The organism is Actinokineospora alba, assembly GCF_004362515.1.
Taxonomy (GTDB): Bacteria; Actinomycetota; Actinomycetes; order Mycobacteriales; family Pseudonocardiaceae; genus Actinokineospora; species Actinokineospora alba.
On sequence record NZ_SNXU01000001.1, the window covers coordinates 2,453,757 to 2,511,427 of the forward strand.

49 protein-coding genes and 1 tRNA gene (1 of these 50 only partly in view) are annotated in these 57,671 nt (G+C 70.1%); 38 read left to right on the plus strand and 12 right to left on the minus strand.

Annotated elements, in window-relative coordinates; translation table 11 throughout:
- Window positions 1-28: 28 nt before the first annotated feature.
- Window positions 29-1,192 carry a PQQ-dependent sugar dehydrogenase gene (locus tag C8E96_RS11725; protein WP_091378741.1) on the minus strand — a complete coding sequence of 388 codons (1,164 nt, stop codon included), beginning with the start codon at window positions 1,190-1,192 and terminating at the stop codon, window positions 29-31.
- Between the two features lie 89 nt (window positions 1,193-1,281).
- Between C8E96_RS11725 and C8E96_RS11730 the strand changes: the two genes are divergently transcribed.
- Window positions 1,282-2,049 (plus strand): enoyl-CoA hydratase/isomerase family protein, encoded by a 768-nt coding sequence (locus tag C8E96_RS11730; RefSeq protein WP_091378737.1) that lies wholly within the window; start codon window positions 1,282-1,284, stop codon window positions 2,047-2,049.
- Between the two features lie 84 nt (window positions 2,050-2,133).
- Window positions 2,134-3,504, plus strand: a complete 1,371-nt coding sequence (locus C8E96_RS11735; protein ID WP_091378734.1) for an FAD-binding oxidoreductase — start codon at window positions 2,134-2,136, stop codon at window positions 3,502-3,504.
- Here the strand turns inward: C8E96_RS11735 and C8E96_RS11740 are convergent.
- Complete coding sequence (locus tag C8E96_RS11740) at window positions 3,494-4,096, minus strand: HD domain-containing protein (RefSeq protein ID WP_228770039.1); 603 nt, start codon at window positions 4,094-4,096, stop codon at window positions 3,494-3,496. The two genes, C8E96_RS11735 and C8E96_RS11740, sit on opposite strands and share 11 nt — an antisense overlap.
- A 127-nt stretch (window positions 4,097-4,223) precedes the next feature.
- On the opposite strand from C8E96_RS11740, the gene mfd reads away from it, so the two are divergent.
- From mfd to C8E96_RS11760, 4 genes are all read left to right on the plus strand, one after another.
- A complete protein-coding gene (gene mfd, locus C8E96_RS11745; protein ID WP_091378729.1) occupies window positions 4,224-7,775 on the plus strand; it encodes a transcription-repair coupling factor in 3,552 nt (1,183 codons plus the stop codon).
- Between the two features lie 61 nt (window positions 7,776-7,836).
- Window positions 7,837-8,832, plus strand: coding sequence for a SurA N-terminal domain-containing protein (locus tag C8E96_RS11750; RefSeq protein ID WP_091378726.1), 996 nt, complete (start codon window positions 7,837-7,839; stop codon window positions 8,830-8,832).
- On the plus strand, window positions 8,829-9,743 hold the full coding sequence (locus C8E96_RS11755) for a MazG family protein (protein WP_091378721.1): 915 nt from the start codon (window positions 8,829-8,831) through the stop codon (window positions 9,741-9,743). Before C8E96_RS11750 ends, C8E96_RS11755 begins: the two co-directional genes overlap by 4 nt.
- Before the next feature lie 53 nt (window positions 9,744-9,796).
- Complete coding sequence (locus tag C8E96_RS11760) at window positions 9,797-12,997, plus strand: S41 family peptidase (protein WP_091378716.1); 3,201 nt, start codon at window positions 9,797-9,799, stop codon at window positions 12,995-12,997.
- 587 nt (window positions 12,998-13,584) lie between these two features.
- Here the strand turns inward: C8E96_RS11760 and C8E96_RS11765 are convergent.
- Complete coding sequence (locus C8E96_RS11765; protein WP_091378713.1) at window positions 13,585-14,601, minus strand: sigma-70 family RNA polymerase sigma factor; 1,017 nt, start codon at window positions 14,599-14,601, stop codon at window positions 13,585-13,587.
- Window positions 14,602-14,664: 63 nt separating this feature from the next.
- Between C8E96_RS11765 and C8E96_RS11770 the strand changes: the two genes are divergently transcribed.
- The 3 genes from C8E96_RS11770 to C8E96_RS11780 are packed head-to-tail and all read left to right on the plus strand — an operon-like array spanning window position 14,665 to window position 17,223.
- On the plus strand, window positions 14,665-15,486 hold the full coding sequence (locus tag C8E96_RS11770; RefSeq protein ID WP_091379470.1) for an alpha/beta fold hydrolase: 822 nt from the start codon (window positions 14,665-14,667) through the stop codon (window positions 15,484-15,486).
- A gap of 5 nt (window positions 15,487-15,491) precedes the next feature.
- Window positions 15,492-16,352 carry a class I SAM-dependent methyltransferase gene (locus C8E96_RS11775; protein WP_228770038.1) on the plus strand — a complete coding sequence of 287 codons (861 nt, stop codon included), beginning with the start codon at window positions 15,492-15,494 and terminating at the stop codon, window positions 16,350-16,352.
- A 49-nt stretch (window positions 16,353-16,401) separates the two neighbouring features.
- Window positions 16,402-17,223: a lytic transglycosylase domain-containing protein gene (locus C8E96_RS11780; RefSeq protein WP_228770037.1), complete on the plus strand. Its 822-nt coding sequence runs from the start codon at window positions 16,402-16,404 to the stop codon at window positions 17,221-17,223.
- Here C8E96_RS11780 and C8E96_RS11785 read toward each other — a convergent pair.
- The gene (locus C8E96_RS11785; RefSeq protein ID WP_091378710.1) at window positions 17,220-17,606 is read right to left on the minus strand and encodes a tetratricopeptide repeat protein; all 387 of its coding nucleotides are present in this window, start codon (window positions 17,604-17,606) and stop codon (window positions 17,220-17,222) included. The two genes, C8E96_RS11780 and C8E96_RS11785, sit on opposite strands and share 4 nt — an antisense overlap.
- Window positions 17,607-17,753: 147 nt before the next feature.
- Between C8E96_RS11785 and eno the strand changes: the two genes are divergently transcribed.
- The 3 genes from eno to C8E96_RS11800 are packed head-to-tail and all read left to right on the plus strand — an operon-like array spanning window position 17,754 to window position 20,064.
- Window positions 17,754-19,040, plus strand: a complete 1,287-nt coding sequence (gene eno / locus C8E96_RS11790; RefSeq protein WP_091378707.1) for a phosphopyruvate hydratase — start codon at window positions 17,754-17,756, stop codon at window positions 19,038-19,040.
- A gap of 5 nt (window positions 19,041-19,045) precedes the next feature.
- On the plus strand, window positions 19,046-19,576 hold the full coding sequence (locus C8E96_RS11795; protein ID WP_091378704.1) for an FtsB family cell division protein: 531 nt from the start codon (window positions 19,046-19,048) through the stop codon (window positions 19,574-19,576).
- A gap of 32 nt (window positions 19,577-19,608) precedes the next feature.
- Window positions 19,609-20,064, plus strand: a complete 456-nt coding sequence (locus C8E96_RS11800; RefSeq protein WP_091379459.1) for a DUF501 domain-containing protein — start codon at window positions 19,609-19,611, stop codon at window positions 20,062-20,064.
- A 261-nt stretch (window positions 20,065-20,325) separates the two neighbouring features.
- Here C8E96_RS11800 and C8E96_RS11810 read toward each other — a convergent pair whose 3' ends face one another.
- The gene (locus tag C8E96_RS11810) at window positions 20,326-21,957 is read right to left on the minus strand and encodes an acyl-CoA dehydrogenase family protein (protein ID WP_091378700.1); all 1,632 of its coding nucleotides are present in this window, start codon (window positions 21,955-21,957) and stop codon (window positions 20,326-20,328) included.
- A gap of 345 nt (window positions 21,958-22,302) precedes the next feature.
- On the opposite strand from C8E96_RS11810, the gene C8E96_RS11815 reads away from it, so the two are divergent.
- The 10 genes from C8E96_RS11815 (at window position 22,303) to C8E96_RS11860 (ending at window position 34,365) form a co-directional block, all read left to right on the plus strand.
- The gene (locus C8E96_RS11815; RefSeq protein WP_091378697.1) at window positions 22,303-23,475 is read left to right on the plus strand and encodes a lytic transglycosylase domain-containing protein; all 1,173 of its coding nucleotides are present in this window, start codon (window positions 22,303-22,305) and stop codon (window positions 23,473-23,475) included.
- A gap of 469 nt (window positions 23,476-23,944) precedes the next feature.
- A complete protein-coding gene (locus tag C8E96_RS11820; protein ID WP_091378694.1) occupies window positions 23,945-24,916 on the plus strand; it encodes a Ppx/GppA phosphatase family protein in 972 nt (323 codons plus the stop codon).
- A 297-nt stretch (window positions 24,917-25,213) separates the two neighbouring features.
- Entirely contained in the window at window positions 25,214-26,827 is a 1,614-nt protein-coding gene (locus C8E96_RS11825) for a peptide ABC transporter substrate-binding protein (RefSeq protein ID WP_228770036.1), read from the plus strand.
- A gap of 71 nt (window positions 26,828-26,898) precedes the next feature.
- Window positions 26,899-27,828: an ABC transporter permease gene (locus C8E96_RS11830; RefSeq protein ID WP_091378692.1), complete on the plus strand. Its 930-nt coding sequence runs from the start codon at window positions 26,899-26,901 to the stop codon at window positions 27,826-27,828.
- Window positions 27,821-28,786: an ABC transporter permease gene (locus C8E96_RS11835; RefSeq protein ID WP_091378689.1), complete on the plus strand. Its 966-nt coding sequence runs from the start codon at window positions 27,821-27,823 to the stop codon at window positions 28,784-28,786. The genes C8E96_RS11830 and C8E96_RS11835 overlap by 8 nt, the downstream gene beginning before the upstream one ends.
- A gap of 7 nt (window positions 28,787-28,793) precedes the next feature.
- Window positions 28,794-29,825, plus strand: coding sequence for an ABC transporter ATP-binding protein (locus tag C8E96_RS11840; protein WP_091378686.1), 1,032 nt, complete (start codon window positions 28,794-28,796; stop codon window positions 29,823-29,825).
- Window positions 29,822-30,820 (plus strand): ABC transporter ATP-binding protein, encoded by a 999-nt coding sequence (locus C8E96_RS11845; RefSeq protein WP_091378683.1) that lies wholly within the window; start codon window positions 29,822-29,824, stop codon window positions 30,818-30,820. Before C8E96_RS11840 ends, C8E96_RS11845 begins: the two co-directional genes overlap by 4 nt.
- Window positions 30,820-32,583, plus strand: coding sequence for a S8 family peptidase (locus C8E96_RS11850; RefSeq protein ID WP_091378681.1), 1,764 nt, complete (start codon window positions 30,820-30,822; stop codon window positions 32,581-32,583). Before C8E96_RS11845 ends, C8E96_RS11850 begins: the two co-directional genes overlap by 1 nt.
- 67 nt (window positions 32,584-32,650) lie before the next feature.
- A complete protein-coding gene (locus C8E96_RS11855) occupies window positions 32,651-33,628 on the plus strand; it encodes an asparaginase (protein ID WP_228770035.1) in 978 nt (325 codons plus the stop codon).
- A 71-nt stretch (window positions 33,629-33,699) separates the two neighbouring features.
- Window positions 33,700-34,365: a DUF5753 domain-containing protein gene (locus C8E96_RS11860; RefSeq protein ID WP_091378677.1), complete on the plus strand. Its 666-nt coding sequence runs from the start codon at window positions 33,700-33,702 to the stop codon at window positions 34,363-34,365.
- A gap of 2 nt (window positions 34,366-34,367) precedes the next feature.
- Here the strand turns inward: C8E96_RS11860 and C8E96_RS11865 are convergent, their stop codons facing one another.
- A complete protein-coding gene (locus tag C8E96_RS11865; protein WP_091378675.1) occupies window positions 34,368-35,834 on the minus strand; it encodes a S10 family peptidase in 1,467 nt (488 codons plus the stop codon).
- 44 nt (window positions 35,835-35,878) lie between these two features.
- Between C8E96_RS11865 and C8E96_RS11870 the strand changes: the two genes are divergently transcribed.
- The 15 genes from C8E96_RS11870 (at window position 35,879) to C8E96_RS11940 (ending at window position 49,333) form a co-directional block, all read left to right on the plus strand.
- Window positions 35,879-36,580 (plus strand): uracil-DNA glycosylase, encoded by a 702-nt coding sequence (locus C8E96_RS11870; RefSeq protein ID WP_091378672.1) that lies wholly within the window; start codon window positions 35,879-35,881, stop codon window positions 36,578-36,580.
- Entirely contained in the window at window positions 36,570-37,043 is a 474-nt protein-coding gene (locus tag C8E96_RS11875) for a hypothetical protein (RefSeq protein ID WP_176926787.1), read from the plus strand. Before C8E96_RS11870 ends, C8E96_RS11875 begins: the two co-directional genes overlap by 11 nt.
- Window positions 37,037-37,561 carry an HAD domain-containing protein gene (locus C8E96_RS11880; protein ID WP_133794365.1) on the plus strand — a complete coding sequence of 175 codons (525 nt, stop codon included), beginning with the start codon at window positions 37,037-37,039 and terminating at the stop codon, window positions 37,559-37,561. The genes C8E96_RS11875 and C8E96_RS11880 overlap by 7 nt, the downstream gene beginning before the upstream one ends.
- 238 nt (window positions 37,562-37,799) lie before the next feature.
- Window positions 37,800-38,465 carry a DUF4129 domain-containing protein gene (locus C8E96_RS11885; protein ID WP_133794367.1) on the plus strand — a complete coding sequence of 222 codons (666 nt, stop codon included), beginning with the start codon at window positions 37,800-37,802 and terminating at the stop codon, window positions 38,463-38,465.
- Between the two features lie 499 nt (window positions 38,466-38,964).
- Window positions 38,965-39,417 carry a hypothetical protein gene (locus C8E96_RS11890; protein WP_091378662.1) on the plus strand — a complete coding sequence of 151 codons (453 nt, stop codon included), beginning with the start codon at window positions 38,965-38,967 and terminating at the stop codon, window positions 39,415-39,417.
- Window positions 39,414-40,367, plus strand: a complete 954-nt coding sequence (locus C8E96_RS11895) for an AAA family ATPase (protein ID WP_091378659.1) — start codon at window positions 39,414-39,416, stop codon at window positions 40,365-40,367. The genes C8E96_RS11890 and C8E96_RS11895 overlap by 4 nt, the downstream gene beginning before the upstream one ends.
- Window positions 40,364-41,701: a DUF58 domain-containing protein gene (locus tag C8E96_RS11900; RefSeq protein ID WP_091378655.1), complete on the plus strand. Its 1,338-nt coding sequence runs from the start codon at window positions 40,364-40,366 to the stop codon at window positions 41,699-41,701. Before C8E96_RS11895 ends, C8E96_RS11900 begins: the two co-directional genes overlap by 4 nt.
- Complete coding sequence (locus C8E96_RS11905; protein WP_133794369.1) at window positions 41,698-42,234, plus strand: hypothetical protein; 537 nt, start codon at window positions 41,698-41,700, stop codon at window positions 42,232-42,234. The genes C8E96_RS11900 and C8E96_RS11905 overlap by 4 nt, the downstream gene beginning before the upstream one ends.
- Window positions 42,235-42,299: 65 nt before the next feature.
- A complete protein-coding gene (locus C8E96_RS11910) occupies window positions 42,300-43,625 on the plus strand; it encodes an NAD(P)/FAD-dependent oxidoreductase (RefSeq protein ID WP_091378648.1) in 1,326 nt (441 codons plus the stop codon).
- 89 nt (window positions 43,626-43,714) lie between these two features.
- Window positions 43,715-43,791 (plus strand) — tRNA-Leu (locus C8E96_RS11915).
- Between the two features lie 188 nt (window positions 43,792-43,979).
- Window positions 43,980-44,732 (plus strand): MerR family transcriptional regulator, encoded by a 753-nt coding sequence (locus C8E96_RS11920; protein ID WP_091378646.1) that lies wholly within the window; start codon window positions 43,980-43,982, stop codon window positions 44,730-44,732.
- Between the two features lie 119 nt (window positions 44,733-44,851).
- Window positions 44,852-46,636, plus strand: coding sequence for an SDR family oxidoreductase (locus tag C8E96_RS11925; RefSeq protein WP_091378643.1), 1,785 nt, complete (start codon window positions 44,852-44,854; stop codon window positions 46,634-46,636).
- Window positions 46,636-47,487, plus strand: coding sequence for a metal-dependent hydrolase (locus C8E96_RS11930; RefSeq protein WP_091378642.1), 852 nt, complete (start codon window positions 46,636-46,638; stop codon window positions 47,485-47,487). Before C8E96_RS11925 ends, C8E96_RS11930 begins: the two co-directional genes overlap by 1 nt.
- Window positions 47,487-48,509, plus strand: coding sequence for a PDR/VanB family oxidoreductase (locus C8E96_RS11935; RefSeq protein ID WP_091378640.1), 1,023 nt, complete (start codon window positions 47,487-47,489; stop codon window positions 48,507-48,509). Before C8E96_RS11930 ends, C8E96_RS11935 begins: the two co-directional genes overlap by 1 nt.
- An 11-nt stretch (window positions 48,510-48,520) precedes the next feature.
- Complete coding sequence (locus C8E96_RS11940) at window positions 48,521-49,333, plus strand: alpha/beta fold hydrolase (protein ID WP_091378637.1); 813 nt, start codon at window positions 48,521-48,523, stop codon at window positions 49,331-49,333.
- 60 nt (window positions 49,334-49,393) lie between these two features.
- Here C8E96_RS11940 and C8E96_RS11945 read toward each other — a convergent pair whose 3' ends face one another.
- From C8E96_RS11945 to C8E96_RS11970, 6 genes are all read right to left on the minus strand, one after another.
- On the minus strand, window positions 49,394-50,347 hold the full coding sequence (locus tag C8E96_RS11945; RefSeq protein ID WP_133794371.1) for an LPXTG cell wall anchor domain-containing protein: 954 nt from the start codon (window positions 50,345-50,347) through the stop codon (window positions 49,394-49,396).
- Window positions 50,348-51,177: 830 nt separating this feature from the next.
- The gene (locus tag C8E96_RS11950; RefSeq protein WP_091378633.1) at window positions 51,178-52,080 is read right to left on the minus strand and encodes a coiled-coil domain-containing protein; all 903 of its coding nucleotides are present in this window, start codon (window positions 52,078-52,080) and stop codon (window positions 51,178-51,180) included.
- An 89-nt stretch (window positions 52,081-52,169) separates the two neighbouring features.
- On the minus strand, window positions 52,170-52,523 hold the full coding sequence (locus C8E96_RS11955) for a VOC family protein (protein WP_091378631.1): 354 nt from the start codon (window positions 52,521-52,523) through the stop codon (window positions 52,170-52,172).
- The gene (locus C8E96_RS11960; RefSeq protein ID WP_091378627.1) at window positions 52,520-54,511 is read right to left on the minus strand and encodes an SDR family oxidoreductase; all 1,992 of its coding nucleotides are present in this window, start codon (window positions 54,509-54,511) and stop codon (window positions 52,520-52,522) included. Before C8E96_RS11960 ends, C8E96_RS11955 begins: the two co-directional genes overlap by 4 nt.
- 120 nt (window positions 54,512-54,631) lie before the next feature.
- On the minus strand, window positions 54,632-55,594 hold the full coding sequence (locus tag C8E96_RS11965) for an ATP-binding protein (protein ID WP_091378624.1): 963 nt from the start codon (window positions 55,592-55,594) through the stop codon (window positions 54,632-54,634).
- A 103-nt stretch (window positions 55,595-55,697) separates the two neighbouring features.
- Window positions 55,698-56,834, minus strand: coding sequence for a polysaccharide deacetylase family protein (locus C8E96_RS11970; protein WP_091378622.1), 1,137 nt, complete (start codon window positions 56,832-56,834; stop codon window positions 55,698-55,700).
- 414 nt (window positions 56,835-57,248) lie between these two features.
- Between C8E96_RS11970 and C8E96_RS11975 the strand changes: the two genes are divergently transcribed.
- Window positions 57,249-57,671: the 5' portion of a Bax inhibitor-1/YccA family protein gene (locus C8E96_RS11975; RefSeq protein ID WP_091378619.1), read on the plus strand. It continues 390 nt past the right edge of the window; the window shows 423 of its 813 coding nt (coding positions 1-423); its start codon is at window positions 57,249-57,251; its stop codon lies off the right edge, out of view.

A 57,671-nucleotide genomic window follows, 5' to 3' on the forward strand; every position in this document is an offset into this window, starting at 1 on the left:
CCTGGTTCCAAGGGGACTTGCTGCTGCCTTAGGATGGAACTACTCGCAGGAGTTTGTCGTCCTCGCCGTTGGAAGTGGTGACGTAGAGGGCGCCGTCCGGTCCCGTCCGGGCGGCCCGCAGCCTGCCGAAGGCGTCGTTGAATTCCGGGGGGATCGACACTGAGACGACCTTGCCCGTCGGGTCCAAGGTGAACAGCATCAGCTTGGCGCCCTTCAGTGCCGTCACCACCAACGCGCCATCGAGGGTTCCCCACTGAGATCCGCGGAGGAAAGTGGCCGCGCAGATGGCTTCCGTGGTCTCACCGGACTGCCAGATCGCGGGGACCGCGTCGGGGAAGCGGGTCAGGTCGGTCATCGGGACGGACTCGTCGTAGCCGCTGACCGTGCCGCCCTTCGACGGGTCCCAGCCGTAGTTCGCGCCTGCCTTCAGCACGTTCAGTTCGTCGTTCTTGTCCGGGCCGTGTTCGGCGACCACGACCTGTCCGTCCTCCCGCAGTGCGACGCCCTGGACGTTGCGGTGGCCGAACGTGTACACCCGCGATCCGGGAATCGGGTTGTCCCGCAACGGTTCGCCGGTCTTCAGGTCGATCCGCAGCACCTTCCCGCCGAGTGATGACATGTCCTGCGGGAGGTTGCCCCGAGCCGTGTCGCCGGTTCCCACGAGCAACGCGCCGTCGGCGGCCAGGGTCGGGCGGCAGCCGGAGTGCCTGCCGCTCGCGGCGATGGGGAGGCCGGTTACCAGTTCGCGGACTCGGGTGGCGACCTTCTCGTCCTCGGTCAGCCGCCAGGTGACCAGGCGGATGTCCCGGGGTTCGCCGCTCTCCTGGTGCGTCTGGCAGGTCGTGAACTCGCGGCTCGTCGCGAAGTCCGGGTGCACCACCAGCCCCATCAGCCCGCCCTCGCCGCGGACGGCGATCGTGGACGTGTCGGCTTTGAGCGTGGTGACCGTCGCGCCGGGGGCGGCTGACGACAGCAGGGCCATGTCGCCTGTCCGCTGGGTGACCAGCACTTTCCCGTCCGGCAGGAAGCCGATGTCCCACCCGTGGGTCAGGCCGCTCGCCACCGTCTCGACCCGCAGGCCCGGGGTGACGGCAGTGGGCGCGGGGGAGGTCGACGACCCGGGGATCTCACCAGTGCCCGCCGACGAGGAGCACCCGGCAACCAACGCGACGGTGAGCAGCACAGCACGCATGTGATCAGGATGCGCCTTGAAACGTCTGGCCGCCGTGTGGTGACCGGCATCTCGGTGGCGCGGTACCTACCGGCGGTTAGGGTTGGGCGGTGAGCGAGCACCTGAGGCTGGACATCGCCGACTCTGTCGCGACGCTGGTCATAGACCGTCCAGCGAAGCGCAACGCGCTCAGTTTCGACATGTGGGCGGGCATCCCCAAGCTGGTCGCCGAGGTGGCCGCGGACGACTCCGTGCGCGTGCTGCTGCTGACCGGCGGCGAGCACTTCTCCGCGGGCGCCGACATCAGCGAGTTCGCCGAACTGCGTGCCGACGCCGCGGGCGCCCGCCGCTACGCCGAGGGCATCCACACTGCCACCGACGCGCTCACCGGGCTGGCCAAGCCGACCATCGCGGCCATCAACGGGTTCTGCATCGGCGGCGGCTGCGAGATCGCCCTGGCCTGCGACCTGCGGATCGCCGCGGACAACGCCCAGTTCGGGATCACCCCCGCCAAGCTCGGCATCGTCTACATGCTCCCGTCGACCAAGCAGCTCGTCGACGCGGTCGGCCCCGCGTGGGCCAAGCAGATCCTGTTCAGCGCCGACATCATCGACGCCGCCACCGCCCTGCGCATCGGGCTGGTCAACGAGCTGCACGCGCCCGGTGACGTCATCAAGCGCGCCACCGAGCTGGCCCACACCATGGCCGCCCGCTCCCAGGTCACCATCCGCGGTGCCAAGGAGATCATCGGCCGGATAACCGCCGGCCGGTTCGAAGAGGACGAAGCCGTACACGCCCTCTACGCGGGATCGGCCGAGAGTGCTGACTACGCCGAGGGTGTCCGCGCGTTCCTGGACAAGCGCACTCCGAAGTTCTGACCTAGTGCTCTAGCGGCCTAGAGGCATCCCACGTGGACTGATTCCGCGAATGCCTCGCGCACCTAGAGCACATGGGGAGGAACCATGGGTGCTTCCACCATCGACCAGCTTCGCGAAACGGTCCGCGGTCCGATCATCACCGCGGACGACGAGGGATACGACCAGGCCCGCAAGGTCCACAACGCGATGATCGACCGCAGGCCCAAGGCCATCGTCCGCCCGGCCAACGCGGGCGATGTGATGGCCGCGGTCGACTTCGCCCGCGAAAACGGCCTGGACCTCGCCATCCGCGGCGGCTCGCACAGCGTTCCCGGCTTCGGCACCTGCGACGACGGCGTGGTCATCGACCTGTCGTCCATGCGCGGTGTCCGCGTCGATCCAGGCAACCGGACCGCGCGCGCCGAGGGCGGCGCGACCTGGGGTGACTTCAACGCCGCCACGCACGCCTTCGGCCTGGCCACGACCGGCGGAATCATCTCGACCACCGGAGTCGCGGGCCTGACCCTCGGTGGCGGCATCGGCTACCTCGACCGAGGCTTGGGCCTGAGCTGCGACAGCCTGGTCTCCGCCGACGTGGTCACCGCCGACGGCAAGTTCCTGGTCGCGAGCGAACTCGAGAACGAGGACCTGTTCTGGGCCCTGCGCGGCGGCACCGGCAACTTCGGCGTGGTCGTCTCCTTCGAGTTCGCCGTGCACCCGGTCGACATGATCTACGGCGGTCCGATGGTGTTCGAACTCGACGACGCGGCCGACCTGCTGCGCTGGTACCGCGACTTCATCGTCGACGCCCCCGAACAGTTCGGCGGCTTCCCGGCGTTCCAGATCGCGCCGCCGCTGCCGTTCATCCCCGAGGAGCGCCACGGCGAGCCGTTCGCGCTGTTCGTGGCCTGCTGGGCGGGCCCGGTCGACGAAGGCGAGGCGGCCCTCAAGCCGCTGCGCGACGTCGCCCGGCCGGTGGCCGAGCACGTCGGACCCATGCCGTACCCGGCCCTGAACAGCGCGTTCGACGCCCTGGTCCCGCCGGGTCTGCAGCATTACTGGAAGGCGAATTTCGTCACCGACCTCACCGACGACGCCATCACCGCGCACCTGGAGCACGGGCCCAAGCTGCCCGCGGTCAACTCCACGGTGCACATCTACCCGATCAACGGCGCCTGCCACCGAGTGGCGGCCGAGGACACCGCGTTCGCCTATCGCGACGCGAACTTCGCCACGGTCATCGCGGGGATGTGGCCGGACCCGGAGGCCAACGACGCGAGCATCAAGTGGGTCCGCGACTACTACGACGCCACCTCGCCGCACTCGGAGGAAGGTGGCTACATCAACTTCATGTCGGGAGACGACCAAAGCCGCATCCGGGACAACTATCGCGGCAACTACGACCGGCTCGTCGAGGTTAAGCGCAAGTACGACCCGGACAACCTCTTCCACGTCAACCAGAACATCAAGCCGTAAGGTCGGCCAGCTCGCCCGCGAGGTTCGCCCTGGCCTTGGCGTCCCAGCTCGCAAGCGCTTGCGGGGTTCGGTAGAGCGCGGGCAGATCCAGCAGGTGACGCAGCACCGCGGCCCGTCCGGCCCGGAACGCGTCGTCGGGCACGTGCGCGTACTCGGCGCGGACGGCCGACGCGTATTCCGGGTAGGCCGGGGACGCCAGGATCGCCAGGTCGGCGTCGCAGAGCACCTCGCCGTTGGTGTCCCCGGGCTCGGTCACGTGACCCGCGGTCAGCCGGACCAGCCGCGCGACCTCGGCGACCGCCGCCGCGTCCAGCCCCAATCCGGTCAGTTCCGCCGTCGCCAACAGCGCGCTGTCTTCTTCATCCGCAGGCGTGCCCTTATAGACGGCGTCGTGATACCAAGCCGCCAGGCGGACAAGGTCCGGGTCGGCGGCGTGATCGGCCAACTCGTCCACGTGCCCGAGCACGGCCCCCAGGTGCGCGAGGTCGTGATACCTGCGATGCGGCTCGCCCCATCGCGCGAGCAAGTCCCGACCGACGTCGTGCCCGTTCAACCCGAGCCGACCCAACAGCGCGTCCCATTGATCCAGCACGCACCCGACGTTATCCGCGCGCGGACTGTCGGTGCCAGGTCGTAGGCTGGTAGTGAGAACCCCTCCGAGGCTCCAAGGTCCCGGGCAGGGGTCTGTTCGCGTCTCCCAGACACCGCGAAGGACACTCGTGTCGAAGGCCCCGCTCCACCCCCTCCTCGAATCCCTGCTGCCCGTCGCGGCCGACATCATCGAAGCCGCGGGCGCGCCGACGTTCGACCTCGCGGGCCCCATCGCCGCCCGCCCCCTGGTCGTGGCCGCGCTCGCCGAGGGCGCCAACCGGCCCGTGCTTGCCGTCACCGCCACCGGCCGCGAGGCCGACGACCTGGTGGCCGTCCTGGGCGACCTCATCGGCCACGACGTCGTCGCGGACTTCCCGTCCTGGGAGACGTTGCCCCACGAACGCCTCTCGCCCCGCGCCGACACCGTCGGCCGCAGGCTCGCGGTGCTGCGCAGGCTCGCGCACCCCGAGGAAGGCGGCCCGATCAAGGTCGTCGTCGCCACCGTCCGCAGCCTGATCCAGCCGATGGCGCCCGGCCTGGGCGAACTCTCGCCGGTGCGGCTCAAAGTCGGGGAGGAGCAGGACTTCGAGGCGGTCCTTGTCCGCCTCGCCGACCTCGCATACCTGCGCGTGGACATGGTCGAGAAGCGAGGCGAGTTCGCCGTCCGCGGTGGCATCGTCGACCTGTTCCCGCCGACGGCGGAGCACCCGGTCCGGGTGGAGTTCTGGGGCGACGAGGTCTCCGAGATCCGCTCGTTCGCCGTGGCCGACCAGCGTTCCCTGCCCGGCGAGCTGACCGAGATCACCGCGCCGCCCTGCCGGGAGCTGCTGCTCACCAAGGGCGTCCGCGAGCGCGCCGCCGCGCTGGCCGAGCTCCACCAGGCCGACGCCCACCTGCACGAGATGCTCGACAAGCTCGCCAACGGCATCCCGTCCGAAGGCATGGAGGCGCTGATCCCCGCGCTGTGCCAGGGCGAGATGCAGATGCTCACCGACGTGGTCCCCGCCGGTACCCACGTCCTGCTTAATGACCCGGAGAAGATCCGCACGCGCGCGCACGACCTCGTCCGCACCGGCCAGGAGTTCCTGGAGGCCTCCTGGATGGCCGCGGCGACCGGCGGCAAGGCGCCCATCGACCTCGGCGCGTCGGCCTACCGCGACCTCGGCGACGTCGCCGCGCACGCCCGTGACGGCGACCACCCCTGGTGGACCCTGTCCCAGCTCACCGGCGGCGACGCGGTCCCGGTCAAGTTCCGGCCGGTCGAGGCCTACCGCGGCGAGATCGCCCGCGCCTTCGCCGACCTGCGCGCGCACACCGCCGCGGGCGGCACCGGCGTCCTCGTCGTCCCCGGCCTCGGTACCGCGAAGCGCGCTGTCGAGCAGCTCGCGGAGGCCGACGTCGCGGCGAAGCTGATCGAGGGCGAGCTGACCGAGCCGCCCGCGCCGGGCGTGGTCACCGTTGTCCGTGGCGCCATAGAGGACGGCTTCATCGCCGGTGACCTGGTCGTGCTGACCGAGTCCGACCTCACCGGCGGCAGGGGCGGCACGTCGACGAAGGACATGTCGACCAAGATGCCGTCGCGGCGGCGCAACGCGGTCGACCCGCTGGCCCTGCGGACCGGCGACTTCGTGGTCCACGAGCAGCACGGCATCGGCCGCTACATCGAGATGGTGCAGCGCACTGTCGCGGGCGCGACCCGCGAATACCTGGTTCTCGAATACGGCAGCTCCAAGCGCGGCCAGCCCGGCGACCGGCTGTTCGTGCCGACCGACCAGCTCGACGAGATCTCCCGCTATGTCGGCGGCGAGATGCCCACGCTGAACAAGCTCGGCGGCTCGGACTGGAAGAACACCAAGGCCAAGGCCAAGAAGGCGGTCAAGCAGATCGCCGCGGAACTCGTCCAGCTCTACGCCGCCCGGCAGGCCGCGCCCGGCCACGCGTTCGGCCCGGACACCCCGTGGCAGCGGGAACTCGAGGACGCGTTCCCGTTCACCGAGACCATGGACCAGCTCGCCGCGATCGACGAGGTCAAGGCCGACATGATGCGCGGTGTCCCGATGGACCGGGTCATCTGCGGCGATGTCGGCTACGGCAAGACCGAGATCGCGGTGCGCGCGGCGTTCAAGGCCGTGCAGGACGGCAAGCAGGTCGCCGTGCTGGTGCCCACGACGCTGCTCGCCCAGCAGCACCTCAACACCTTCGCGGGCCGGATGCACTCGTTCCCGGTGACGGTCAAGGGTTTGTCGCGGTTCACCCACGGCCAGGAGTCCGAGGAGACCATCCAGGGCCTCGCCGACGGGTCGGTCGACATCGTCATCGGCACCCACCGTCTACTTCAGACAGGCTTGCGGTACAAGGACTTGGGCCTGGTGATCGTCGACGAGGAGCAGCGCTTCGGCGTCGAGCACAAGGAACACATCAAGGCCCTGCGCACCCACGTCGACGTGCTCACCATGTCCGCCACGCCGATTCCGCGAACGCTGGAGATGTCGCTGGCGGGCATCCGCGAGATGTCGACGATCCTGACCCCGCCCGAAGACCGGCACCCGATCCTCACCTACGTCGGCGCCTACGACGACAAGCAGGTCGCCGCCGCCATCCGCCGCGAACTGCTGCGCGACGGCCAGGTCTTCTACGTGCACAACCGGGTGTCCTCGATCGAGAAGGCCGCGCGCCGCATCCGCGAACTCGTCCCCGAGGCCCGCGTCGTCACCGGGCACGGCCAGATGAACGAGGACAAGCTCGAACACCTCATCCAGGGCTTCTGGGAACGCGAGTACGACGTGCTCGTCTGCACCACGATCGTCGAGACCGGCCTGGACATCTCCAACGCGAACACGCTGATCGTCGAGCGCGGCGACATGCTCGGCCTCGCCCAGCTGCACCAGCTGCGCGGCCGGGTCGGCCGCGGCCGGGAACGCGGCTACGCCTATTTCCTCTACCCGCCGGAGTCCACGCTCACCGAGCACGCGCACGACCGGCTCGCCACGATCGCGCAGAACACCGAACTCGGCGCGGGCATGGCGGTGGCGATGAAGGACCTGGAGATCCGCGGCGCGGGCAACATCCTCGGCGCCGAGCAGTCCGGCCACATCGCCGGTGTCGGCTTCGACCTCTACGTGCGCCTGGTCGGCGAGGCCGTCGAGGCGTTCCGCAAGCACGCGGGCGCCCCCGGCGCCGAGGACGAGGAGGAACTGGCCGACGTCAGGATCGACCTCCCGGTCGACGCGCACATCCCGCACGACTACGTCCCCGGCGAGCGGCTGCGCCTGGAGGCCTACCGCAAGCTCGCCGCGGCCCCGGACGCCGCCGGTCTCGACGCCGTCCGCGAGGAACTGGTCGACCGCTACGGCGAGCCACCCACCCCGGTGGTCAACCTGCTCGCGGTCGCTGCGTTCCGCCAGATCTGCCGCGCGCACGGGGTCACCGAGGTGATCGGTCAGGGGAGCAACATCCGCTTCGCGCCGATGCCGCTGCGGGACTCGCAGATGGTGCGGCTCAAGCGGCTCTACCCGAAGGCCGTGCACAAGGCGGTCACCGACACGATCACCCTTCCGCGGCCGACCGAGGGCGCCGCGGGCGGCCGCATGGGTGCTCCCGTGCTGCGCGACCGCGACCTGCTCGACTGGTGCGCGAAGTTCCTGGAGTCCCTCGCGCAGACCCCGGCGGCGGTGTCCTGACCTGGCGCAGCCGTAACCCGATAGTGAAGCCGACGTGGGCGCTGTGAGAGGCTACGGCACTGTGACCACCGTCATTCGTCGTCGACGCCCGCTCGTCGTCCTGCTCGCCGTGTTCGGGCTGCTGCTCAGCGCCTGTTCCACGGGGCCGGGCCAGGCCAACGCCGCCGCCATAGTCAATGGCAAGACCATCGGGGTCGACCGGGTGCAGGAGCTGGTGGACAAGGCCCGACAGGCCGAGCCCGCCGTCCAGCAGCTCGCCGACCAGCGCAAGCTCGACCTGCTCTCGCGGGCCGTGCTGCGCCAGCTGGTCCTGCACGAGCTGATCGCGGCGCACACCGCGAAGGAGAGCGTGGCGATCAACGAGGCCACGGTCACCGAACTGGCCGGGCAGCTGACCGGGTCGTTCCAGCCGCTGCCGACCGACGGGTCCGCCTCGCCGGAGCAGATCGTCGACCAGGCGGTCAACCGGGCCTTCGAGCCCACCGAGATCGCACGGGACTACCTCGCGCTGGCTGAGATCGGCCGCAAGCGGGCCCCGGGTCTGTCGGTCACGTTCGACTTCACCCTCGTCGCCCCCGGCGGCCCCGACGACAAGCCGGGCTCGCTGCGCGAGAAGGCCATCGCCAAGGCCAACCAGCTCGCGGTGAGCCTCGATGAGGCAGGCAAGATCATCGAAGCCGACATGGCGGGCGGCCTGCAGGCGGCGCGCGGCGAGACCATCACCCCGGCGCTCGCGCCGGACATCGCGGGAAGCGTCCTGTTCGGCGCCCCGCTCAACAGCGTGATCGCCTTCCAGCCCAACCCGGAGAACGCGGGCTGGGTGGTCGCGGTGATCCGCAAGCGCGAGACCGACGCCCCGCCCGCTCCGGACGCCAAGCCCGCCGACGCACGGCTGGCCACCACCCTCGGCCCGCGCATGCTCCAGGACACCGCTCAGCAGATCGGTATCGAGATCAGCCCCCGCTACGGCGTGTGGGACCTCGCGGGCATGGAGATCGCGCCGAGCGAGGGCGAGACCAAGGGCGTCGTCATCCCCATCAAGAACACGAACCCATGACCGTCGCGGTGGTGCTGGTTCGCGGGAACACGGTTCCGGCGGACGCGGTGCCACTGCTGCGCGCGGCGGCGAAGGTGTACGTCGCGGGTGAGGTCGACCCAGCCCTGGGCGATGCCCCGATGCCCGCTGACGTCGCCGCCGAAGCGGGCGAGGTCGTGGTGCTGACGTCGTCGCTGGACGCGGTCGCCGGGCTGGTCGCCGCCGGTTCGCCGGTGCACGCCACCGCGGGCGCGGGCCTTGTCGCCGCCGCCCAGGTCATGGACCGGCTGCGCTCGCCTGGCGGCTGCCCCTGGGACGCCGAGCAGACGCACGACTCGCTGCGGCAGTACCTTGTCGAGGAGTGCTTCGAGCTGCTCGAGGCGATCGAGGAGGGCGACCGTCCGGCGCTGCGCGAGGAACTGGGTGACGTCCTGCTCCAGGTTCTCTTCCACTCGCGCGTGGCCGAAGAGGACAGCGAGGACCCGTTCACCATCGATGACGTCGCGGCCGAACTGGTCGCGAAGCTCGTCGGCAGGCATCCGCACGTGTTCGCGGGCGGTGACCCGGCGGTGCGCGACGCGGCGACACAGGAAAACCGCTGGGAAGAGCTCAAGCAGCAGGAGAAGCGCCGCGAGTCCAGTGTGGACGGAGTGGCGATGGGGCAGCCCGCGCTCGCCCTCGCCGCCAAGCTGGCGCAGCGCACGGCCCGCGCGGGACTGCCCGGCGACCTGCTGCCCAAGCACACCGATGTCGGCTCCCGGCTGTTCGACCTCGCCGCGCTGGCGAAGCTCGCCGGGCAGGACCCGGAGGCGGAACTGCGCGCCGTGGCCCGCCGCTTCGCGAGTCAGGTCCGTGACGCGGAACGCTCCGCCAAGGCGAGTGGTGAGCCCGAGATGACTCACGACATCTGGCGAAAGCACTGGCCGCACTGACCACCTGTGGATAACTTCGGGCAGATGTCGGCGGATCTCGCTAACTTGGCAAGGTGACCGACGCCTACCTCCGATTCCCACACCTGCACCAGGACCTGATCACCTTCGTCGCCGAGGACGATGTGTGGCTGGCCCCGGTCGACGGCGGCCGCGCCTGGCGGGTCTCCGCCGACAAGGTGCCCGTGCGGAACCCGCGATTCTCGCCCGACGGAAGCACTCTGGCCTGGGCGAGCACCCGCGACGTGGAGCCGGAGGTGCACGCCGCGCCGGTCGACGGCGGGCCGAGTGACCGGCTGACGTACTGGGGCGACGTCAACACGTCCGTGCTCGGGTGGACGCCCGACGGTGAGGTCATCGCGCACACGACGACCGGCCGGTCGTCCATCCGGCACCGCTGGGCGCACGCGGTCCCGCTTGGCGGCGGGCCCAGCCGGGTGCTCCCGTACGGGCCGCTGGACGCCTTGTCGATCGGTCCGGACGGTGTGGTGCTGGGGTCGGTGATCTCGGTCGAACCCGCGTGGTGGAAGCGCTATCGCGGCGGCACGGCAGGCAAGGTGTGGGTCGACCGCGAGGGCGGTGGCGACTTCCACCGCATCTTGTCCGAAGTGGACGGACACATCGTGTCGCCGATGTGGGTCGGCGGCCGGATCGCGTTCCTGTCCGACCACGAGGGCATCGGCAACATCTACTCGTGCGACCCGGACGGCGGCGACCTCCGGACGCACAGCGACCACAAGTTCTACGCCCGCAATCCCAGCACGGACGGCACGCGGGTGATCTACCACAGCGCGGGGTCGCTCTGGCTGCTCGACAGCCTCGACGCCGAACCCCGTGAACTCGACGTCCGACTCGGCGGTCCACGCGGATCCCGCCAGCCCTACCGGCTTTCGCCCGCGCGCTTCCTCGGCGACGTCGGACCGGACTCGACCGGTCGGGCCAGCGCGGTCGAGGTGCGCGGAACGGTCCACTGGCTCACTCACCGCGACGGGCCCGCGCGGGTGCTGTCGGTGGAACCCGGTGTGCGGGCACGGTTGCCGCAGGTCCTCGGCGACACCGGTCAGGCCGTGTGGGTGACCGACGCGGAGGGTGAGGACGCGCTGGAGTTCGCCCCGGTCGAGGGGCGGGCGGCAGGCGTGAGCCCGCGCCGGGTGGGCGCGGGGGAGCTTGGGCGCGTGCTGGAGTTGGCCGCCTCACCGGACGGCAGGCGCGTCGGCGTCGTGACCCACGACGGCAGGCTGCTGCTCGTCGACGCGGACAGCGGCGAGGTCCGCGAAGTGGTCAAGGCCCAGGAGATGGACCCGACCGGGCTGGCGTTCTCGCCGGACTCGGGCTGGCTCGCGTGGTCGCATCCCGGCCCGGACCCGTTGCGGCACATCAGGATGGTCAACACCACCGATCTGTCTATTGTGGACGTGACGCCGCTGCGGTTCGTCGATTCCGACCCGGCGTTCACCCAGGACGGCAAGCACATCGCGTTCCTGTCGACCCGCAGCTTCGACCCGATCTACGACGTGCACGTGTTCGACCTGTCCTTCGCCAACGGCAGCAGGCCCTACCTGGTGCCGCTCGCCGCCACCACGCCGTCGCCGTTCGCGCCGCTGCGCGAGGGCAGGCCCTTCGGCGACGCCGACGATAAGGACAAGTCAGACGGCGACAAGTCCGACGGCGAGGTGCCGCGGACCGGTGTCGACCTCGAAGGCATCGCCGACCGGGTGGTCGCCTTCCCGGTGGCCGCGGCGCGCTACTCGCAGTTGCGCGCGGCGAAGGGCGGCGTGCTCTGGCTCTGCGACCCGCTTGTCGGCTCGCTGGGCGATGACCTCGACGACCTCGGCGAAGACGCGCCGCGGGCCGCGCTGGAGCGGTTCGACCTGGCCAAGCTCAAGGCCGACGTCCTGGTCGACGGCCTCGACGAGTTCTGGACCAGCGGCGACGGCCACCGCGTCGTCGTCCGCGACGGCGCGACGCTGCGGGTCCTGCCCGCCGACCGCAGGCCGGACTCCGACGACGGCTCCGAGGACAACATCACCGTCGACCTGAGCCGGATCCGCGTCGAGATCGACCCGGCCGCCGAGTGGCGCCAGTCGTTCGACGAGGCGGGCAGGCTCATGCGCGACCACTTCTGGCGCGCGGACATGGGCGGCGTCGACTGGCAGGGCGTGCTCGACCGGTACCGCCCGCTCGTGGACACCCTTGGCTCCCATGACGAACTTGTCGACCTGCTGTGGGAGGTGCAGGGCGAACTGGGCACCTCGCACGCCTACCTCGCCCCGCCCGGCACGGGGGCCGACAACAAACGCAGGCTCGGCCTCCTCGGCGCCGACCTCGCGTGCGACGAGGACGGCCGCTGGCGGATCACCAGGATCGTGCCGGGGGAGAGTTCCGACCCGCGGGCCCGGTCACCGCTGCGCGCCCCCGGCGTGGCCGTGCGCGTCGGCGACGCGATCGTCGAGGTCGACGGCAGGCCGGTCCAGCCCGCCCACGGCCCCGCACCGCTGCTGGTCGGCACCGCGGGCAACCCGGTGGAGCTGACGATCGCCCCCAAGGGCGGTGGCGAGCACCGCCGGGTCGTGGTCGTGCCCCTGCTCGACGACATGCCGCTGCGCTACCAGGCCTGGGTCGCGGGCAGGCGCGACCATGTCCACGCCGCGACCGGCGGGAAGGTCGGCTACCTGCACGTTCCCGACATGGTCGCCAGCGGCTGGGCCCAACTCCACCGCGACCTACGCCTGGAGATGCGCCGCGACGGCGTGGTCGTCGACCTCCGGGAGAACCGCGGCGGGCACCTTTCGCAGCTGGTCATCGAGAAGCTGAGCCGAAAGATCGTCGGCTGGTCCCGCGCCCGCGACGGCTACTACGACGAGACCTACCCGCTGGACGCCCCACGCGGCCCGATCGTCGCCGTCGCCGACGAGTTCGCGGGCTCCGACGGCGACATCGTCAACGCCGCCATCCAGGCCCTCGGCATCGGCCCGGTGGTGGGCACCAGGACCTGGGGCGGAGTCATCGGGATCGACAACAGGTACCACCTGGTCGACGGCACCCTGATCACCCAACCCCGCTACGCCACCTGGATGCGCGGCCCCGGCTGGGGCGTCGAGAACTACGGCGTCGACCCGGACGTCGAGGTCGTGGTCACCCCGCAAGACCACGCCGCGGGCCGCGACCCCCAACTCGACACAGCCATCCGCCTCGCGTTGGAGGGCTTATCGGCGACCCCGGCGGCCACCCCACCCGACCTGCCCGCACTGGACTGAACCGCGACACATCGGAGGCCGACAGAAGACGACACACATCGGAGGCGACAGAAGACACGGCAGACACGGCGTACGCGCTCGGCCGGAGCTCAGGGTGCGTCGCTGTTCCCGGTGCTGAGGCCAACCAGAAGCACGCAGCCGCGCAGGCGATTTGCACAGCGATGCGAACGGCAATGCCGTCGACGGCGATTGGCGGCGGTGGGCAGTATTAGGCAGCGGCAGGCTGCGGAAGGCGCGAGGCTCCCCGCAGCGCCGCAGCGCCGCAGCGCCGCAGCGCCGCAGCGCCGCAGCGCCGCGACGACGATGGCGACAATTGCCAGCCGCCAAGGCGCGCCCCGCCCCGCCGTGCCGTGCCGCATCGCGACGCCGCACCCGCACCGCACCGTGTTCCATCGCGCCGCGCCGCGCCGCGCCGCACGCACCGCGCCGCGTCGTGCTGTGCCGGGCCGTGTTGCGCTGCGTGGCGTCGTGCTGTGCCGTGGCGTGTCGGTGTTGGCGCCGAGGTCGGGTGGTCGGTGCGTCCGCGGTGGTGTCGGGCCGTCGAAAGTGTTGGCGGCGCTGGGAACGACTCCTGCCCGTCGGCCGTGTCAGGGGAGTGAGGCGGGTAGGCCGAAGGCCTGGAAGTGCTCGGTTCCGATGAAGGAGGTGATCTCGGCGATTCGGTTGTCGCGGAAGGTGAGGACGTTGATCGACCACGCGGTGTGGTCGCCCACGCCGGTCGCGCACAGGTAGAGCGCCACGGCGGGTTGGCCGTTCGCGGTGGTGGGGAGGTGTCGCCAGGTTCCGCAGGTGCCCAACGGGACCTTGGTGGCGAAGTCGGCGACGGCCGCCAAGCCCTGGTACCAGTGCGGCAGCGGTGGCATCGACCAGGTGACGTCCTCGGTCAGCAGCGCGACGAGTGCGGCGGCGTCGCCGTGTTCCATGGCGGCGGCGTAGTCGGCTACCACCGCGCGGAGGCGGGTGTCGTCGAGTTTGCGGAGGGTTTGCTGCTGGGTGCGGGCGGGCACCTTCTCGGCGACGATCTTGCGGGCTCGGGCCAAGGCGGAGTTCACCGACGTGGTCGACGTGTTCATCGTGGCGGCGATCTCCGCCGCGGAGAAGCCGAGGACCTCGAAGAGCAGCAGCGCCGCGCGCTGGTTGCCGGGGAGGTGCTGCAGGGCCGCGACGAAGGCGAGTTCGACGGCTTCGCGTTGCTCGTAGCGGGCGCCCGGCGCGTTCGGGCCGAAATCCGCTTCCGGGTAGGGGCCGAGCCAGGTGACGTCGGTCAGCGGGGCTATCTCCGCCACCGCGCTGGTGCTCGACGGACCCAGGTCGACCGGCATGGCCCGCCTGCCACGCGAGCCGATGGCGTCCAGGCAGGTGCGGGTGGCCACGGTGTAGAGCCAGGACCGCAGCGAAGCGCGACCCTCGAAGCCCGCGAGGCCACGCCAGGCCCGCAGCAGCGCGTCCTGCAAGGCGTCGTCGGCGTCGTGGGTGGAGCCGAGCATGCGGTAGCAGTGGGCGTGCAGTTCCCGGCGCAGCGGGCGCACGAGGCGGTCGAAGGCCTCGTCGTCCCCGGCGCGGGCGCGCGCCAGGTCGGGGTCCGCCGCGGAAACTTCGCTCACGAGCGACGATTCTGCCCCATCACGGGAGTCTCCATTTCCGAAACGACAACCTGGAGGCTCCACATGAACCCCACCGTCACCGCCCGAACCCTCGCCGTCCCCGGCGCACGCCTGCACTACGAGGTGCGCGGCGAAGGCCCGCTCGTCGCGCTCATCGGGGCACCCATGAACGCGGACTCCTTCGCGCCGCTCGCGGATCTGCTCGCCGCGGACCACACCGTGCTCACCGCCGACCCGCGCGGCATCAACCGCAGTTCGGTGGACGACCCGGACGCGGACTCGACCCCCGAGGCGCGCGCCGACGACCTCGCCCGGCTCATCACCCACCTCGACGCGGGCCCGGGCACCGTCGTCGGCTCCAGCGGCGGCGCCGTCACCGCCCTCGCGCTCGCCCAAGCCCGCCCCGAACTGGTCCACACGGTCGTCGCCCATGAGCCGCCGCTCGGCGAGCTGCTCGACGACCGCGACGAGATCCGCGCGAACACCGCGGACATGATCGCCACCCACCTCGCGGGCGACACCACAGGAGCGTGGCGGAAGTTTCTGGCGCAGGCGAACATCTTCCTGCCGGAGCCGGTGTTCCAGGAGATGTTCGGCGGGGAGCGCGAGCCGCGGCAGGTCGCCGACGAGGGGTTCTGGTTCGCGCACGAACTGCGGCCGACCACCTGCTGGCAGCCCGATCTCGCCGCCCTGCGCGCGGTGGGGACCCGCATCGTGATCGGCATCGGTGAGGACTCGGTCGGCCAGTTCTGCGAACGCACCTCGAACGCCCTCGCGTCCGCGCTCGGCATCGAGACCACGACATTTCCCGGCGGCCACATCGGGTTCGTCGAAGATCCGGCGGCGTTCGACACTCGACTGCGTGAGGTCCTCAGCGCGAGCTGATCCGGATGACGGGCACCATGGGGATCATGGGATTCGACGGCGACACCGAACGAATGATCAGGGCGAACGAAGCCAACTGGGACGCGCGCACACCGATCCATGTGGCCAGTGACTTCTACAGCGTGGCCACCCGCGACCCCGGCGACTGGTTCGCCGACTACGAGTGGTCCGACCTCGGCGACCTCGAGGGCAAGGACGTGGCGCACCTGCAGTGCCACATCGGCGCCGAGACCCTCGCGTTCGCCCACCGCGGCGCGCGGGTGGTGGGGCTCGACCTCAGCGGCGAGTCGGTGGCGGCCGCCCGACGGCTGGCCGAGGCGGCGGGGCTGCCCGTCGAGTACGTCAAGTCCGACGTCTACGCGGCGGCCGAGGCGTTGGGGCGCAACAGGTTCGACATCGTCTACAGCGGCAAGGGCGCGCTGTGCTACCTGCCCGACCTCACCGCATGGGCCGAGCAGGTCAGCGCCCTGTTGCGCCCCGGCGGCCAGTTCTACCTCGTCGACTTCCACCCGCTGCTCGACGCGCTCGGCCCCATCCCACCCGCCGACGGGAGCCAGGATCTGCTGCTGCGCCACGACTACCTCGGCGGCCGCGGCCACCTCCGCATGGACGGGTCACGCACCTACACCGACGGTCCCGCCCTGCCCGACGACCTGGCGTACTACGAGTGGCGCCACGGCCTCGGCGAGATCGTCACCGCCCTCGTCCGGGCCGGTCTGCGGATCACCCTGCTGCGCGAGTCCGAGGAGATCCCATGGCCCCGCTGGGCGGCGATGACCAGCACCGAAGGCGCATGGCACCGGCTGCCGGACAGCGCTCCACGCCTCCCGCTGATGTTCGCCGTCCAGGCCGTCAAGGAGCCGTGATCGGCACGTTTCGGACAAAGTGGCGCTTCAGGCAACGTAACCTGGTTGGGTGACGCCGACCTCGACTCCCGTGCCGCCGGCACCGCCGCCCCCGAGTCCATCGCGACCCGGCAGGCGCGGACTGGTCGGCCGGTTGCTGGTCGCGGCCGTCCTCCTGGCGACGGTCGCGGGCGCGGCGATGCTGGTCGTCAAGGCCGACGACCCGGTCGAGCGCGAGACCGCGGAGCGGTTCCGGGTGCCCGCACTCGACGTCGTGCCCGGCACCGCGCTCCCGCAGGCCAGGTCCCTGCCGAGCGGCTCGGACGTGCGCCTGTGGGCGGAGAAGGTGGGCCCGGCGACCGACATCCCGGTCCGCACGCTGATCGCCTACGTCAACGCCGATCTCGCCACCCGCGCGAACAACCCGGGCTGCAATCTCACGTGGGCCACCCTGGCGGGCATCGGCCGCGTGGAGTCCCACCACGGCCACTTCCGCGGCACCCGCGTCACCGACGAGGGCACCCTGACCAAGCCGATCATCGGTGTGCCGCTCAACGGGTCACCCGGTGTGCAGGCTATCCGCGACACCGACGGCGGCGCGCTCGACGGCGACCGCGAGTGGGACCGGGCGGTCGGCGCGATGCAGTTCCTCCCCACCACGTGGGGCAAGTGGGCCAAGCGCGCCAACGGCGACGGCGCCCCACCCGACCCGCAGAACGTCGACGACGCGGCCCTGACCGCGGCCCGCTACCTGTGCGCGAGCGGCGGCGACCTCGCCACCGGCGAAGGCTGGTGGAAGGCCGTGTTCACCTACAACAAGTCGCTGCAGTACGGCCGCGACGTCTACAGCGGCGCCGATGCCTACGCCCGCAAGGTCGCCGAACTCGGCTAGCGGTCGCGCTGCAACGCGATCCGCGCGTTCACCTCACCCAGCGCTTCCTGGTACTCCGGCAGCGGGTTCATCGCCACCGCGAGCCGCAGCTGCGTCAGCGCCTCGGTGAAACGGCTCTGCCGTTGCAGCGTGCGACCGAGCGCGAACATCGCGTAATGATCAGTGGGGTCGAGTTCCAGCACCCGCCGGAACGCCGCCTCGGCGCGCCCGAACTGCGCCGAGTTCAGGTAGGCCCGCCCGGCGAGCGACTGCACGCTCGGCGCGTCCGGCGCGGCCTCCAGGACCGGGCCTAGCGCGGCGAGGGCGTCCAGGGGTCTGTGGTGCGCGACCAGGGACTCCGCCCGCCGAAACGCCTCGAAGGTACCGCTGCCGTCCTCGCTCATAATCCGCTCACAATACGGGGGAGATTGATGTTCATCGACCTCCGTACGGGGGTTGATCCGAGCCTGCCCGACGTGCCTTCGACGAGCCGCCCATCCGCCCCGCTAGGCTCGTCTCGGATACATAGCACGCTTTGTGAGGAGCACCACGTGGCGGTCATCGAGCAGGTCGGCGCACGCGAGATCCTGGACTCGCGCGGCAATCCCACCATTGAGGTGGAGGTCGCGCTGGACGACGGGACTCTGGCGCGAGCGGCGGTCCCGTCCGGGGCGTCGACGGGCGAGCACGAGGCCGTCGAGCTTCGTGACGGCGACCCGAAGCGCTACGGCGGCAAGGGTGTCGAGAAGGCCGTCACCGCCGTCCTCGACGAGATCGGCCCCGAGCTGGCCGGCATCGACGCGGTCGACCAGCGCATCGTCGACCAGAAGCTGGTCGACCTCGACGGCACGCCGGACAAGTCGCGCCTGGGCGCCAACGCCATCCTGGGTGTCTCCCTCGCGGTGGCGAAGGCGGCGGCCGAGTCCAGCGGCCTGGAGCTGTTCCGCTACCTCGGCGGCCCGAACGCGCACGTGCTTCCGGTGCCGATGCTGAACATCCTCAACGGCGGCGCGCACGCCGACACCGACGTGGACATCCAGGAGTTCATGATCGCGCCGATCGGCGCGGAGAGCTTCCGCGAGGGTCTGCGCTGGGGCACCGAGGTCTACCACGCGCTCAAGTCCGTGCTGAAGGCCAAGGGCCTGGGCACCGGCCTCGGCGACGAGGGCGGCTTCGCGCCGAGCCTGGGCAACAACCGCGAGGCGCTGGACCTGATCCTGGTCGCCATCGAGAAGGCGGGCTACCGCCCGGGCCGCGACGTCGCGCTCGCGCTCGACGTCGCCGCCACCGAGTTCTACTCCGACGGCGCCTACAGCTTCGAGGGCGCCAAGAAGAGCGCCGAGCAGCTCATCGAGTACTACACGCAGCTGATCAACGACTACCCGATGGTCTCCATCGAGGACCCGCTGTCCGAGGACGACTGGGACGGCTGGGTGCGCCTGACCGCCGAGATCGGCGAGCGCGTGCAGATCGTCGGCGACGACCTGTTCGTCACCAACCCGGACCGGCTCGAGGAGGGCATCGCCCGCCGCGCCGCGAACGCGCTGCTGGTGAAGGTCAACCAGATCGGCACCCTGTCGGAGACGCTCGACGCGGTCACCCTGGCCACGTCCTACGGCTACCGCAGCATGATGAGCCACCGTTCCGGCGAGACCGAGGACACCACGATCGCCGACCTCGCGGTCGCGACCGGCGTGGGCCAGATCAAGACCGGCGCCCCCGCCCGCGGTGAGCGCACCGCGAAGTACAACCAGCTGCTGCGCATCGAGGAGACCCTCGGCGACGCGGCGCGGTACGCGGGCGATCTCGCGTTCCCGCGCTTCACACCGGAGTCCTGAGTCCGATGGCCGGGCGCGGAGGCGATCGGGGCGGCAGGCGTGGCGGGGCATCCGCCGCCCGCCGTCCGGAGAGTGTCCGCCGTACGCGCCCGGCCGCCGCGGTCCCCGCGAAGGAGCCGCCCAAGCGCCCGCCCGCCAAGCGCGCCACCCGGCTCGGCCCGCTCGGGCTGTCGACGACGCGGCGCGCCGCGGTGCTGGCGACCGTGGTCGGCGCGCTGGCCCTGAGCGTGGCGGTGCCGCTGCGGACCTACCTGTCGCAGCGGACCGACGTGCAGGTCCAGGAGCGGCGGCAGGCCGAGTTACGGGCCGAGGTCGAGGAACTTGAGCGGCGCAAGGCGCAGTTGGCCGATCCCGCGCAGATCCAGGCCGAAGCCAAGAGGAGATTGCGGTACGTGATGCCAGGGGAGACGCCCTACATGGTCGAGTTGCCCGCCGAGGCGGGTGGCCCCGGCGCGGGTCAGAAGCCGACCCACCCGATCTCGCAGCAGGCCTGGTACCAGGCGCTGTGGGACTCGGTGCACGGAGCGGGCCGGTGACCCTCGAGCCCGTCACCGAGGCCGACATCGCCATGGTCGCCCAGCAGCTCGGCCGGGTGCCGCGCGGTACCCGCGCCGTCGCGGCGCGCTGTCCCAGCGGTCACCCGTCGGTGATCCAGACGAGCCCGCGGCTCGAGGACGGCACGCCGTTCCCGACGCTGTACTACTTGACCTGCAACAAGCTCGCGTCGCAGATCTCCACCCTCGAGACCACCGGTCTCATGAAGGAGATGACCGACCGGCTCGCCGAGGACGAGGCGCTGGCGGCGCAGTACCTGGCCGCGCACAACGACTACCTGGCCGAGCGCGACGCCATCGAGTCGCTGGGCACCGACGTCAGCGCAGGCGGCATGCCCACCCGGGTCAAGTGCCTGCACGTGCACGTCGCGCATGCCCTGGCCAAGGGCCCCGGCGTCAACCCGTTCGGCGACGAGGCCTTGGCCCTGCTGTCAGAGACCTACCCGACGGGCGACTGCGCCGCGAGCTAGGCGGACGGCACGGCTACACCCGGCGTGACCCGGTTGGCCAGGGGCACGTGTCGACCTCGGAAGGCAGCAGGCTTCCCTGCGGGCACAGAGTGATCAGCTCGGCGACCCGCCGGGCCCGCGCGGGCGGCATGCCGACCGGGGTCAAGGGCCTGCACCTGCACGTCCGCACGCCTTGGCCAAGGGTCCCGGCGTCAACCCGTTCGGCGACGAGGCCTTGGCCCTGCTGTCGGAGACCTACCCGACGGGCGACTGCGCCGCGAGCTAGGCGGACGGCACGGCTACACCCGGCGTGACCCGGTCCACGAGAGCCGCGGTGTCGACCTCGGAGGGCAGCACCCCGAGCACCCCGCTGCGCTCGCCGAAGCGCGACGCGAGGAACGCGTCGGCGACTTCGGGGGCGTGTCGGACCAGTAGGCTTCCCTGCAGGCACAGGGTGATCAGCTCGGCGACCCGCCGGGCCCGCGCGGGTGTCGCCGCCTCCATCTCCGATTCCAGGTCCGAGACCGCCGCGTCCAGCCGGGAATCCGCGCCCATGGTGGTGGCGAGTTCCTCGAACAGCGCGTCCACACTGGACGGCTCGCGGGTCATCGCCCGCAGCACGTCGAGTGCGGTGACGTTCCCCGAGCCCTCCCAGATGGACATCAGCGGCGCCTCGCGGTAAAGCCTGGGCATGCCTGACTCCTCGACATAACCGTTGCCGCCCAAGCACTCCAACGCTTCCGCCACGACCATGGGCGCGCGCTTGCAGATGAAGAACTTCGCCGCGGGCAGCGCTAGCCTCAGCAACTCGCCGCCACTGTCCACTTCAGATGCGAGGCGCAGGGCGAGCACCGTGGCGGCCTCGGACTCCAGCGCCAGGTCCGCGATCACCGCCGACATGGCGGGCTGCTCGCGCAGCACGGTGCCGAACGCGGACCGGTGGGCCACGTGGTGGGCCGCCTCCGACAGGGCGATCCGGATGCCCGCCGTCGAGCCGAGCACACAGTCGAGCCGGGTCATCGTGACCATCTCGATGATCGTGCGGACCCCGCGGCCCTCCTCGCCGAGACGCCAGCCGACCGCGTTCGCGTACTCGATCTCCGACGAGGCATTCGACTTGTTGCCGAGCTTGTCCTTGAGCCGCTGCAGCCGCAGCGCGTTGCGCGTGCCATCGGGCAGCACGCGGGGGAGCACGAAGCAGGTGAGCCCGCCGGGGGCTTGGGCGAGGGTGAGGAACAGGTCGTTCATCGGCGCGGAGGTGAACCACTTGTGGCCGACGAGGGCGTACGTCCCGTCCGCGAGCGGGGTGGCGACGGTCGTGTTGGCCCGCACGTCGGAGCCGCCCTGCTTCTCCGTCATCGACATCCCGGCGAGCAGCCCGGCCTTGGCGCCCGGCTCGCGCAGGCCCGGGTCGTAGACCGGTGAGACCAGCCCCGGCTCGAACCGGGCGGCCACCTCCGGGTTGTGCCGCAGCGCGGGCACGGCCGCGTAGGTCATCGAGATCGGGCAGCCGTGGCCCGCCTCGACCTGCGACCACACCATGAACGCCGCCGCCCGCCGCAGGTGCGCGTGGGCGCCACCCGCCCAGGGAGCGCCGTGCAGCCCGTGGGCCACGGCCCGGCCCATCAGCCAGTGCCACGACGGGTGGAAGTCGACCTCGTCGACCCGGTTGCCGTAGCGGTCGTGGGTGCGCAGGGTCGGTGGGTTGTCGTTGGCGAGCCTGCCGTGCTCGCGGGCGACCTCGGAGCCCGCCTCGACGGCCAGCGCCGACAGCGACCCGACGACGTCGTCCGATCCGAACGCCCGCAGCGCCCCGACCAGCGCCGGGTCGCAGGCCAACGGGTCGAAGCCGTGCAGGGGAGGGGCTTGGTTGGTGACCTGGTGGGTGGCGTCGAGAGGCAGCGGCGCGCTCATTTCCTGAGACTAATCCGCGTCGCCGTGCAACCTGAAGGGTCTGCCATTCCGTCACCGATCGGTGACACATTGTGTCGCCGGTTAACAAACGGTGCCCAGAAGTGCGGGTTTGAACAGACTTCCGACCCTATTTTGTCGCGAGATGTTACGAGGACGGTGACTCATGGCGATGAATGAGGCAGGGTAGACAGCCGAGGAGCGTCACCCAGGTCGGTTACAGACATACCGGCGGCCAGACAAGCGAGGGGCTGATTTTCAGTGAGTGCGACGAAGTCCGGAGATTCTCCCGACAGGGGTAAGCGCACTGGCAAGCGACGCAGTGCGGTCGCCGCGGCGGGGGCCTTGATGATCGTCCCCGCGGTCGCGGCCGGTGAACCGGTGTATGTCACGGGCGAGGACACCACCGAGGTGGCGCTCGCCAGCAGTGCGGGTGGCGGCCTGGTCGGTCTCACCGACCCGTCGGAGGTCAGCGCCGACGGCTCGCGCCCGGAGAACGGCGAGCTCGGCTCGCAGGTGCTCGCAGCCGCTGGGGACCCCGGTGTCCTCGCGTTCGGCCACGGCCCGCTTCCGAGCGGGCCGCTCGGTATCCCGGGCACCATGCTCGACGCGTACATGCGCGCGACGCAGACGATCAACACCACGACTCCGGGCTGCAACATGGAGTGGTCTCTGCTGGCCAGCATCGGCCGCATCGAGTCCAACCACGCCCGCGGCGGCCGGGTCGACGCGCACGGCAACACCGCGTCCCCGATCCTCGGCCCGGTCCTCAACGGCGGCGGCTTCGCCGCGATCAGCGACACCGACGGCGGCCGCTACGACGGCGACAGCCGCTGGGACCGCGCGGTCGGCCCGATGCAGTTCATCCCGTCGACCTGGAAGGGCTACGCCTCCGACGGCAACGGCGACGGCGAGACCAACCCGAACAACATCTACGACGCGACCGTCGGCTCGGCCAAGTACCTGTGCTCCGGCGGCATGAACATGGCCGACCCGCGCAACCGGGCCGCCGCGATCTGGCGCTACAACCACTCCGACAGCTACGTGCGCACCGTCATGCACTGGGCCGACGCGTACGCCAAGGGCGTCACCCCGGTCCCGACGACCCCGGTCGACGAGATCGAGCACCTCGGCGCGCCCGCGCCGGGCCCGAACCCGCCCGCGGCAGGCGTGATCACCCCGCCGCCGTCGTCCACGGCGCCTGGCTCCACGGCGCCCGCGACCTCGCAGCCGACCACCACGTCCGCGCCTCCGTCGTCTTCGTCCTCGTCGACCAAGCCGACCACGACGATCCCGCCGTCGTCGTCGACCACGCCGCCGTCCACGACGACGCCGCCGTCCACGACCACCCCGTCGTGCGAGCCCACGGCGACCCCGACGACCCCGGCCCCGACGACCAACCCGTCCGCGGAAGAGCCCACGGACCCGTGCGCCACGCCGACCACCACCACCCCGCCGCCCTCGACCACCCCGAGCGGCGAAGCGGGCTCGGCGATCCCCACGACCACGCCCGCTCCCTGACCTCTATCCACAACCGCACGGCTTATCCACAGCCCCCACCCAAAACCCGGGTCCCGTCACCCCCAGCCGATAGACTGGCCAAGGGACGTCCCCCCGGGGTGGGTGGGGGCTTTGCCGTGCTCCGGCGCGGTTTTTCGAAGAGTTGATCGCGGGCTGGGGGAATCGGCGGGGTGCTGGGTTCCGGGCACGCGATGGGGCCTTGGGTGACAGCCGCTCGTCGGGGGCTGGGGATGCCCAGGTCGTGCGCGGTCGTCACTTGAACCAGGTGGGTGCCGGCAGGTTGCCCTTGGCGAGCGGGCTCTCGCTGCCGGCGGTAATCCGCCAGGCCGCCTGCGGTGGGCCGTTGTCCCAATAGGCCAACCGGCCGCCGAGGTACGGCGTGGCGCGGCCGGGTCCAGAGTGCGCGATGTGGTGAAACGCGGCCCACACAAGCGGTCTTCGATGCCTTGGCATGTCTAGGCTTCCGAGCATGACGAGGGTTGCCGCGATCGACTGTGGAACGAACTCCATCCGCCTGCTCGTCGCCGATCTGACGCACCGCGATGACGGGTCCGTCTGGTTGCGCGACGTCCACCGGGAAATGCGGATCGTGCGGTTGGGGCAGGGGGTGGACGCCACCGGCATGCTGGCGCCCGAGGCCATCGGGCGCACCAGGGTCGCCCTGACCGACTACGTGGCGATCATGCGCCGCAAGGGGGCCGAGCGGGTGCGCATGGTCGCCACCTCCGCCACCCGCGACGCGGGCAACCGGGACGACTTCTTCGCCATGACCCGCGAGGTCCTCGGCGTGGAGGCCGAGGTGATCACCGGGGACGAGGAGGCCCGCCTGTCCTTCATCGGCGCCGTCGGCGACCTCCCGCCCGATGACGGGCCTTTCCTGGTGACCGACATCGGCGGCGGCTCGACCGAGTTCGTCGTCGGGACCTGGGACGGGGTGAAGGCCACGATCCAGGCCGCCAAATCCGTCGACATCGGCTGCGTGCGGCTCACCGAGCGCGCCCTGCCCGACGACCCGCCCAGCGAGGAGCAGATCGCTAAGGCCCGCAAGGTCGCCGACGATGTCCTCGCCGAGGCGTTCGACGCGGTGCCGGTGGCGCAGGCGCGGACGTGGGTCGGCGTCGCGGGGACGGTCACGACACTCTCCGCGCTTGTCCTAAATCTGCCGGCGTACGACTCGGACGAAATCCACCTGTCCCGCCTGACCGCCGCCGGCATTCGTGACGCGGCGCGGCGATTGCTCACCGTGGGTCACGAAGAGCGGGCGGCGATGCCGGTGCTGCACCCCGGTCGGGTGGATGTGATCGGGGGCGGCGCTTTGATCGTGCAAAGTATCGCTGAGCGGCTATTTTCTGAGACGGGTATCACAGAATTGCTGGCCAGCGAACACGACATCTTGGACGGGATCGCCTTGTCGATCAGTGAACCGCCTGACCCTGAGTGACGAGGTGACCCGCGTCTCAACAATGACCTGGCAGCGATTGGACAAAGGAAGTGTTCGACTACCGGTCACTTCCGGATCGAGATATCCCCCAAATGGATGAACATGGTTCGATTGTGACTCGTTTGTGACGCCCTCGACCGCCGGTCGATTCGCCCCTCGGGTTAACTTCCACTCACTTTCGGAGCGGGCGGTACCGCTTCGTGACGACGGAGCCCGATGGCGGACAGCCCAAAGCACGTCGAACCCGAGCTTGGGAGGAGACCCATGCGTAAACCACGCTGGATAGCAGCGTCGGTGATGCCGCTTGCACTTGTGGTAGCGAGTTGCGGCGGTGGTGCCAACAATGACAGCGGCACCGGAAGCGGCGACAGCAACCCGGACGGCAAGCTGTCCGCATTCGCCACCGAGCCCGAGAACCCCCTCGTGCCTGGCAACACGACCGAGAGCGGCGGCAGCAAGGTCATCCGCGCGCTGTTCACCGGTCTGACCGAGTACGACGCGGTCACCGGCGCGTCGAAGAACGCCCACGCGCAGGAGATCAAGACCACCGACTCCAAGGTGTTCACGATCAAGCTGAAGCCGGGCTGGAAGTTCCACGACGGCACCGACGTCAAGGCGAAGAACTACGTCGACGCCTGGAACTACACCGCCTACAGCCCCAACGGGCAGCAGGGCGCGAGCTTCTTCGAGCAGGTCCAGGGCTACAAGGATGTCCACACCCTTGACCCGGACGGCGCCAAGGGCCCGGCCGCGGCTCCGGAGCCCGCGTCGAAGACCATGTCCGGCCTGAAGGTCATCGACGACACGACGTTCGAGGTCACCCTCGGCGACTCGTTCTCGGTGTTCCCGCTGAAGCTGGGCTACAACCCGTTCTACCCGCTGCCGGACCTGTTCTTCTCCGACCAGAAGGCCTTCGAGGCCAAGCCGGTCGGCAACGGTCCGTTCAAGTTCGTCTCGCGGACCCCGAACGCCGACATCACCCTGACCCGGTACGACGAGTACCAGGGTGAGGGCAAGCCGAAGTTCAAGGACCTGGTCTTCAAGATCTTCGAGACCACCGAGGCCGCCTACACCGCGACCGTGTCCGGCGAGCTCGACTTCCTTGACACCGTTCCGCCTTCGGGCCTGGCCGGTGGCAAGTACAAGACCGACCTGCCCAACCGCAACGGCTCGACGCCGTACATGGGCAACCAGGTCCTGGCCTTCCCGCTGTACGACCCGAAGTGGGGCAACGCCGACCTGCGCAAGGCCATCTCGATGGCCATCAACCGCGACGAGATCAACGAGAAGATCTTCGACGGCACCAAGATCTCGGCCGACGGCTGGGTCAACCCGGCGGTCCCCGGTTACGTCAAGGGCCAGTGTGGCGAGCTGTGCACGTTCAACCCGACCAAGGCCAAGGAATACCTGGCCAAGTCCGGTTTCACGGGCAAGATCGACATCACCACCAACGCCGACGGTGGCCACCTCGAGTGGATGACCGCCACCTGCAACAGCATCAAGAACGCCCTGGGCCTGGAGTGCACCTACACCCCGATCCCGACGTTCGCTGAGGCTCGGCAGATCGCCAACGCCAAGCAGTACAAGGGCATCTACCGTGCGGGCTGGATCGCGGACTACCCGTCGATCGAGAACTTCATGAACCAGCTCTACCGCACGGGTGCGTCGTCCAACGACGGCGACTACTCGAACCCGAAGCTGGACGCCCTGCTCGTCAAGGCCGACGCCGCGCCGACCGTGGAAGAGGCCAACAAGCTCTACCAGGAAGCCGAGCGCATCCTGGCCGAGGACATGCCGGCCATCCCGCTGTGGAACCAGGTCGCGCAGTACGGCTGGTCGGAGAAGATCGACAACGCCCGCCTGAGCTCGCTGCGTGAACTCGACCTCACCACGGTGACGGTCAAGAAGTAGCCAGAGTCACTTCGGGTCGGGGTGCGGAGATCCCGCACCCCGGCCCGAAGTCAGGTTAGGAGAACGAGAAAATGGGACGCTACGTCCTCCGACGGCTACTTCAACTGATCCCGGTATTCCTCGGGACCACCTTCCTTATCTACTGGCTGGTCTGGAGCCTGCCCGGCGACCCGTTCGCGGGCAAGTGCGGCGACCGGCCCTGCCCCGACGCGTACATCAACAACATGACCGCGATGTTCAACCTGAACGACCCGGTCGTGGTGCAGTACGGCAAGTACATGTTGAACCTGATCCAGGGTGACTTCGGTCAGACGTTCAACGGCATCTCGGTGGGCTCACGCATCGCCGAGGCGTACCCGAACACCATCCGCCTCGCGCTCGTCGCGCTGGCGATCGAGGCGATCATCGGAATCACCGCCGGTGTCCTGACCGGCCTGCGCGGCCGCGGGTTCATGGACAACATGGTGCTCGTCTCGACCCTGTTCCTCATCTCCCTCCCCGTGTTCGTCACCGGCTTCGTCCTGCAGATCGTGCTCGGCTTCGAGCTCGGCTGGATCAAGACGACAGTGTCCGCGTCGCCCGCGCCATGGCTGGAACTTCTCGTTCCAGGCTTCGTGCTGGGCAGCCTTTCGATGGCATACGTGACGAGGCTGACGCGGACTTCGATCGCGGAGAACAGGCGCTCCGACTACGTGCGGACGGCAGTGGCCAAGGGCCTGCCGCAGAGCCGGGTCGTAGGTGTGCACCTTTTGCGCAACTCCGCGATCTCCGTGATCACCTTCCTCGGCACGGACCTCGGCGCCCTCATGGGCGGCGCGATCATCACCGAGGGCATCTTCAACATCAAGGGCATCGGAAACCTTGTCTACCTGGGAATCCTGAGAAAGGAAGGCATCACCGTCACCGGGGTTGTGACCCTGCTCGTGATCGTCTACCTGCTGTCCAATCTGATTGTGGACATGCTCTACGCAGTCCTCGACCCAAGGATTCGCTATGACTGACCCGAGCACCGCGGCGACCGGAGCAGCGGTGACCACCACGGCATCGGACTCCGTCACCGCCGCCGAACACGTCGAGACGGCGGGCACCACCAAGCCCCGCAGCCTCGCCTCGGACGCCTGGCACGACCTGCGCAGGCGCCCGCTGTTCATCATTTCCGGCGCCCTGATTCTGTTCATCGTGGTGATGGCCGCTGTCCCGTTCCTCTTCACCTCGGTCGACCCGAACTTCGCCGACCTCGGCCGAAGCCGCAACGGCCCGTCGGCTGAGGCGTGGTTCGGCTACGACCTGCAGGGTCGCGACATCTTCGCGCGGACCATCTACGGAACCCGGGCGTCGCTCATCGTCGGTATCTGCGCGACGGTCCTCACGGTCCTGATCGGCGGAACGCTGGGCCTGCTCGCCGGGTTCTACGGCGGCTGGATCGACGGCTTGATGTCGCGCATCGCCGACGTGTTCTTCGGCCTGCCGTTCGTCCTCGGCGCGATCGTGATCCTGTCGAGCTTCCGGGCAACCGGTTCGACCAGCGTCACGGAGATCATGTTCCTGGTCATCGTGTCGATCTCGCTGCTGTCGTGGCCGGTGTGCATGCGCATCATGCGGTCGGCGGCGATCACCGCGAAGCAGCAGGACTACGTCAAGGCGGCCAGGGCACTGGGCGCGAACTCTTCGCGGATCATCCTGCGCCACATGCTGCCCAACGCCGTCGCCCCGGTTCTCGTGTACGCCACCATCGCGCTCGGCGCGTTCATCGGCGCGGAGGCCTCGCTTTCGTTCCTCGGACTCGGCCTGCGTGACCCGGTCGTGTCCTGGGGCGTCATGATCTCGGGCTCGCGCGACTACATCCGGGTGGCGCCGCACCTGCTGCTGTTCCCGGCGGCATTCCTGACCGCGACCGTACTGGCCTTCGTGATGCTCGGCGACGCCGTGCGCGAAGCGCTGGACCCGAAGATGAGGTAAGGGCGGAATGTCCGCGAACACAACAGAGTCCACATGGGACGCCCAAGAGGTGGACCCGACCGCGCCGCTGCTGCAGGTGGAGGATCTCTTCGTCGAGTTCCACACCCGTGACGGCATCGCCAAGGTGCTCAACGGCGTCAGCTACCACGTCGAGGCCGGGGAAACCCTCGCGGTCCTCGGCGAATCCGGTTCCGGCAAGAGCGTCACCGCGCAGACGATCATGGGCATCATCGACATGCCGCCCGGCGTCATCGCGGGCGGCTCGATCAAGTTCCACGGCGAGGAACTGCTCACGGCGAGCGACCGGCGACGGCGGGAGGTGCGTGGCTCAGGCATCGCCATGATCTTCCAGGATGCCCTCTCCGCGCTCAACCCGGTTTTCACCGTCGGCTTCCAGATCGAGGAACAGCTGCGGGTCCGTCGGGGAATGTCCCGAAAGGACGCGCGCAAGCGGGCCGTCGAACTGCTCGACCTGGTGAAGATCCCCAACGCCAAGGGGCGCGTGCGGCAGTACCCGCACGAGTTCTCCGGCGGCATGCGGCAGCGCGCGATGATCGCGATGTCGCTCGCGCTCGACCCGGAGATGCTGATCGCCGACGAGCCCACCACCGCCCTGGATGTCACCGTGCAGGCCCAGATCATGGATCTGCTCAAGGAGATCCAGGTCGAGCGGAACATGGGCCTGATCCTCATCACCCATGACCTCGGCGTCGTCGCCGAGGTCGCGGACCGGATCGCGGTCATGTACGCGGGCCGGATCGTGGAACAGTCCGACGCGCTGTCGCTGTACCGCAAGCCGGGACACCCTTACACCAAGGGCCTGCTCGAATCCCTGCCGCGGCTCGACCAGCGGGGCCAGGAACTGATGACGATCAAGGGTCTGCCGCCGAGTCTGCTCAAGATCCCGACGGGCTGCCCGTTCCACCCCCGCTGCACGATGGCCCAGGACGTCTGCAAGACCGACGTCCCGCCGCAGCACCGCCTGATGCCCGGCCGGATGAGCGCCTGCCACTTCGCTGAGGAGCTGATCTCCGAGTGACCGACAACATTCTTGAGGTGCGCGACCTCGTCAAGCACTTCCCGGTCAAGGTGGGCGTGCTGTTCAAGCGCACCGTCGGCCATGTCCGCGCGGTCGACGGCGTGTCCTTCGAACTGCGGCGCGGTGAGACCCTCGGCGTCGTCGGCGAGTCCGGCTGCGGCAAGTCGACCCTCGCCCAGGTGCTGATGCGTCTGGAGCCGCCCACCAGCGGCTCCGCGCACTTCGAGGGCCGGGACATGTTCGCGATGAAGGGTCCGGAGCTGCGCAAGCTGCGCCGCGACATCCAGATCGTGCTGCAGGACCCGTACACCTCGCTCAACCCGCGCATGACGGTCGGCGACATCGTCGGCGAGCCGTTCGAGATCCACCCCGATGTGGCGCCGAAGGGTTCGCGGGCGAAGAAGGTGCGCGACCTGCTCGACGTGGTCGGGCTCAACCCCGAGCACATCAACCGCTACCCGCACCAGTTCTCCGGCGGCCAGCGCCAGCGCATCGGCATCGCCCGCGCGCTTGCCCTGCGCCCCAAGGTGATCGTCTGCGACGAGCCGGTGTCCGCATTGGACGTCTCGATCCAGGCGCAGGTCATGAACCTGCTGGGCGACCTGCAGTCCGAGTTCGGCCTGTCCTACATCTTCATCGCGCACGACCTGTCGGTGGTTCGCCACCTGTCGGACCGGGTCGCGGTGATGTACCTGGGCAAGGTCGTCGAGATCGGCACCGAGCAGGAGATCTACGAACACCCGACGCACCCGTACACCCAGGCACTGCTCTCCGCGGTGCCGGTGCCGGACCCCGACCTCCGGGGACAGCGCCAGATCATCCGGCTCGAAGGCGACGTCCCGAGCCCGGTCGACCCGCCGTCGGGCTGCCGCTTCCGCACGCGCTGCTGGAAGGCGCAGGACATCTGCGCCGAAGAGGAGCCCGCGCTGATCACCAGGGTGGCGGCGCATCCCAGCGCCTGTCACTTCGCTGAAGAGAAGTCGGTTGTGCCCTGATGTCCGGGAATTCTGGAGAGAGTCGAACAGGAGTACGCGTGAAGCGACGCAAGACGCTGGCAGCAGCGCTCGCGGCCCCGCTGGTCGTGTCCCTCGCCTGGGTCGCCACACCATCGGCGACCGCGGGCCAGGAACTGTCCGGGAAGTCGGTCGAGTTCAACGTCCTCGCCGCCGACGGCACCGCCACGGAGGCCCTTGAGGCCGCCGTGCGCAAGGCCGGTGGCACCGTGGTCGCCAGCAACCGCACCGTCGGTCTGCTGACGGCGACCGCGCCGGAGAACGGTTTCACCCAGCGGCTCTCGGTGGAGAAGTCGGTCGCCGCGGTGGCCCGATCGAGGTCCATCGGCCAGTCCCCGGACGCCAAGGCGCCCAAGGACAAGGCCAAGGACGTCGAGAAGGAGAACCGCGCGGCGGGCGGCAAGGGCACGCAGGGTGGCGTCGCGGCGGGCATGGACCCGCTCGACTCCCAGCTGTGGGGCCTCAGGTCGGTCCGCTCCGACCTGGCCCGCGAGGTCCAGGCCGGTGACAAGCGCGTCAAGGTCGGTGTCCTCGACACCGGTGTCGACGGCAGCCACCCGGACATCGCGCCGAACTTCGACCGTCAGCTGTCGCGCAACTTCACCCGCGACATCCCGGTCGACGACCTCGGCCAGGAAGTCGACGGCCCGTGTGAGTTCGCGGGCTGCGTGGACCCGGCCGATGTCGACAACGGCGGCCACGGCACGCACGTGGCGGGCACCATCGCCGCCGCGGCCGACGGCCACGGCATCTCCGGTGTCGCGCCTGGTGTGTCCATTGTGAACATCCGCGGTGGGCAGGACTCCGGCTACTTCTTCCTGCAGCCGGTCATCGACGCGATGACGTACTCCGGTGACGTGGGCCTCGACGTGGTCAACATGTCGTTCTTCGTCGACCCGTGGCTCTACAACTGCAAGAGCAACGCGGCGGACAGCACCGAAGAGCAGGTGCAGCAGCGCATCGCGATCATCTCGATCACGCGTGCGATGAAGTACGCCTACCGCAAGGGCGTCACCCAGATCGTGTCGCTGGGCAACCAGCACCAGGACCTGGGCAAGCCGCTGCCCGACGCGACGAGCCCGAACTACCCGGCGGGCAACGAGCACGACCGCGTGATCGACAACGCGGACTGCTTCTCGCTGCCGGTCGAGGGCCCGCACGCGGTCGGCGTCAGCTCGTTCGGTCCGTCGCAGGCGAAGGCGGACTACTCGAACTACGGCTTCGAGCGCATCTCGGTCTCGGCCCCGGGCGGCTACTTCCGCGACGGGCTCGGGACTCCGACGTACCGGACCAACGGGAACCTGATCCTGTCGGCCTACCCGAAGAACGTCGCCCTCACCGAGGGCGCGATCGACGCGGACGGCAACGTCACCCCCGACGGCGAGGCGCTCGGTGTGCAGAAGGCGTGCAGGCCGGACGGTTCCTGTGGCTACTACCAGTTCCTGCAGGGCACCTCGATGGCCTCGCCGCACGCTTCCGGTGTGGCGGCGCTGATCGTGGCGCAGTACGGCAAGTACAACGCGGGCGGCGTGAACCTGGACCCCGCCAAGACCCAGCGCGTCCTCGAGGGCACGGCACACGACATCGCGTGCCCGTCCCCGCGGACGGTGGACTACACGCTGGTCGGCAGGCCCGCCGAGTTCAACGCCACCTGCGAGGGCGACGCGGCGCACAACAACTTCTACGGCCATGGCGGTGTGGACGCTTACACCGCCGTCACCAAGGGCGCGAAGTTCCTGAAGTAACCGTTTGAGGTGAGTGGCCCCCTCCGGGTTGGAGGGGGCCACTTTCATTTGCCCGCAAGGAGGACCTGTGTCCACAGTGGTCGTGTTCGGCCTTGGCGGCACCATCGCCATGACCGCGGACTCCGGCGGCGGGGTGGTGCCCGCGCTCTCGGTCGAGCAGCTCGTCGCGGCGGTGCCGGGGCTCGCGGAGTCGGGGATCGACGTCGAGGTCGAGGACTTCCGACGGGTTCCCGGGGCGTCCTTGTCGTTCGACGACCTGGACGCGCTCGCCGCCGCGATCGAGCGGCGGCTCGACGGCGGCGCGGACGGGGTCGTGGTCACCCAGGGCACCGACACGATCGAGGAGACCGCGTACTTCCTCGACCTCGTGCACACCCGGGCCGAGCCGGTCGTCGTCACCGGCGCGATGCGCAACCCGACGCTGGCCGGTGCGGACGGTCCCGCGAACCTCTTCGCCGCGATCCGGGCGGCGGCCAGTCCGCGGACCCGCGACCTCGGCGCGCTGGTCGTGTTCGCCGACGAGATCCACGCCGCCTGCCGGGTCCGCAAGACCCACTCGACCAGCGGCGGCACCTTCCAGTCACCCAACGGTGGCGCGCTCGGCTACGTGGTCGAGGGGGAGGCCCGAATCCTCAACCGTCCGGTCCGCTCGCGGCCGTCCCAGGTGGAGGGTCCGTCGAGGCGGCCGACCGTCGCCCTCGTGACCATGACCCTCGGGGACGACGGCGCGGTTCTCGACGCCATCGCCGACCGGGTGGACGGGCTGGTCGTCGCGGCTTTCGGCGTGGGGCACGTGCCCAGCGGGGTCGTCGACCGGCTCGGTGAGGTGGCCGCGCGGGTTCCGGTCGTCCTGGCGTCCCGCACGGGCTCCGGGCCGGTTCTCACCGAGACCTACGCGTTCCCCGGGTCGGAGTCCGACCTGCTGGGCCGGGGTCTGATTTCCGCCGGTTTCCTCGACCCGCTGAAGGCCCGGATCCTCCTGCACCACCTGCTCTCGCGTGGTGCGAGCCTGGCGGGCGTCCGGGACGTCTTTGCTGAGGTCTGAGTTGCGCTCCCATGATCAAGCGAGCTAAATGGGATCACCTGCATCATCGGGCGGCCGAATGAGGTGGCGTGATGACCGGAAAGCACGAGGCCACCCCGCCGTCGCCCCGGGCCCGCCGATCCTGGCGTGACCGCTTCTGCGCCACCCCGGTCCGACCGGGCCGCTCCGCGGCGGTCCGCGAGCGCCTGGCCGACGAGTCCGAACCGGAACGGCAGCGACACAACGCCGACCTGGAGCGGGCGGCCGCCCGGATCGTGGTGGTGGACTTCTCGCTCGTCCCCGTCCTCGCCCGTTCCGCGGACTACTCCCGGCACCTGGCGGGTCTGACCGACGGCGGATGGGCCGATCCGGAGTCCGTCCTCACCGACCGGATCCGCCGCCAAGCCGTGCTCTACGACCCGGCCAAGACGGTCGAGATCCTGGTCGGCGAGTCGGCCCTGCGCTATCCGCCGTGCCCGCCGCAAATCCGGCGCGCGCAATCGGCCCGCTTGACCGCCCTGCTCTGCCTGCGGCGGGTCCGGCTGGGAATCATCCCGCTGAACGCCGAACTGCCGACGATCACCGAGCACGGCTACAGCATGTTCGACGACCAGGTCGTCGTGGACATCAACCACACCGAGGTCACCATCACCGACCCGGCCGACGTCGCCCTGTACGAACGGATCACCACCGCCCTCTGGCGATCCGCGCTCAAGGCCGACGCGGCCCGCGCCCTCCTGCGCCGGACGGGCCGCTGAAGCTACCGATTCGACGCCCGCTTCACGAACTTGGCCAGGTCCTTGGACTGTTGAAGCCTGCTCGGTTCGTGGATGTACATCATGTGGCCCGCCGGGTAGTACACGACTTCGATGTTGTCGCGCAGTTCCTCGGGCAGCGCCAGGTGCGCCAGCGTGTGGTCGGTCGCGAAATACGGTGTGGCGCCGTCGGTGTAGCCGGAGGCGACGTGGAGTTTGAGGTGCGGGTTGGCCCGCATCACCGCGGAGAGCTTGTCGGTGACGGTGACGTGGGCGTTCTCGAATTCCTTGAACGACCAGTCGCGGTTGACCGGCAGGCTCAGCACCTCGTAGGGCAAGTCCTTGTGGTAGCCCAGTTCCGCGTGCAGGTAGTGGTTGATGCCCGCGGTGTAGGCGCCCATGATCGCCGACATCGACGGGTCCTCGCTGAGCTTCTCGCGGCCGTAGTCGCCGTCCCAGCCGGTGAAGCGGCCGTCGAGCCTGCCGACGGTCTGCTTGCGGTGGCGGAGGAGTTCGGCGAAGAAGCGGGTGTGCTCGATGCGTAGGTCGACGCGGTCGACGTACTCCTCGGACAGGCCCGACAGGCGGGCAACCGTCGTCACGATGGCCGACCGGTCCTCAGTGGACAGACGGGCCCCTTGGCTGAGTGCCCACGGGTAGTCGCGGGACGCGAAGGCCTCCGCCTCGGCGAGGACTTCGTCCAGCGGGCGGTCGCCGTGCAGGCCGTGGTGGTGCGCGATGGCGGCGTAGGTCGGCAGGTACAGCGGGTAGGGCAGGTCGTTGCCCTCGGCGAAGATCAGGGTGGAGAAGTCGAGCACCGACGAGATCAGGATCAGGCCGTTGAGGTACATGCCGTGGCGGGTGTGCAGGTGGTGCGCGAGACCGCCCGCGCGGGTGGTGCCGTAGGACTCGCCCGCGAGGAACTTCGGCGACGTCCACCGGCCGTTGCGGGTCGTCCAGAGCCGGATGACCTCGCCGACGGACTCCAGGTCGCCCTGGAAGCCGTGGTGGTCGCCGGGTTTCTCGCCCTTGATCGCCCGCGAGTAGCCGGTGGACACGGGGTCGATGAAGACCAGATCGCTGTGCGTCAGCAGGGTTTCCGGGTTGTCGACCAGCCCGTACGGCGGCGCGGCGAGCGCGCCGGCGTCACCGGCGACGACCCGCCGCGGGCCGAGCACGCCCAAGTGCAGCCAGATGCTCGACGAGCCGGGGCCGCCGTTGAAGGCGAAGGTGACCGGGCGGGTGGCCGGGTCGGCGCCGTCGAGGGTGTAGGCGGTCACGAAGACCTCGGCTTTGGGGAGGTGGCCGTCGAAGGTCCCGTCGGTCATCACCTCCTTGCGCAGCACCAGTCTGCCGGTCGTGGCCGTGTAGGCCAGCTCGCGCTTGCGTACTGTCAGCGTGTGCGACGTCGTGACCAGATCGTCGGCGGGCTCCGGGTCCGGCCCGTCGACTGGTGCGTCCTGGGATGCCATGGGGCGACCCTACGGCTTACCGGATACCCAGTTGGCGGTAACCGATGACTATGGAGGAACTCGACCGCGCGGTCACCGGCTGCCGCGCCTGCCCGCGCCTGGTCGCCTGGCGCGAGGAGGTCGCCCACGTCAAACGAGCCGCCTTCCGCGACCAGGAGTACTGGGGCCGCCCGGTTCCCGGCTTCGGCCCCCCGGACGCATCGATCGCCATCGTCGGCCTGGCCCCCGCCGCGCACGGGGCGAACCGGACCGGCCGGATGTTCACCGGCGACCGCTCCGGCGACTTCCTGTACGCCGCCATGCACGCGGTCGGCCTGGCGTCGCAACCCACGTCCACCCACCTCGGCGACGGGCTGGAGCTGTTCGGGGTCCGCATCACGGCCCCGGTGAAGTGCGCACCGCCCGCCAACAAGCCGACACCGAAGGAGCGCGACAACTGTCGGCCGTGGCTGGAGCAGGAACTGGGACTGTTGCGGCCGACCCTGCGGGCGGTGGTGGTGCTGGGTGGGTTCGGCTGGCAGGCGGTGCTGCCGGTCCTGAGTCGGTACTGGGTGGTGCCCGCGCCTCGACCGGTGTTCGGGCACGGGGTGCGGTATTCGCTGGCGGCGTTGGACGGCGGGCCGGAGCTGCGGCTGTTCGGCTGCTACCACGTCAGTCAGCAGAACACGTTCACCGGCAGGCTGACGCCTGCGATGGTGGAGGACGTGCTGATCCAGGCGAAAGTGGTGGCTGACGGTGGAGCCTGACCTGCTTTGGGATGAGGTGCGCGAACTCTTCGACCCGGAGTTGGGTCACCTGCCGGACGTGTACGTGTCGTCGACGACGTCGGAGGACTGGCAGCGAGTCGTGGACCTGGTCAGGACGAGCGGCATGTCGTACCAGTGCCGGGAGGACGGCCGCTCGGTCGACCTGCCCGCCCACGTGGGCGCGATCCTCGATCGCCAAGACGCCACGATGGAGCTCTGGGTCTGGCCTGCGCCGGAGGTTCTCGCGATCTTTCGGTTCTCTTCGGTGGACGAGATCGACTTCGACGTGGACCTCAGGGAATTGCAGGGACAGGACCGGTTGGACGTGCTGTGCGGCTTCCTTCGGGCGATCGGGCGCGAGGTTGGCAAACCGGTCTTGGTCGTCGCCGAGGGTTCGCGGTACCCGCTCGTCGGGTACGACCCAGTGGCCGACACAGTCAGCAGAGCGGCCCAAGCGTGGTGAGACCACTGGTGCTGCTCGACGTCGATGGGCCGCTGAACCCGTTCGCCGGGTCCGCGGAGACGCGGGTGGGTTTCGTGGAGCACCGGATCCGGCTGTCGCGGTGGAACAAGCGCAAGGTGCTCCGACTCTGGCTCAACCCGGCGCTCGGGCCCGCCCTGCTGGGCCTGGCCGAACGCACTGGTGCGCAGCTCGCGTGGGCGACGACGTGGGGGCATCGGGCGAACACGGTCATCGGGCCGGCTATCTGCCTTCCCGTGCTCCGCGTGGTCGAGCTTGACGACTCCGGTGGGCGGTGGAAGTTCCCCGCCGTGGAGCGGTTCGCGGCGGGCAGGCCGCTGGTGTGGCTGGACGGCGACTTCGACTTCTATCCCGCCGAGCGGGACGCGTTCCTTGGCAGGCGGGTGGGTGTGCCGACCGAGTTGTGGCGGGTCGACCCCCGGGTCGGGCTGAACACCGACGACGTGGCCACTGTCGAGGCATGGCTTGGTGGGCACTCGAATGTCGGTACGGCGAAATGATCGACACCGGTATTCTCGGCAGTGCGCTATCCCGCCGCGCGGGGGGTCGGTGTTCCCTGGCGGGTTGAGGAAGTCCTGTGTCGACAGCGCTCATTGTCGTTCTCTTGCTCCTTTGGCATCCCTACGTCCTGTGCAAGCTGCTGCCCGGCCGTGACATCCGGGTGCGGGTGCTGGAGGTGGAGGTCGTCATTACCCGAATGTGATCGCGCCCACAGTCCGGGTGGGGCATGCTCGGGTCATGAGGGACCGCCTCCCCGTGTTGCTGGTGGTGGCCGCGATGCTGGTGCTCGCGGTCGCCGCGGCGCGCGGGGAGTCGGCGGTTCCGCGTGGGGGGCCATTGGGGGCGGTGGTCGAGCCGCCGGAGAGTGTGGTGGTGCCGCGGACGGAAGCGGGGGAGCGGAACTTCTTCCTCGACCTGCTCGGTGGCATCACCGCGGGCGTGTTCCTGCTGTTCGCGGCCGTCATGCTGCTGGTCTTCGTGGCGGGCGCCCTGGCAACGCTGGCCGGTCTGCGCCGCCGCCGCGCCCGGATCGGGCGGTTCGAACTGGACGAGCCGCGCGGAACCGAGTTGCCCTCGGGTGGGTCTCCCGCGGATCTGGTGGAAGCCGCTCGTGCCGCCCGGGTCGAGTTGAGCAGGCGGGCCGGTGGGCCGCCCGCCGACGCGATCGTGGCCGCCTGGCTGGTGTTGGAAGACGCCGCCGCCCGCCGCCGGGCGGCCCATGAGACGCCGACCGAGTTCACCGCCCGGGTGGTCACCGAGCAGGACCTCGACGGGGCCGCGGTGGCCGAGCTGCGCAAGCTGTACCACCGGGCGCGGTTCGGCCCGCCGGGGCAGGTCACCGAGGCCGACGCCGAAGCCGCTTCCGAGGCACTGCGCCGGATCGAGAGTGGGGTGCGGTCGTGAGTCCGGGCAAGGGTTGGTGCCTTGGTGGTGGTTGCGGGGCCGGTTTCGGGGTCCGGCGCCGGATCGACAGCGGGGTGCAGCCGTGAGTCCGGGCAAGGATTGGCGCCTTGGTGGCCGACGCGGTCGCCGCTTCCGAGGCGCTGCGCCGAATCGGAAACGGGGTGCGGTCGTGAGTCCGGGTAAGGGTTGGCGCTTGGTGGCCGACGCCGAAGCCGCTTTCGGGGTGCTGCGGCGGATCGACAGCGGGGTGTGGCCGTGAGTCCGGGTAAGGGTTGGCGCTTGGTGGCCGACGCCGAAGCCGCTTTCGGGGTGCTGCGGCGGATCGACAGCGGGGTACGGCCGTGAGCCCGGGCGAGGATTGGTGTCTTGGTGGCCGACGCGCTGGCCGCTTCGGGGTGCTGTGCCGGAGGGGTGCGGCCGTGAGCCCGGGTATGGATTGGTGCCTTGATCGTGGGGCCGCTTTCGGAATGCGGCGGCGGGTCGAGAGCGGGGTGCGGCCGTGAGTCCCGGCAGGAGCTGGTTCCTCGCCTTCGTCGTGGCCGCACTCGTTGCCGCCCTTGGGGTTTGGCCCGGCAACATCCCGCTCCTCTGGTCCGCCTGCCTCGGCATCGCGGCCGGCTCCGTCACCTTGCTGGCCACGCGTTACGCCGGTCCGCTCGATCCACTGTGGAGGGCCGTCCCCGACCCCGCGGGCTCGGCCACCGACCTGCAGGCCGCGAACCTCGCGGGCCGGCTCGCCGAAGCGGCGGGCGACCAGGTGCGGTTTGTCTCCCGGGTCCAGCCGAGGTTGCGGGCGTTGGCGGACGCCGCGGTGCGCGAGCGCGGGCTGTCCGGGGCCGAGGCCGCCGACTTCCTGGGGCCCGAACTGTCGGAGCTGATTTCCTCCCCCTACGCCCAATTGCCGCCACCGCGGCGGGTCGCCGAGTTGCTCGCCCGACTGGAGAAGCCGTGAAACAGTCCACTGTGGAGTCCGTCGCCGCCGCTGTCACGGCCGCGCTGGCCGACGTCGTCGTCGGCCGCGAGCGCACGGTCCGGCTGGCCCTCGCGGCCATCCTCGCCGGGGGACACGTGCTCATCGAGGACGTCCCAGGGCTCGGCAAGACGCTGCTCGCCCGCGGCCTCGCCCGGGCACTCGGCCTCGACTTCGCCCGCCTGCAGTGCACCCCCGACCTGCAGCCCGCCGACGTCACCGGCTCCTTCCTCTTCGACCCCGCCGAGCGCGAGTTCGCCTTCCGGGCCGGCCCCGTCTTCACCGGCCTGCTCCTCGCCGACGAGATCAACCGCACCCCGCCCAAAACCCAGTCCGCCCTCCTGGAAGCCATGCAGGAACGCCAGGTCACCGTCGAGGGCCGCACCTTCCCGCTGACCCGCCCGTTCCACGTCATCGCCACCGCGAACCCCATCGAGTACGAAGGCACCTACCCCCTCCCCGAAGCGCAACTCGACCGGTTCCTCCTGCGCCTCGACGTCGGCTACCCGCCGCCCGAGGAAGAGGTGGAAGTGCTGCGCCGCAGGCTGGACCGGCGCACCGAGGACGTCGAGGCGGCCAAGGTGATCGACGCGGCCACGCTGCTCGACGTGCAGGCCGGGGTCGAGCGGGTCGACGTCGACGACACCGTCATCCGCTACTGCGTCGACCTGGCCCGCGCGACCCGCGCCCACTCCGCCGTCGAGGTAGGCGCGTCGCCGCGGGGGTCGCAGGCGTTGCTGCTGGTGGCCCGCGCGCTCGCCGTGATCGACGGCCGCGACTACGTGGTCCCCGAGGACGTCAAGGACTGCGCCGTCGCCGCGCTCGCGCACCGGCTCACGCTGCGGCCGGAGACCTGGAGCAGCGGCGTCACCGGGATCGCCGTCGTGACCGAACTGCTGGGCGCGGTCCCCGGCCCGGCGAGCACCCGATGAGTCAGCGGGTCCTGAGCTGGTCGCGGGCCCGCGCGGCGGCGGGCGGCTGGGGCTGGCGCGGCACCGACGCGCTGGTGCGTGGCGCGGTCGGTGGCCTGGGGCTCATCGCCTGCGGGGTCGTCCTGCACCGGGTGGAGCTGGTGTTCCTCGGCGCCCCGCTGCTGGTCAGCACGGTCCTGGCCCTCGCGGTGCCGGTGGGGACCGTTCCGGTCCCGACGGTCGCCCGCCTGCCCAGGACGGTCGAGGCGGGCGACGACGGCCTGCAGACGATCACGTTCCCCGCCGACGCGGGCGTGGAGTTCCTCGCCGTGCGGCTGCCGGTCCCCGACGGTGCGGGGATAGGGCCGGTCCACCTGGTCCCCGGGTCGGCCGAGTCGATCCGGGTCAGGCTCCGCTGGAACGCCTGGGGTGAGGGCGTCGACCTGCGACCGGACCACCTCGTCGCGGGCCGCGACGCGCTGCTGATCTCCGGGCCGGTCACCGGTCGGGAGAGCAGGCGCACCGTGCTGCCCCCGGTCGTCCCGCTGCCGCCGGGGCCGCTGCCGCCACGCATCGCCGGGCTTGTCGGCGCACACCGGTCGGCGAGGCCGGGCGACGGCACCGAACTGCGCGCCGTGCGCCCGTTCCAACCCGGCGACCGGGTCCGCCGGGTCGACTGGCGGGTGACCCTGCGCGCGGGCGCGGCGACGGGCGACGTGCTCGGCCCCGGGACGCTGCACGTGCGCGAACGGCACGCCGAGGCCGACGCCGAGCTGATGCTCGCCATCGATTCCCGAGTGGACGTCGTGCCGGAGCTGGCCCGGTGGTTCGACAGCGACGACAGCGCCGTGCGCGCGGGCGGCACCCTCGACGCCTCCGTCCGGGCGGTCGCTGCGCTCGCCGCCGGCTACTTGCGCCAAGGCGACCGGGTCGGCCTGATCGACCTGGGCAGGCCGCAGCTCGGCATCGCCCCCGGCGCCGGCCACCGCCAGCTGCTGCGCATCCGCCACCAGCTCGTCGCGTGCTCACGCGCGGCGGGCTGGGCGCCCAAACCGGTCCTGCGGGCCCGGCAGGTGCCCTCCGGGGCCGTCGTGCTCGTCCTTTCGCCGTTCCTGGACGACGCCATCGCCGACTGCGTGGCGCTTGCGGCGCGGCGCGGAGAGCTGGTGATCGCCGTCGACATGCTCCCCCCGACGCTGATCGCCGACACGGAGTCGCCGTGGGGCGAGGTCGTACGCCAGGTGCTGGTGGGCGAGCACCGGGCCCGCCTCGCCGCGCTGAAGGCGCGCGGTGTCGCCGTGGTGCCGTGCGGCGCCGTGGCCGCCACGCTGCGCCGGGTCAGGCGGCGGCGGTGATCATCGACGGCGGCGTCCCCGCGAGCAGGCTCCGCGCGGTCACCGCGCTCGTCTGTCTCGGCATCGGCGTGGACCTCGCCCTGCACGGAGCCGGGACCTTCACCGTCGCCGTGGCGGGACTGCTGAGTGTCGCGTGTGTCTTCGTCCCGGCGTCGCCCGCGCCGCTGCTGCTGATCGGTCTCGCCGCCGCGGTGCTGACGAGCTCGGGCGCGGGCCCGTTCGGCTTCGGTGTGCTGGTCCTGGTCCCGCTCGTGCACCTGCTCCACCTGTGCTGCGCGGTCACCGCGCTGCTCCCGAAGGGGGCGCGGATTGCGCCGGCGGCATTCCGAGCGCCGTTACGCCGTTTCGCCGTCACCCAGCTGTCTGTAACGATGATCATTCTCATCGCGATGATTGTTCCCGAAGATCGGACTCCGCCGATCTTGGAAGTCGCGGCATTACTCTCCATTGCCGCCATGGCACTCGCCGTGATTGTTCTTGACCGATCCCGCCCGCCGTCGCGAGATGAGTCACACCCTGCGGAAATGGCCTAGCGACCCCGGTCACATCACCGTAGGGGCGGCGCGCGAAGCACGGATTCCAGTGCGACTATTGAGCCATGGCGAACGGAAAATCGGAGCCGACCCGAATCCTCATCCTGGGTGGCGGATATGTCGGGTTGTACACCGCGCTCGGGCTGCAGCGGCGGCTCCGTTCCGGTGAGGCGTCGGTGACGGTGATCGACCCGCAGCCGCACATGACCTACCAGCCGTTCCTCCCCGAGGCGGCCGCGGGCGCGATCGAGCCCCGCCACGTCGTCGTCCCGCTGCGCCGCGCGCTCAAGCGCTGCCACGTCATCACCGCCCGCGCCACGAAGATCGAGCACGCCCGCAAGGCCGTGACGATCGAGGCCGCCGACGGCCACATCGAGGAACTCGGCTACGACGTGCTGGTCGTCGCCCTGGGCTCGGTGGCCCGGCTGCTGCCGATCCCGGGCCTGGTGGAGCACGGCATCTCGTTCAAGACCATCGGCGAGGCCATCTACCTGCGCAACCACGTCATGACCAAGCTCGACGAGGCCGACAGCACGCTCGACCCCGAGCTGCGCAAGCGCCTGCTGACCTTCACCTTCGTCGGCGGCGGCTTCGCGGGCATCGAGGCGCTCGGCGAGCTCGAGGACATGGCCCGCTTCGCCACCCAGTACTACCGCAACATCGAGCCCGACGACCTGCGGTTCGTGCTGGTCGAGGCGTCCGGGCGGGTGCTGCCGGAGGTGCGCGAGAGCCTCGGCGTCTACACCGTCATGCAGCTGGAGAAGCGCGGCATCGAGGTCTACCTCTCGACGCTGGCCAAGTCCTTCGAGGGCGGCCGGGTCGTGCTGTCGGACGGCACCGAGTTCGAGAGCGACACCATCGTCTGGACCGCGGGCGTCAAGTCCAACCCGGTCCTGGCGTCGTCGGACCTGCCGCTGACCAAGCAGGGCAGGCTCCGTGCCACCGCCGCGATGCGCGTCGAGGGCCTCTCCGACGCGTGGACGGCGGGCGACAACGCCGCCATCCCGGACCTGTCGCGCACCCCGGAAGACCCGACCGCGATCTGCCCGCCGAATGCCCAGCACGCGGTCCGCCAGGCCCGCCTGCTGGCCAAGAACATCATCAAGGCGCTGCGCGGCGGTGAGCCGAAGGAGTACTTCCACAAGAACATCGGCTCGGTCGCCAGCCTCGGCCTGCACAAGGGTGTCGGCGACGTCTTCAACATCAAGGCCAAGGGCTTCATCGCCTGGGGGATGCACCGGCTCTACCACGTCAAGGCGATGCCGACGTTCAACCGGAAAGTCCGGATCACTTTGGACTGGTTAACTGGCGGACTCTTCCGGCGCGAGGTCATCTCCATGGGTCAAATCAACGATCCGAAGGCCGAGTTCGCAAGGGTTTCCCGCGGCTGACCGGCAAACGGCCCAAAGAGACTGGGCCAGCCGGGCGGAACTCGAAGAAACCGTTCCCGAGCTGTGTTATCGCGCCTTAGGCTGCGGCTGCCCCCGTAGCCCAACAGGCAGAGGCAGTCCCCTTAAAAGGGATGTAGTGCCGGTTCGAATCCGGTCGGGGGCACCAAGTACGTTCAGTCACCCGACGGCCACTTTGGGCGTCGGGTGACTGTCTTTTATGGACTCTGAACGCCGCTGACGGGGCGGATCTCCGAACGCTCGGACCTGTTGGTCCTTTTCGAACAAGACTGACCGTTCGGCGGACAACCGACACGTCCACAGTGGATCGATCATCGGGCGACTAAGCTCTCAGCCGTGGCCGAGTATCGGATCGATGACCTGGCGAGGGCGGCAGGCACCTCGGTTCGCAACGTGCGCGTCTACCAGGACCGGGAGCTGCTGGCGCCACCGATCCGGCGGGGCCGCACGGCCATCTACGGCGATGCCCATCTCTCCCGGCTCCGGCTGATCCTCAACATGCTCGACCGCGGCTACGCGTTCGCCCAGATCAAGGAGATGCTCGACGCCTGGCAGTCCGGCCACAGCCTCGCTGACGTGCTCGGACTCGAACAGGCGACCGGCGCCGCGGGCTCGCATGAGCAGCCCGCCGTGGTCCCGATGAACGAGCTGGTGCGGATGTTCGGCACCCAGCTGACCCCGGCCAACATCCGCCGCGCGCTCGACCTCGGCGTGCTCGAACGCCGCGGCGCGCACTTCGTCGCCCCCAGTCCCAAGCTCCTCGACGCGGGGTATGAGCTGGTCAAGCTCGACGTCCCGCTGTCGGAGGCGCTGGCGCTGGCCGCGGAGCTGCAGAAGGAGACCGACCGGGTCACGGCGATGCTCGTCGGGCTCGTGCGGAAGTACGTTCTCGACCCCAAGGGCGACGACTGGCTGCCCAGTGGCGACGAGCTTCCGGTGTTCGCCGACGTCATTTCCCGGCTGCACCCACTGGTCATGTCGGCCCTCTCGGCGGCCGTCGACCGGTCGGCTCGGCGGATGATTCCGCAGGTCATGGGGGATCGATTGATCGCGATGGCGGAACGGGTACGAGCCGAACGCGGGGAGTAAGGGGCTGCTTGCTCTTGCAAGCTACCAATGGCGGTTGTAACGTTCGTCATTGTCACTTAATGTCCCAGAAACCGGCTTGAGGCGTTGCCTTAGGCGGTGAAGACGCCGGGAGTCGCCCCATGACCAGCGTTCCGCTCCGGTTCCCCGAGGAAGCCTCGCAGCTCGTGGTCCGTCGTCGCACCGTCCGCAGCGGCGAGGTCGACCTGGCGGTGTTCGAGCAGGGCGACCCGACGGACCCGACGATCCTGCTGGTCCACGGCTTCCCCGACACCCACCGGCTCTGGGACGGCGTCGCCGACCTGCTGGCCGAGAACTTCCATGTCGTGCGCTACGACGTGCGCGGCGCGGGCGACTCGACGGCCCCGCGCGACCGCTCCGGCTACCGCGCCGAACTGCTCTCCGAGGACCTCATCGCCGTCGCCGACGCGGTCAGCCCCCGCGAGCCCGTGCACCTGGTCGCCCACGACTGGGGCTCCATCCAGTGCTGGGAGCCGGTGACCGACCACGCCGTGTCGCACCGGATCAAGTCCTACACGTCGATCTCCGGGCCGAGCATGGACCACGTCGGGCACTGGATCCGGCAGCGGCTGCGCAAGCCCACCCCGGCGCACCTGCGTCAGCTCGCCGCCCAGCTGACCCACTCCTGGTACGTCTACCTCCACCAGGTCCCGCTGCTGCCCGAGCTGCTGTGGCGCACGGTCATCGGACCGAACTGGGCCAAGCTGCTGGAGAAGGTCGAAGGCATCCGGCACGTGCCGGGCCACCCGGTGCCGACCATCGGCGCCGACGCCGCCCGCGGGGTCCAGCTCTACCGGCTCAACATCTTCAACCGGCTCCGCTCGCCGCGCACGCGCACCGCGGACCTGCCGGTGCAGATCATCATCCCGACCCGCGACAACTACGTCTCGGCGGGCCTGGCTCAGGGCGTCGAGCAGTGGATCGGCAAGCTGTGGCGGCGCACGCTCGTCGCCGGGCACTGGGCGCCGGTGTCGCACCCGGACGCGATCGCCCGGATGGTCGAGGAGTTCGTCGACCACATCCAGGGTCTGCCGATGACCCGCAGCCTGCAGCGGGCCAGGGGCGGCTCGGCCGACCAGGAGTTCACCCACCAGCTCGTCGTCGTCACCGGCGCGGGCCGGGGCATCGGGCAGGCCACCGCGCGGGCGTTCGCCCACCTGGGCGCCGAAGTGGTCGTCGCCGACCTCGACCTCGACGCCGCCCGGCAGACCGCCGCCTCGATCGGACCCGCGGCCTACCCGTACCAGGTCGACGTCGCCGACGAGGACGCGATGCGCCGGTTCGCCGATGACGTGGCCGCCGAGCACGGCGTGCCCGACATCGTGGTCAACAACGCGGGCATCGGGATGGCCGGGGCGTTTCTCGACACCACGACCGCCGACTGGCGGCGGGTCCTCGATGTCAACCTGCTCGGCGTGGTCCACGGCTGCCAGATCTTCGGCGCGATGATGGCCGAGCACGGCGAGGGCGGCCACATCGTCAACCTGGCGTCGGCCGCCGCCTACACGCCCAGCCGGACCATGTCCGCGTACGCGACGAGCAAGGCCGCCGTGCTGATGCTGTCGGACTGCGTGCGCGCCGAACTGGCCGACAACGGCATCGGCGTCAGCGCGATCTGCCCCGGCATCGTCGCCACCGACATCACCAACACGACCAAGTTCACCGGCGCCGACGACGTCGAGCAGCAGCGGCTGCGGCAGAAGGCCACCAAGGCGTACGCGCGTCGCGGGTTCGGCCCCGAGAAGGTCGCCGCCGACATCGTGAACGCCGTCCGCAGCGGCGCGGCCGTCGTGCCGGTGACCCCGGAAGCCAAGATCGCCCGGTTCGGCTCACGATTCGCCCCCGGCCTCATGCGGGCCGCCGCCCGTTGGGATGTGACGCGCTGATGGACGAGAACCTGGTCCTGCACCCGAGGAACGTGCGCTTCGACTGGTCGTCGGTCCCCCTGCACTGGGTGCCCGGCGAGCCGCTGACCACCCACACGATCAATACCCTGCACGTCGTCCTGCCCGAAGGTGAGCGCTGGTTCGTCGAGGTGTTCCGCGAGGCGCTCCCGCTGATCACCGATGACGAGCTGCGCGTGCAGGTCACCGGATTCATCGGCCAGGAGGCCATGCACGCCGAGGCGCACCAGGGCGCGGCCGACCACCTCGCCGCCCAGGGGCTCGACCCGACACCGTTCGTCGCGCAGATCGAGTGGCTGTTCCGCAAGCTGCTCGGCGACCGCGACCTGGCAGGCGCGGCGAAACACCAGTGGCTGCTGGAGCGGCTGTCCGTCATCGCCGCGATCGAGCACTTCACCGCGGTCCTCGGCCAGTGGATCCTGAACTCCACGCCGCTGGACAAGGCGGGCGCCGACCCGACCATGCTCGACCTGCTGCGCTGGCACGGCGCCGAGGAAGTCGAACACCGCGCCGTCGCCTTCGACCTGTACATGCATCTCGACGGCCGCTACCCGCGGCGAATCCGCACGATGATCGCCGTCGCGCCGGTGCTGGGATGGCTGTTCGTGCGGTCGGCGCGCTGGCTCATGGCCAACGACCCGCTCAAGCCGGGTCGCGCTCGCTGGCGCGACTACTTCCGCGCCGCGCGTCGCGGACTTCTTCCGCGCCTGAGTGAGCTGATTCCCGCGATCTGGCGCTACCTGCCGCGCAGCTACCACCCGCGCAACGAGGGATCGACCGACCAGGCCGTGGCGTACTTGGCGCAGTCCCCGGCGGCGAAGGCGGCCGGCTGATGCAGCCACCTCCCGATCTGTACGGCCGTCCCCGTGCTGACCGCCTGTTCAGCGCGCTCGCGCCGGTGGTCGCCGGATACCAGCGGCTCAGTGAGCGCAGCGCGCGCCGTCAGCCCGCTGTGCGGTCGGTGGACCGTGACCTGACGCTGGTCGTGCGGTCCGTGGTCACCGAAGCCGAGGGCGTGGTGTCGCTGTGGCTCACCGACCCGACCGGCGACCTGCTGCCGGGCTGGCGGCCGGGCAGCCACCTCGACGTCACCCTGCCCTCGGGCACCCGTAGGCAGTACTCGCTGTGCGGCGACCCCGCCGACCCCACGGTGTACCGGATCGCGGTCCGGCTCGTCGGCACCGGATCGGCGGAGATGCACGCGGTCGCCGAAGGCAGCACGCTCACGGTTCGCGGGCCGCGCAACGCTTTCCCGTTCGTCGACCGCGGGCCGTACCTGTTCGTCGCCGGTGGCATCGGGATCACGCCGATCCTGCCGATGGTGCGCATGTGCGCGCGGCGCGGCGTCGACTGGCGGCTTGTCTACACGGGACGGACACGGGAGTCGATGCCGTTCCTGGACGAGCTTTCCGCGCTCCCCACGACGGACCGGGTGCGGGTGGTCCCGGACGATGGCGTTCCCGACATCGCCGACCTGCTCGCCGATGCCCCGGCAGGCGCGTCGCTGTACTGCTGCGGCCCGACCCCGATGATCGACGCCGTCCGTCGCGAGTGGACTGGTCCGCTGCACTTCGAACGGTTCTCCCCGCCCCCGGTCGTCGGTGGGAAGCCGTTCGAGTTGCAGCTCGGCACGGACGGTCCGGTCGTGCCGGTCGCCGCCGACGAGTCCGCGCTCGAAGCGCTGCGGCGCGCTCGGCCCGGCGCGGCTTATTCGTGCAGGCAAGGGTTTTGCGGAACGTGTCGGGTCCGCGTGATCGACGGCGAGGTCGAGCACCACGGCGGTGCGGTGGCCGACGGCTCGATGCTGGTGTGTGTTTCCCGGGCGGCGGGCGACCGCCTCGTCCTGGACGTGTGAGAGGAAGCGTGATGGCTCCGAAGATCGAGGTCAGCTACGAGCGGCGCGGTCAGGGCGACCCGGTGGTCCTCCTGCACGGCATCGGACACCGTTGGCAGGCTTGGGAACCCGTGCTCGACCGGCTCGCCGAGCGGCACGACGTGATCGCGCTCGACCTGCCCGGTTTCGGCGCGTCCCCGATGCCGTCCGGCGTGTTCTACAACGTCGACGGCGCCATCGACATGCTCACCGAGGTGTTCGACGACCTCGGCGTGCCCAATCCACACCTGGCGGGCAACTCCCTGGGCGGCATGCTTTCGCTGGAGATCGCCTCCCGCGGCCTCGCCCGCTCGGTGACCGCGTTCGCCCCGGCGGGCTTCTGGTCGCCGCGTGACCGGGCCTGGGCGGTCCGTGTGCTCAGCGCGCTGCGCGCGTCCGGGCGAACGCCGCAATCGGTGCGGGACAAGCTGTTCCAGCGCAAGGCCGTGCGCATCCTGGGCGGCAGCATCCTGTTCGGCAGGCCGTCGGCGATCACCGCGGAGGTGATGCTGGCCGACATGGCGGCGATGGTCGCCTGCGAGGGTTTCGACGCGGTGATCAACAGCGGTGCGTCGGACTACGTCTTCAACTCGCCCCCACCCGCCGTGCCGGTCACGGTGGCCTGGGGATCGCGCGACCGCGTCCTGTGGCCCCGCCAGGCCAAGCGTGCCGCCGAACTGCTGCCCGCGGCCCAGCACGTGTCGCTGGTGGGCTGTGGCCACGTGCCGATGAGCGACGACCCGCAGCGGGTCGCCCAGCTCATCCTGGACACCTGCGAGGCGGCCGCGGTGGACGCCGCCGCCTGATGGCGAACACAAAGGGCCCCAGGCGTTTCGCGCCTGGGGCCCTTCGCGTTCAGCGAGCTATCAGACCTGCATGCCGCGCTTGCGGCGGACCATCCACACCGCGCCCGCGCCACCGGCGACGAGGACGAAACCGCCGATCGCCAGCGGGATCACGGCGTTCACGCCGGTCTGCGCGAGGTTGTCGGCGTTGGCGGCGGGCGTGACACCGCTGCCGTCGACCGGGACGGCCGAGGCCGAGGTGGGCGTGGTGGAAGCGGGCGGCCACGCGGCCGACGAGGTCGGGCTCGGCGTCGCGGTGACGCTGCCACCGGGGGTCGACGACGGCGGCGTGCTCGGGTTGGTGCTGGGGCCGCCGGTGCCGGGCTCGGTCACGACCGTGCCGGGACCGGTGCACTTGGCCTGCGACAGGATCACCTCGGCCTGGGCAACATCGCCGAGCTTGATGCCCGCGACGTTCCCGCCGACGCTGACGCGCAACGCGTTGACGGTCAGGGTGTTGCCCGAGGCGACCTTTTCGTTGATGTAGACCGTGATCGCGTCGGTGACCGAGATCTTGCCGGTCAGCGCCACGTCGATCTTCTGGCCGTGCACCCACACGTCGACGAGCTTCGAGTCGCCGGTGACGGTCTTGCCGTCGGACACGCAGGTGGAGGTGACGAGCTTGGCCTTGACCAGGCCGAGGATGTCGACATCGGCGATGCTCGCGGAGCTGGTGAGGACACCGGCCTTGAGCTCGGACGCCGCGTTGAGCAGCTTGGCGTGCCCGGCGCCAGGAAGGATCTTGTTGCCATCGATCTTGACGACCGACTTGTCCTGCCCGGCCGGGTAAGTGGCCTTCGGCAGCGGGTCGACGTTGACGGCGAGCGAGTTGAGCAGCTTGGCGTTGACGGAGACCGCGAAGGCGCTGCCGGTCTGGCTCTCCGCGGCGAACGCCGCGGGAGCGGCGAGCGCGGCGGCCAGCGTGGCGGTGCCTGCCAGGCCGCAGGCGAAGGCGAGCATACGAGTACGACGCACGGATAACTCCAGATTGGTAATGCGCAAGATGGGTTCTTGGGGGGATGCCAGAATCTCGGTCCCGGGGCCGGAGCGCAAGGTCTTCCTAGTCACTGAAACGCTTGTCTGGTAACGGTTTCGACATCGTGTGGGGGGATGAGCAGAAAAGCGACAGTCCACTGTGGATGTATTTGTGAGCCATAACAAAAATTGGGTCGCGCAGGTGGGGGTGATGTGACGGGGGTGGGGGTGTGGGCGGGCCTCATTCACTTTCTTCGGCTGCCTGGTTGCGTGGGTGGGCTCGCCGGCTGACTTCGCGGGTGGGCTTGCCGGCTGGCTTCGCGGGTGGGCTTGCCGGCTGGCTTCGCGGGGGTGCCTGTTTGGGTGGTTCGCCTTGATTTGGGGACCCCGGAAATGGACCTGCGCGGGGAAAGCGGGCAGGTGGAGGAACTGCCCCGCGCCGCGAAAGTTTAGGTCCATTTCACCCCAAATCAAGGCGAACCACCCAAACAGGCAGGTGGGGTTCGGCCCGTTGCGTGTGGGGTGGGCGGCTTCGCTTATGGCGTTGGGCGTTGGGCGTTGGGCGTTGGGCATCGGGCATCGGGCATCGGGCGTCGGGCCACGTGGGTGTCGGGCGACCGCGCCGGCGCGGTCATGCCGGAGATCACCCCGAGCGGTCGAACGGCGCCGCTCGGCGTGAGGGTCAAGAGGCGTTGCCGATCTGCTTCCGCAGGCTGCGCCGCCTGTCAGCGGCCCAAGCCCATTCGCGACGGTCACGCCGGCAGCCGCCGCACTAGCGGTTGGGGGTTGAGCCGGGCGGTGTTCCCGCCCAGCCCGCTAACCCATGCCGGCTATCGCGCGGGGGAGTGGTTGCGCTGGTTCGGGGTCGGGCGCTGCATCGGGTGCGTGGTGGCCGCGTTGGGAGGGGTGTCCGACATCAGCTCGGCCTCCGCCTCCAGTGGCTCCAGCATCTTCGAGCTCTGCGTCAGCAGATCGTGGGTGCCGCGCAGCTTGCCCGCGACCTGGTCGCGCAAGGCGGTGAGCCGTTCGACCTTGCCGGTGGCCGTGGCGATGCGCCTGGCGGCCTCGTCGGTGGCGTCTTGGACGCGCTTGCGGGCCTCTTCGGTGCTGGCCTTGCGGGCGGCTTCGATCTCACGCCGCAGTTCTTCGCGCTTGGCGGACATTTCCTGCTCGAACTGCTGTTCCACCCGCTGGCGTTCGCGTTCGGTTTGGTCGTCGATCTCCTTGGTGCGCGCCTCCGCCGCCGTGGTCATCGCCTCGACCTTGGCGCGGGCCTTGGTCATGATCGACTCGTGTTCGGCGTGGATCTCGGCGTGCTGGCGGTCCAGGTCGGCGAGCAGGTTGCGGTAGCGCTCCTGCAGCGCGGAGGACGCCTCCTCGGCGGCGGACCACGCGGTGTCGGCGGCGGCCTGCGCGCGGGTGGTGATCTCCGAGGCCTGCGTCTTCGCCAGGTGCAGCGCGCGGGCCGAGCGCTCGGTGGCGTTCGGGGCCGAAGCGGCCGCGGCGGCGGTGCCGATCTTGTCGAGGCGCTCGGTCAGCGCGGCGATGTCGCGGCGCGCTGCCTCAAGCTGGGCGGCCAGGTCGGCGGCTTTCGCCCGGGCGTCGTCGCGCTCGGCGGCCAGTCGCAGCGACTCCGATTCCGACTTCTCCACGAACTGCTTGACCTGGTTGCGGTCGAAGCCATGCCGCGCCACGGTGAAGCCGGCGGGGTCACCATCCTGGAGAGCAGCCATACCCGCGACGGTACCGGTGCTCACCCAAACGGCAACACGACGGCCACGCGATGGGATGAATCCTCACCCAACCGTGTCCCAACCGCCGTCTACTCGGGAAGGTCGAACGCGGTCGGGTGGCGTGGCTCATACAGACCCACGCTCCCGCCGCTGGGCAGTGCCACCGCGGTCACCCTGCCCCACCCCGCGTCGGTCACCCCACCCGTGAAACGGGCGCCCCGCGCGGACAGGTCCGCGACGGTCGCGGCGATGTCGTCGCAGGTCAGGTAGAGCGCGTGCGAGTCGCTCTCGGCCGGGTGCACGCCCACCTCGGCAGGCGGCAGCCGGAAGATCAGCCAGCCGTCGCCCGCGTCCACATGCGACAGACCGAGGACGTCGCGCAGGAACGCCCGGTCCGCCTCGGCGTCGCGCGAGTAGAGGATCGCGTGGGTTCCGGTGATCACCAGTGGAACCCCTTGGTGAGCCGGGCCAGCGCGGTCGCCGCCGCCGTCAGGTTCCGCTCGCCCTTGCCGATCTTGATCCCGCCGGATCCGCCCGCCGCCGCGGAGTCCGGGAAGATGCGGTAACCCTGGTACGCCACGGCGTCGACGAACCCGGGCGCGATCGCGTACGCGGTCTGGATCATGAACCCGGCGGGTGTCCCGATGTGCTTGGGCCGGTTGAGCAGCGCGTCCTTCACCATGTCCGCGGCCTGCTCCGGCGACTTCGTGGGGAAAGCGTCGTAGATCTTCGTCGGGCGGATCATCGGCGTGCGCACCAGCGGCATGTGCACGGTCGTGAAAGTGATCCCCGCGCCGTGCGTCTCGGTGGCGACGATCTTGCTGAAGTAGTCCAGCGCCGCTTTCGACGCAACATACGCCGAGAACCGGGGCGCGATGCCCTGCACGCCGATCGACGACACATTCACGATGTGCCCGTAGCGCCGCTCGGTCATGTGCGGCAGCAGGGCCAGGATCAGCCGCACCGCGCCGAAGTAGTTGATCGCCATGGCGCGCTCGTAGTCGTGGATGCGGTCATAGGACAACCGCACCGCACGGCGGATCGAGCGGCCCGCGTTGTTCACCAGCATGTCCACGCCCGGCTGCTCGGCCAGCATGCGCGACACCGTCTTCGCGACCGACTCGTCGTCGGTGAGGTCGCACGGGTAGACGAAGGAATGCCCGCCCGCGGCCGCGATCTCCGCGCGCACCTCCTCCAGTTCCGCCTCGCGCCGGGCCACCAGCAGCGGCACCCCGCCCGCCGCCGCGACCTTGAGCGCGGTCGCCCGGCCGATGCCCGACGACGCGCCGGTGATCACCACGCGCCGTCCGTCGAGGCGGCCGCCGTGGCCTTCGCGCCGGGCGCGCAAGGGATCGAGGTGCTCGCGCCAGTAGCGCCACAGGACGTCGGCGTACGCGCCCAGCTTCGGGACCTCGATGCCGCTGCCCGCGAGCGCGGCCCGGGTCTTCTTGGCCTCGAAGCGCGGCTCGAAGGTCAGCGTGGTGAGCAGCACCGGCGGGATGCCCAGCCGGTCGAGGACCGCGTCACGCGCGAGGGACACACCGGGGACGTTCTCGGCGAACTTGACCAGGCCGAGCAGCGGCGCGCTGATCCGCCGGTCGAGCGTGGCGGCGGCCCGCGGCGCGCCCGCGGCCTTGGCGAAGGCGTTGTAGACCTCTTTCACCGACTGCGGTTCCGGGGAGACCAGGTGGAACGTGCGGCCGTCGAGACCGGCCTGGTTCACCAGGTACGCCATGGCTTTCGCGACATAGTCGACGGGGACGATGTTGGTGTCGCCGATGTCGGGGAGCACCACCGGCACGTGCGGCACGGAGTCCAGCCGCGATAGCGCGGAGAAGAAGTAGTACGGGCCGTCGATCTTGTCCATCTCGCCGGTGGTCGAGTCGCCCACGACGATCGCGGGCCGGTAGACCCGCCACGGCACCTGGGTCTGGGTGCGCACCAGCCGCTCGGACTCGAACTTCGTCCGGTGGTAGGCGGTGACCAGGCGCTGGCCCGCGTCGAACATGTCCTCGGTGAACTTGCCGCGGTAGTCGCCCGCGACCGCCACGGACGACACATGGTGCAGGCAGCCCGCGTTCAGCTCGGCCGCCAGCTCGATCACGTGCCGGGTGCCGTCGACGTTGGCGATCACGCTCGCCTCGTCGTCGGCGGTCACGTCGTAGAGGGCCGCGAGGTGCACCACGTGGTCGACGCCGGTGAGCGCGAGGACGTCACTGTCGGTGATCCCGAGGCGGGGCTGGGACACGTCGCCCACGACCGTGCGAACGCGGTCGGCCGCGGGCCAGGTCCGCGACGCCCGCTCCAGCCGCTCCCGTGATTGCTCACGGACCAACAACCAGACCTGATCGACATCGTCACGGGTGAGCAGTTCCCGCACGAAGTGCCTGCCGATGAGCCCTGTCGCGCCGGTCACCAGGTAGGTCGCCATGGTCGTCCTCTCGGTGTGTCCTCGGCTCCGAGCATGTCACTGTCCGTCGTGGATGCAAACGACAGTGGGCCCGCCGTCGATACGGCGGGCCCACTGTGGCAACGGACTCAGTGCTGGTGCTCAGGCGAAGAGGGTCACGGGTCCGGGGACGAACTCGGGGTCGACCTGGTCGGCGAGGTCGCGGCCGGAGCGGTTGCCCCAGGCGCGCGCGTACCGCAGGTGGAAGTCGACGGCCTGGCGCTGATACGTCGGCCAGTCCTTCTCGACGCCGTCGACAAGCTCGCGCATGGCCCGCAGCGCGGCCCGGTTCTCCGGCTCCAGGGCATCGATCGGCCGGATCTCGCCGCGCTCGGCGGCCCGCACGTGCGCGGAGCGGCCGACCCAGGTGAGCAGGTCGGCGCCGACCTGCTCGCGCAGGAAGTCGAGATCCTCGGCGTCGCTGACCTTGTTGCCGACCACCGCGAGCTTCACACCGAAGTCGGCCGCGTAGCCGAGGTACTGCCGGTAGACACCGACGCTGCGCACCGTGGGCTCGCACACCAGGAACGTGACGTCGAAGCGGGTGAACAGCCCGGAGGCGAACGAGTCGGCGCCCGCGGTCATGTCGACCACCGCGTACTCGTCGGGGCCGTCGACCATGTGGTTGAGCAGCAGCTCCACCGCGCCGACCTTCGAGTGATAACAGGAGACGCCGAGATCGTCGTCGGCGAACGCGCCCGCGACGCCGACCCGGATGCCCTCGACCTCGCGGACATAGTCCCGGTAGAGCGGGTTGTCGTCGTCGACGCCGACCAGACGCGATCCGCGTCCCGGCGGGGTCGTCTTGATCATGTCGGTGGCGGAGAGGATCCGCGGGTTGTCCCCGCGCAGGTACTCCTTGAGCTGCGGGATGTGCTCGCCGAGGGTCGGGATGGCCTTGGCTTGCTCGTCGGTGGCGCCCAACGCGGCGGCCAGGTGCTGGTTGATGTCGGCGTCGAGGGCGAGCACCGCGGGGGCGGGCCGCTCGGCGGCGAGGTGGCGCAGGAACAGCGAGGCGAGCGTGGTCTTGCCGCTGCCGCCCTTGCCGACGAACGCGATCTTCACGGTAGGTCTCCAGGCATGGGGGATACCTACTAAGTGATATCGGTTTTCATTATCCTTGGCAAGTCGGGGATCTTCCCATCACCGGTTCGGGTGCTCCGGGGCATCAGTTCGGCTCGGCGACCTGCGCGTTCGGCATGGCCCGGTACTGGTCGAGCACGGCCGGGTCCTGCAGCTTCATCCAGTCGATGACCTCGGTGTACGTCGCGCAGACCGTCTCCGGCTTCGCGCAGACCCCGCCCATGAACTGCTCGACCGCGGTCATGAACCCGCCGCCCGACCACGAGTTGAAGTGGTTGCCGACGACCATCGGCGCGCGGTTGCCGTCGAAAGCGGCCTGGTAGGCGCCCATGTAGGTGTCGAACGCGATCTTGCTGAACTCCTCGGCGCGCGCGGGCTCGTCCTTGGCGCGGTTGAGGATGTACCAGAGGTTGTAGTCCATGAGGATCGTCTTGCGGTACCCGACGCCCGGCACCTTCACCGTCGGCATCGCGAACTCCCAGACCCCGCTCTGCAGGCGCGGCCAGGCGAGGCCGTCGCTGACCTGGCTGGAGTCGTACGTCATGCCGAGGGCGGCCAGGGTCGGCATCAGCTCGTCGAACTTGCCCTCCAGGCACGGGGTGCGGCCGCCGTCGATCATGTCCGGGTTGACCTTGAGGCCCTTGGCGCGGGCGTCGTCGACGAACTTGAAGAACTGGGCGAGTTCGTCGTTCCACTGCGCGGCGCTCCACCGGCCGCCGCTGGGCTCGCTGCCGCGGCAGAAGTGGCCGTTGTAGTGCGTGCCGATCTCGTGGCCCCGGTCGACGGCCTCGTTGAGGTCCGCGATGAGCGTGGTGACGTCCTGTTCGCTGCCGCCGAATCCGATCGACGCCTTGCCCGGCTTGTGTCCCGGTCCGGTGTATTCGGTCCGGCGTCCGTCGTTGAGGAGGTAAATGCCCGAGAGGAATCCGGAGAAATGCGCGTCGACGCCGTCGGCGATCTTCATCATCTTCTGCCAATGGTCATGCGACCCGGCGCCGTCGAACGAGAAGATGACGAATTGCGGCGGCTTCTCGCCCGGCTTGAGTTTGCGCTGCCACTGCGGCGGCGCGGCCTCCGACTGGCTCGTCTGCGGCACCGCGGTGCCGTTCAGCGTCCTCGCCGAGCCCTGGGGTCGGGCGGTCCCGATCACGATCAAGATCACAAAGGTGATCATCAGAGCGATACCGAGCCCGACGACTTCCCAGCGTCTACGCGTTTTCATCGGACTCCCCATGGGCTCGCGGTGGCTTGTTCCTCCCGTACCTGAAGACGCGCATGCACAAATGCGGTTGCCCCACAGTAATTACCCGGGTAGCCATTTTTCTTGAGCGACACGGAGCCTGGTTGCTACGCGCGGGAGACGCAATCCACCTGGCGGGCGACTCGAAAAGCCGACTTGGTCACCGGAGAGTCTCGATTTGGTCCGATCGGTCGTCCCGGAAGTGGTTTCGGCTCACGACCGGGTGGCGGCCTGGTTACCCTGGGCGCGCCCGCGACGGAGGTCGTCACGGGCGTGCGGGTTCAGGTCCCCGAGCAGGCGCCGGTGGGTAAAGTAGGTTTTACCCAGCCGGGAACCGGTCGGCCAGGTCGATCGTTGAACCCCGTGAAGGCGCCATTCAGGCCCAGGAGGATCAAGGTGCGTTCTACGAGCAACCCCGCGTTCCGCAACCTGCCCGTGGGCGGGTACGGGCCGCAAGCGGGCTTCCAGCCACAGGCCCAGGGCTACCCGGGCCAGCAGCCCCCGTACGGCGGCTATGAGGCGCCGCCGACCACCGGCGACCGCCCGATGACGGTCGACGACGTCGTCACCAAGACCGCGACGACCATCGCGGTCGCGCTGGCCACCGGCATCGTGACCGCGATCGCCGTTCTCAGCGGTTCGATCAGCCCGTGGCCGCCGATGATCGGCGGTCTGATCGTCGGTCTCATCCTGTCGCTGGTCATCATCTTCAAGAAGACCCCGAACCCCGCGCTGGTGCTGGCGTACTCGGCGGCTGAGGGTGTGTTCCTCGGTGCGATCACGGGCGTGTTCAACGCCCTCGTGCCGGGTATCGCCCTG

Coding starts and splice junctions, on each gene's coding strand:
- C8E96_RS11725 (WP_091378741.1), bottom strand. CDS start 1,192: ATGCGTGCTGTGCTGCTCACCGTCGCGTTGGTTGCCGGGTGCTCCTCG.
- C8E96_RS11735 (WP_091378734.1), top strand. CDS start 2,134: ATGGGTGCTTCCACCATCGACCAGCTTCGCGAAACGGTCCGCGGTCCG.
- C8E96_RS11755 (WP_091378721.1), top strand. CDS start 8,829: ATGACCGTCGCGGTGGTGCTGGTTCGCGGGAACACGGTTCCGGCGGAC.
- C8E96_RS11770 (WP_091379470.1), top strand. CDS start 14,665: ATGAACCCCACCGTCACCGCCCGAACCCTCGCCGTCCCCGGCGCACGC.
- C8E96_RS11775 (WP_228770038.1), top strand. CDS start 15,492: ATGACGGGCACCATGGGGATCATGGGATTCGACGGCGACACCGAACGA.
- C8E96_RS11785 (WP_091378710.1), bottom strand. CDS start 17,606: ATGAGCGAGGACGGCAGCGGTACCTTCGAGGCGTTTCGGCGGGCGGAG.
- C8E96_RS11795 (WP_091378704.1), top strand. CDS start 19,046: ATGGCCGGGCGCGGAGGCGATCGGGGCGGCAGGCGTGGCGGGGCATCC.
- C8E96_RS11800 (WP_091379459.1), top strand. CDS start 19,609: ATGGTCGCCCAGCAGCTCGGCCGGGTGCCGCGCGGTACCCGCGCCGTC.
- C8E96_RS11810 (WP_091378700.1), bottom strand. CDS start 21,957: ATGAGCGCGCCGCTGCCTCTCGACGCCACCCACCAGGTCACCAACCAA.
- C8E96_RS11815 (WP_091378697.1), top strand. CDS start 22,303: ATGATCGTCCCCGCGGTCGCGGCCGGTGAACCGGTGTATGTCACGGGC.
- C8E96_RS11820 (WP_091378694.1), top strand. CDS start 23,945: ATGACGAGGGTTGCCGCGATCGACTGTGGAACGAACTCCATCCGCCTG.
- C8E96_RS11825 (WP_228770036.1), top strand. CDS start 25,214: ATGCCGCTTGCACTTGTGGTAGCGAGTTGCGGCGGTGGTGCCAACAAT.
- C8E96_RS11830 (WP_091378692.1), top strand. CDS start 26,899: ATGGGACGCTACGTCCTCCGACGGCTACTTCAACTGATCCCGGTATTC.
- C8E96_RS11835 (WP_091378689.1), top strand. CDS start 27,821: ATGACTGACCCGAGCACCGCGGCGACCGGAGCAGCGGTGACCACCACG.
- C8E96_RS11840 (WP_091378686.1), top strand. CDS start 28,794: ATGTCCGCGAACACAACAGAGTCCACATGGGACGCCCAAGAGGTGGAC.
- C8E96_RS11850 (WP_091378681.1), top strand. CDS start 30,820: ATGTCCGGGAATTCTGGAGAGAGTCGAACAGGAGTACGCGTGAAGCGA.
- C8E96_RS11860 (WP_091378677.1), top strand. CDS start 33,700: ATGACCGGAAAGCACGAGGCCACCCCGCCGTCGCCCCGGGCCCGCCGA.
- C8E96_RS11865 (WP_091378675.1), bottom strand. CDS start 35,834: ATGGCATCCCAGGACGCACCAGTCGACGGGCCGGACCCGGAGCCCGCC.
- C8E96_RS11870 (WP_091378672.1), top strand. CDS start 35,879: ATGACTATGGAGGAACTCGACCGCGCGGTCACCGGCTGCCGCGCCTGC.
- C8E96_RS11885 (WP_133794367.1), top strand. CDS start 37,800: ATGAGGGACCGCCTCCCCGTGTTGCTGGTGGTGGCCGCGATGCTGGTG.
- C8E96_RS11900 (WP_091378655.1), top strand. CDS start 40,364: ATGAGTCAGCGGGTCCTGAGCTGGTCGCGGGCCCGCGCGGCGGCGGGC.
- C8E96_RS11910 (WP_091378648.1), top strand. CDS start 42,300: ATGGCGAACGGAAAATCGGAGCCGACCCGAATCCTCATCCTGGGTGGC.
- C8E96_RS11925 (WP_091378643.1), top strand. CDS start 44,852: ATGACCAGCGTTCCGCTCCGGTTCCCCGAGGAAGCCTCGCAGCTCGTG.
- C8E96_RS11930 (WP_091378642.1), top strand. CDS start 46,636: ATGGACGAGAACCTGGTCCTGCACCCGAGGAACGTGCGCTTCGACTGG.
- C8E96_RS11935 (WP_091378640.1), top strand. CDS start 47,487: ATGCAGCCACCTCCCGATCTGTACGGCCGTCCCCGTGCTGACCGCCTG.
- C8E96_RS11940 (WP_091378637.1), top strand. CDS start 48,521: ATGGCTCCGAAGATCGAGGTCAGCTACGAGCGGCGCGGTCAGGGCGAC.
- C8E96_RS11950 (WP_091378633.1), bottom strand. CDS start 52,080: ATGGCTGCTCTCCAGGATGGTGACCCCGCCGGCTTCACCGTGGCGCGG.
- C8E96_RS11960 (WP_091378627.1), bottom strand. CDS start 54,511: ATGGCGACCTACCTGGTGACCGGCGCGACAGGGCTCATCGGCAGGCAC.
- C8E96_RS11970 (WP_091378622.1), bottom strand. CDS start 56,834: ATGAAAACGCGTAGACGCTGGGAAGTCGTCGGGCTCGGTATCGCTCTG.